Origin of the sequence: Micromonospora sp. S-DT3-3-22, from assembly GCF_015354745.1 — a bacterium.
Taxonomy (GTDB): Bacteria; Actinomycetota; Actinomycetes; order Mycobacteriales; family Micromonosporaceae; genus Micromonospora; species Micromonospora wenchangensis.
This window is the reverse complement of sequence record NZ_JACGMO010000061.1, coordinates 1-40,947: the sequence shown is the minus strand read 5'-3', so window position 1 is coordinate 40,947 and position 40,947 is coordinate 1. Positions and strand designations below refer to the sequence as shown.

Below are 40,947 nucleotides of genomic sequence, written 5' to 3'. Positions count from 1 at the left end.
CGCGCCTGCTCGCCGGCCGGGTGCTGCTGGTCGGTTCCGGGCCGGCCACGTCCGTCCCGGCCGTCGTCGCCGACGCGGTCGCCGCCCGCCGGGTGCTGCGCCTGCGGTACGCCGACCGCTGCGGGGTGTCCTCGTCGCGCGAGGTCGAGCCGCTGGGCTACCTCGGCAACGACCGCCACTGGTACCTGCTCGCCTGGTGCCGGCTGCGCGCCGGCCTGCGCTGCTTCCGTACCGACCGGATCGTCGGGGTCGAGGCGTCGCCGGAGTGGGTGACCCGGGAGTTCTCCCCGGCCGACCTGGACGTCCCGGCCGAGCGGGTGCGCCGGCTGACCCTGGTCTGACGGCGGCCCGGCGCGGGCCGCCCGACCGGTCGGCGCGCGGGCCGCCTGACGGATCGGTGTCCGGACCGGTCGGTAAACACCGACAGGACGGTGTCGCGGACACCCGGGAGGCTGGCTGCCGAGCCCGCCGGCCGCCCGGTCGGCGGGGGAACAGGAGGCAACGCGTGACCAGCACACCCGTCACCTGGTTCGAGATCGGCACCGACCGGCCGGACGAGGCGCAGGGCTTCTACGCGGAGTTGTTCGGCTGGACCTTCACCGAGGAGGGCACGGCCGGGGGCGGTTCCTACCGGACGACCACGGCGGGGGAGCCGACCGGCATCGGCGGCGGCATCCGGGCTCTCGTCGAGGGCGCACCCGGCTACGCGATCCTCTACGCCGAGGTGGCCGACGTGGCGCAGGCGTGCGGGCGGGCCGAGGCGGCGGGCGGCACGGTGCTGACCCCGCCCCGGACCACGCCGGGCGGCCTGACCCTCGCCCTGCTGCGCGACCCGGTGGGCACCCACCTCGGGCTGTTCTCCTCGGGCGGCACCGCCGCCTGACGCCAGGGGGCCGAGGTTGCGGTGTCCCGGTGCGCCGGACACCGCAACTTCGGCCCTGTCGTGTCGATCTTCGGCCTGCCGGGTCGGGCGGGCCGCAGGCGGGTCACCTGCCGGGCGTACCCTCCGGGTCGCCGTGGTGGCCGCGGCCGGCCGGGCCCGGGAAGACCCCGGCCTCGACGGCCTTGGTGATCGCGTCGGCCTGCTCCTGGGTGAGCTTGCCGTCCTTGACCGCCTGGGCCAGCCGCTCGGCCAGCTTCTCCTGCCGGTCCTCCGGCGACGGGCGCTCCGGCCGGTCACCCTTGGGGCGGTGCTGCTCACGCACCTTCTCCAGGGCGGCGGTCACCTTGTCGGTGTCCACCCCCAGCTCCTTGGCGAGCGCCTCGGCGAACTCGTTCTGCCGGTCGGCGCGCTGCTGCTGCCGGTCGGCACCCGGCTCGGCCTCGCTGCTGACACCGGCGGTCGGGGTCGCCGACTCCTCGGCGAAGGCCACCGTCGGAGCGGCGATCCCCACCCCGAGCACGCCGGCGGCAGCGAGGCCGACCAGCAGCTGCTTCTTCGACATCGTGCGGGACATCAGTCCTCCATGGGTCGGTGGTGCTGTTGACGTCACCGACAGTGACCATCGAACCTGGAAAACCCCCGTCCCGACCCTGTCCGCCAGCTGAAAATTCCACCCCCCGGCCCCGGTGATCAAGAGGTTTCGGTCAGGAACGCGCTTTCCCTTGACGCGAACCTCTTGATCACCGGGGCGGGGCGGGACGGGACGGGGCGGGGGTGTGGGCGGGGCGAGAGCGGCGGGGATCGGTTACCGGACGGCGGGGGTGGTGGTGAGGGTGCCGGCGGTGGCGTCGAGGGTGGCGCTGGTGCCGACGGGGACGGTGAGCTGGCCGGGGCCGTGGCCGATCGGCAGGCCGCCGAGGACCGGCACGCCGAGGTCGCCCAGCCGGTCGGTGAGCACGTCCACGACGGTGGTGTCCCAGCCGTCCGCGCAGTCGGTGAACTGGCCCACCGCCACCCCGGCCAGGCCGTCGAGCACCCCGGCGCGGCGCAGGTGGGTGAGCATCCGGTCGACCTTGTACGGCGGCTCCTGCACCTCCTCGAGCAGCAGCACCGCCCCGGTCAGGTCCGGCATGTCCGGGGTGCCGAGGGTGGCGGTGATCAGGCAGAGGTTCCCGCCGAGCAGCCGGCCCACCGCCCGGCCGGGGACCCGGACCGGATACGTCTCCTCACCGGGCACCGCCGTCACGGTGACCGGCGCGGTGGTCATCAACGCGGCGTGCAGCGACTCGGCGGAACGCAACGGGGTCCGCTCGTCCACCCAGGCCGCCCCGGGGCCGTGCACGCCGGCCAACCGGGCACCCCGCCAGAGCGCGAACTGCAGGGCGGTGATGTCGGAGAACCCGGCCACCACCTTCGGGTCCCGCCGGACGGCGGCCATGTCGATCAGGTCCACCACCCGCTGCGCGCCGTACCCGCCCCGGGTGCAGATCACCCCGCGCACGTGCGGGTCGGCGAAGGCGGCGTTCAGGTCCGCGGCGCGCAGCGCGTCGTCACCGGCGAGGTAACCCCGCCGGGCGTACGCGTTCGGTGCCACCTGCGGGCGCAGCCCCCAGCCGGTCAGCAGCTCGATGCCCCGGGCCACCCGCTCCGGCCGGGTCGGCCCGGACGGCGAGACCAGCAGCACCGTGTCACCTTCCCGCAGGACGGGCGGGCGCAGGACGGACGGATCGTCGGCGGTCACAGCGGCCGAGCATAGCCGCCCCGCCGGGCGGGCCGAGGCGTTCCCGGTGGCGGTCGACGGACCCGCTAGCCTCGACGGCGTGGGAACCGCACTGGTGATCGAGAACGACCCGACCGACGACCCCCGACGGCTGGGGGAGTGGCTGGTGGAAGGGGGTCTTGAGCTGCGGGTACTGCGTCCGCACGCCGGTGACGAGATCCCCGACGACCTCACCGGGTACGTGGCGCTGGTGGTGCTCGGCGGTGACCAGCACGCCTACCCGACACCCGACGGCAGCCCCGGCGCACCCTGGTTTCCGAAGCTCGAAGGGTTGCTGCGCAAGGCGGTCCGGCACCGGGTGCCGACCCTCGGCGTCTGCCTCGGCGCGCAACTGCTCGCCACCGCGCACGCCGGCCTGGTCGAGCGCAGCCTGTCCGGCCCCGAGGTGGGCCCGGGGGTGGTCGGCCGGCGCGACGCCGCCGAGAGCGACCTGCTGTTCCGGTACGTGCCGCTGATCCCGGACGTGCTCCAGTGGCACTCCGACGAGATCACCGAGCTGCCCCGGGCCGCCACCCTGCTGGCCGCCTCGACCCGCTACCCGCACCAGGCGTTCCGGCTCGGCGACCGGGCCTGGGGCCTGCAGTTCCACATCGAGTGCGACACCGCCATGATCGCCGAGTGGGCGCGTGGCTCCGAACTGCTCGCCGAGCTGGGCTACGACGAGGACCTGGTGGTGGCCGCCTGCGACCGGGTGATGGCCGACGTCGAGGAGGTGTGGCAGCCGTTCGCCGTCCGGTTCGCCGCCCTCGCCCTCGGCGAGCTGGACGACGACACCCGCCGCAGCCTGCCCCTGCTCGGGCACTGAGATGAACAGACCGACCAGGGGACGGTTGGCCCGCTACGGGTTCGCCGAGGGCGACGGTGGCGTCCGCGCCGCCGACCTGCTCGGGGCGGACGGCCTCGGGCTGTGGCAGGCCGCCGAGCAGGAACCCACCGACAGGCCGGCGGCCGACCTGCTGGCCGCGCTCTCCCGGGCCGCCGACCCGGATCTGGCGCTGCGCCAACTGCACCGGATGGTGGAGACCGAACGCCGTACCGCCGCCGGCGACGCGACCGGGTCGGAGCTGCTGGCGGCGCTCGCCGCCGACCCGGGGCTGCGCCGCCGGCTGGTCGCCGTGCTCGGCGCGTCCGCCGCGCTGGGCGACCACCTGGTCGCCAACCCCGGGCAGTGGACGGTGCTCGGCACCGCCCCGGACGGGCTGGCCCCCACCGCCGACGGGCGGCTCGACCTGGCGCTCGCCGGCCGGCTGACCACCGCCACCGCGCCGGTGGCGGTGCTGCGGCAGGCGTACCGGCTGGCGTTGCTGCGGATCGCGGCGGCCGACCTGACCGGCGGACGCGGCCTGGAGCAGGTGATGGCGGCGCTGTCCGCGCTGGCCGACGCCACCCTCGCGGCGGCGTACGAGATCGCGGTGGGTGAGCTGCCGGTGGGCACGCCCCGGCCCCGGCTGGCCGTGGTGGCGATGGGCAAGTGCGGCGGCGACGAGCTGAACTACGTCTCCGACGTCGACGTGATCTTCGTGGCCGCGACCGACGAGGACCTGCCCGCCGCGACCACCGTCGCCGCCCGGCTGATCCACGTCTGCGGGCTGGTCGCCTGGCCGGTCGACGCCGCGCTGCGCCCCGAGGGCAACCGGGGGCCGCTGGTCCGCACCCTCGCCAGCCACCTCGCCTACTACCAGCGGTGGGCCCGCACCTGGGAGTTCCAGGCGCTGCTCAAGGCCCGCCCGGCCGCCGGTGACCTGGCGCTGGCCGGCGAGTGGATCGACGCGCTCGCCCCGCTGGTCTGGCGGGCGTCCGAGCGTCCCGAGGCGGTTTCCGACGTACGGGCCATGCGCCGCCGGATCATCGACAACATTCCGCCGAAGGAACTGGACCGTGAGATCAAGCGCGGTCCGGGCGGGCTGCGGGACATCGAGTTCGCCGTCCAACTGCTGCAACTGGTGCACGGCCGGGGCGACGAGTCGCTGCGGGTGCCGGGCACCGTGCCGGCGCTGCGCGCGCTGGTGGCCGGCGGCTACGTCGGGCGGGCCGACGGTGAGGCGCTGCTGCGCGGGTACCGCTTCCTGCGCGGTGTCGAACACCGGCTCCAGCTCCAGGCGCTGCGGCGGACCCACACCGTGCCGACCGAGCCGGCCGCGCTGCGCTGGCTGGCCGCCGCGCTCGGCTACGCCGCCATCCCCGGCCGCAGCGCCGTGGAGAGCTTCCGGGCCGACTGGGTCGCCCACGCCACCGAGGTACGCCGGCTGCACGCCAAGCTGCTCTACCGGCCGCTGCTGGAGTCGGTGGCCCGGGTGCCCGCCGACGGGCTGCGGCTCACCCCGGAGGCGGCCCGGCACCGGCTGGAGGTCCTCGGCTTCGCCGACCCGGCCGGGGCGCTGCGGCACCTCCAGGCCCTCACCGGCGGGGTGAGCCGGACGGCGGCCATCCAGCGCACCCTGCTGCCGGTGCTGCTCAGCGAGTTCGCCGACGCGCCCGAACCGGACCGGGGGCTGCTCAACTACCGCCAGGTCTCCGACAAGCTCGGCAGCACCCCGTGGTACCTGCGGCTGCTGCGCGACTCCGGGCCGGTGGCCCGCCGGCTGGCCCGGGTGCTGTCGACGTCCCGCTACGCGGCCGACCTGCTGGCCCGGGAACCGGAGGCGCTGCGGTTGCTGGCCGAGGAGAACGAGCTGACCCCCCGGCCCCGGGAGGTGCTCTGCGACGGGTTCGCCGCCGCCGCGGCCCGGCACGCCGACCCGGTCGAGGCGACCCGGGCGGTACGCGCGCTGCGTCGCCGGGAACTCGTCCGGATCGCCTGCGCCGACGTGCTCAGCCGGGCCGGCGGGCTGGCCCCGCGACCCGAGCGCGGCGCACCGGCCGGCCCGCTGGCCGACGTCACCCGGGTCGGCACCGGCCTGTCGTACGTCACCGACGCCACCCTGTCCGCCGCGCTGCGCGCCGTCCGGGCCGCCCAACCGGAGCTGCCCGGCCTGCGGTTCGCGGTGATCGGGCTCGGCCGCCTCGGCGGGTACGAGTCGAACTACCTCTCCGACGCCGACGTGCTCTTCGTCTACGACCCACCGGACGGGACGGCGGAGAGCACGGCCAGCGCCACCGCCCACGCGATCGCCGAGGAGCTGCGCCGGCTGCTCGGCGCCCCGGCCCCCGACCCGGCCCTCGGGGTCGACGCCGACCTGCGTCCCGAGGGGCGGCAGGGCCCGCTGGTGCGCAGCCTCGCCGCGTACGCCCAGTACTACGCCCGCTGGTCGCGGGTGTGGGAGGCGCAGGCGCTGCTGCGGGCCCGGTTCGTCTGCGGCGACGCCGACCTGGGCACCGAGTTCGAGCAGATGGTCGACCCGGTCCGCTACCCGGCCGACGGGTTGACCCGGGAACAGGTGGTCGAGATCCGCCGGATCAAGGCCCGGGTGGAGAACGAACGGCTGCCCCGGGGCGCCGATCCGGCCACCCACACCAAGCTCGGCCGGGGTGGCCTCGCCGACGTCGAGTGGGCGGTGCAACTGCTCCAGCTCCGGTACGCCGGGGCGTACCCGCAGCTGCGCGGCACGCGTACCCTCGACGCGCTCGCGGCGGCCCGGGACGCCAAGCTGGTCGACCCGGCGGACGCCGTCGCGATGACCGCCGGGTGGACCCTCGCCGCGCAGGTCCGCAACGCGTTGATGCTGGTCCGGGGCCGTGCCGGTGACCAGCTTCCCCGGCACGGGGTGGAGCTGGCCGGGGTGGTGCGGCTGCTCGGCGCGGACGACCCGGGTGAGTTCCTCGACGACTACCTGCGCACCGCCCGCCGTTCCCGGGCGGCGATGCAACGCGTCCTCGACGCCGGGGTCTGAGCCCCGGCGTCGAGGACGGCTGAGCGTACGCCGAATGAGCGCGTCACCCGATGGCGACCGCCTGGTAAATGGTCGTGGAACGCTTTTCCCGCACTATTTCCAGGTGCCGGAAAATGGTGTTCCGATTGGTGTGGGGGTCAGCACCAGATCTGCGCGTAGCTGATGGAGTCGTTCCACTGCAGACCCCAGAACGTCCCGAGGTTGGAGATTTCGGTGCGCGGGCCGACGGTGATGGGGCTGTCGGAACGGTCGCCGTTGCGGTAGAGCTTGTAGGCGCAGTTGCCCCGGTTGCGGACCGAGGTGACCGCGTTGTCGGCGTTGGTGTTGACCAGGCTGGCGCTGCCGTTGAGCACGTCCAGGATGTTGAGGAAGCCGGCGTCCTTGTAGAGGCAGAGCGCACCGGTGGAGGGGCAGCTCAGGGCCAGTGCTTCCGTCGTGGCGGGCGCTGCGGCCTGGGCCGGGGCGCCGGCGAGGACGGTGGTGCCGACGAGGGCGAGGCCCGCGAGTGCGGTCCCGATGTGTCGCATGGTTTCCTCCCGTGAAGTGGTGGCGGGGGGCATGGCGCGACGCGGCACATGGCCGGTCAGCGAGCGACCTTCGACCGAGACGTCGACTGTCAATGCTGAGAATTGCGGATACCCGCATGTGCGGCGGCAGGGCGTGCCTGCGCCGTCGTCCAACAGTTCTCCCAGAGGCCCCCGTGGCCTGTTGTCGGTCCTTAACCTACGTGAAGGAAAATGGGGCGTCAATACTTCTCGATTTACTTTGGTGGTAGTCCGGCGATTCCCGCAACCGTGGGGATCTCCGGTCGGCTCACCCCATAGTGGACGGAGACCGGGCCGCCCTACCGGCGGCGCACCAGCACCAGATGGTCGACCAGGGTGCCGGTCTGGCCGTCGGGGCCGGTCGCCTGCCGCTGCGGCGCGTCCAGCCGTTCGACGTCCCAGCCGTCCGGGTCGAGGTCGAGGTCGGCCAGGGTCTCCTGCGGGGTGGGGAACCGGGTGTGGTGGTGCGCGGCGTTGCCCCACGGCGGCACCGCCCCGTGCTCGACCACCAGCAGCCGGCCGCCCGGGGCGACCGCCCGCGCCGCCGCCCGCAACACCCCGGCCCGGGGGAACTCCAGCGGCGACTGGAGGAACTGCGCGGAGACCAGGTCGTACTCCCCGGTCGGGAAGGTCCGGGCCAGGTCGTGCCGCTGGAAGTCGACCAGGGCCGTCACCCCGGCGGCGGTCACGGCGGCGGCCGACCGCTCCAGGGCGGCGGTGGAGACGTCGACGGCCGTCACCCGCCAGCCCTGCCGGGCCAACCACACCGCGTCGCCACCCTCGCCGCATCCCAGGTCCAGCGCGGTGCCCGGCGGCAGCGTCCCGGCCACGTCGACCAGGTGCGGATTGGGCCGCCCGCTCCAGTACCGCTCCCGGCCCCGGTACAACTCGTCCCAGTGCCGGGCGGTCGCCTCGTCCACCGCGTCGGCCCGCCCGCCGTCCGTCCCGGCCTGCTCGACCACGATCCCGGTCCGCTCGTGCCCGGCCCCGGCCCGGTCGTCCACCGCTCCGGTCTGCTCGTGGCCGGTCCCGGTCCGCCCGGATGCGGTCGTGCGTCGTGCGGCGACGGCCCGGTCGGTGTCCTCGGCGATCAGGTCGGCGTTGAGGGCGGCGGCGGCCTTCAGGCCCGCCGCCGCGGCGGCGATGACGGTGGCCTGCGGATCGGTGACGTTGCCGGCCACCCAGACCCCCGGCACCCCGGTCGCGCCGGTGGCGTCGGCGGTGATCCGGTCACCGAAGGCGTGCCCGCCGACGACGAAGTCCTCCGGGGTCAACCCGAGCCCGGCGAGGAAGGCGGCCCGCGCGCCGAAGCGGGGCGCCACCACCAGCGCCTCCCGGGGGACCACCCGCCCGGACCGCAGCCGTACGCCGGTGAGCCGGTCGGCGGTGACCTCCAGCTCCGCCACCTCGCCGTCGACCACGGTGACGCCCCGGGCGGCCAACCGCTCCGCCTCGTCGGCGGGCAACGGTCCGGCGGTGTGGGTGAAGACCACCACGTCGTCGGTGAGCTGCCGGAACAGCAGCGCCTGGTGGGCGGCCATCGGGCCGGTGGCGAGCACCCCGACCGCCTGGTCGCGCACCTCCCACCCGTGGCAGTACGGGCAGTGCAGCACGTCGCGGCCCCACCGCCCGGCCAGCCCCGGCACGTCGGGCAGTTCGTCGACCAGGCCGGTGGTGACCAGCAACCGCCGGGCGTGCAGCACCCGGCCGTCGGCGAGCGTCACCGCGAACCGCGCCGGCCCCGAGTTGCCGGCCGGGCGGGTGCGCTCGGGGGCGCTGTCGATCGGGTCCGCGCCGGTGGTCGCGGGTCCGCCGTCGAGCGGGTGGGCGGCGGTGACGGTGGCGTCGAGCAGGGTCACGCCGTACCGGGCCACCTCGGCCCGGCCCGTCGCGTACAGGGTGGCGGGTGGGACACCCTCGTTGGTCAGGAAGTTGTGCACGTGGCCGGCCGGGGCGTTGCGCGGGGCGCCGCCGTCGACCACCACCACGTCGCGGCGGAACCGGCCCAGGGCCAGCGCGCCGCTGAGCCCGGCCGCGCCGCCGCCGACCACCACCACGTCGTGCACCACCGGGTACGTCATGACCACTGCCTCCCCACGGGCGGGTCCGTCCCGCCGATGCTCCGGATCGTCCGCCCGGATCGCCGTTCTGCCAAATATCGTTGCCGGAATGGCAAACTGGTGCGGTGACCGACGACCACAGCGACATCACCTCGGACGAGGTGCTCACCACCGTCGGGCCGCGACTGCGGGCGCTACGGCAACAGCGCGGCGTGACGCTGAGTCAGCTCGGCGCGGCGACCGGGATCTCGGTCAGCACGCTGTCCCGGCTGGAGTCCGGCGGCCGGCGGCCCACCCTGGAACTCCTGCTCGCCCTGGCCCGCTTCCACCGGGTGCCACTGGACGACCTGGTCGGCACGCCGACGATCGGGGATCCCCGGGTCCACCGCCGGCCGGTCGTCCGGCACGGCGTCACCATCGTGCCGTTGACCCGCCGCCCGGGTGGCGTCCAGGCGTACAAGATGATGTACCCGCCGCAGGTGCCGGTGGGGGAGCCGACCCCACAGGTGCACGAGGGGTACGAGTGGCTCTATGTGCTCTCCGGCCGGATCCGGCTGCTGCTCGGCGGGCACGACCTCACCCTCGACGCCGGTGAGGTCGCCGAGTTCGACACCCGCACCCCGCACTGGTTCGGCAACCCGTTCGACGTGCCGGCCGAGATCCTCAGCCTCTTCGGCCCCCAGGGCGAACGCCTGCACGTCCGCGCCCGCCCCGCCCCCACCCCCGCCCAGTCGAGTTGATCAAGAGGTTTACGTCAGGTGAACCGCGGCGGATGACGCAAACCTCTTGATCGTCCGGCCTGACGGGGGTGTTCTGCGGTGATCAAGAGGTTTGGGGCAGGAACGGCGACCAGGCTGACGCAAACATCTTGATCAACACGAGCGGGCGCGAGCGGGCGCGGGGCGGGAGGGGGCGCGGGCAGGGGACAGGTGGGTCAGGTGTGGAGGGTCCAGGTGCCGGCGCGGGGGACGGTGACCAGGGTCCAGGGGCCGTCGGGGGTGACGGTGGCGTCGGGGGAGACGGTCAGCCAGGGGGAGTGGCGGATGCGGACCGGGACCTGGCCGGCGGCGGTGGTCCGGAACGTCAGCGTGGCGGCGTCCTGCCGGACCAGCACCCCGGGCGCGGCGACCAGGGGCGTCGGGTCGGTCACCGCGTACAACCGCCAGTGCCGGTCCGACCAGACCTCCGTCAGGTACGGCAACCCCGCCCCGACCAGGTCCGCCTCGGCCCGGCCCACCCAGGACAGCGGCGCGTCGGCGACGGCGACGTACTGCACGGCGTACTCGTCCAGCCAGGCCCGGTAACTGTCGGCGGTCAACGGCACACCGGTACCGCCGGCCCCCGGGACGGTGGTGAAGAAAAGCGGGTTGCGGCCGATGTCTACCTGGCGCAGCCAGCCCCGGGCCAGTGGCACCTCGCCGAGTTGTGCGGCCTCCCAGTAGTTGCGGGTCGGCGGCACCTCCACCCGCCCGGTGAGCCCGCGCCGGCCCAGCTCGGCGGCGAGCGGGGCGAAGTAGCTGCGGTCGGCGGTCGGATCGTCGGCGCTGCGGACGTCGGCGGCGACCACCGGCGGCAGCCACCAGCACACCACCGCCAGCAACACGGCCAACACCACCGCGCCCGTCCCGTCGGACAGGCTGGCCAGCGGGACCGGTCGGGTGGCCCCGCCGGACCTCGGGGCGGCCCGGCGGCGGGACAGTCGGGCGGTGAGCCAGGCGGGTGGCCGGGCGGCGGCGGCCAGCACCGGCAGCGCGAACATCGTCACCAGCCGGGTCGCGTTCAGCCCGACCGGGGTGTGCACCAGCGCCGCCGCCAGCACCCCGCCCGCCGACAGCAACGCCCCCACCCGCACCGGCCGGTACGCCACCACCGCCGCCACCAGCAGGCTGACCGTGACCGACCGGAGGGTGTCGGAGCCGCTGATGTTCATCCAGCCGCCCTCACCGAACAGCAGCCCGGTGACCGCCAGCGGCACCGCCGCCGCGACCCCGAGCAGCAGGCCGTCGGCCCACCGGCGGGTGACCAGCAGCGCCACCCCGACCAGGCCGACGAACAGACCCGCCACCGGGCTGCTCGCCGACGCCAGCACCGCACCGGCCACCGCCAGGCCCGGCCGGACCCACCGCCCGCCCCGTGTCCAGCGCCCGTCCCGGCCGTCCGGCCGGACCCGGCGCCCGCCCCAGGCCCGGCGGCCGTCCCGGCCGTCCGGCTGGGCCCCGCGAACGCCACGGCTGTCCGGCAGGGTCAGGGCGAGCAGGGCGACCAGCCCGAACGCCACCCCGAGGGCGTAGGTGACCCGGCCGGAGACCAGGTTGCCGGTGATCGTCAGCACCCCGACCAGGCTGCCGGGCAGCGGCCGGGGCACCCGGGTACGCACCAGCAGGGCGGCGAACGCGGCGGCTGCGGCGACCAGCGCCAACGCCCCGGTCAGGCGTACCCCGAGGGTCGCCATCAGCGGCGGCGAGACCAGGCTGTAGCCGAGCGGCTGGATGCCGGCGTACCAGCGCAGATCGACCAGGGCCCAGCCGTGCGCGGCGAAGAAGTCGGCGCGGGCCACCTGGGCCGACAGGTCCGATCCGAGCGGGGGCGACGCCAGCCACCCCCCGGCGAGCACGACGGCGACCACGGTGGCCGACCCCACCACCCTGCTGCCCCGCATGCCCACCTCCGGTCCGCGCCCACGCTACTGGCAGCATGACGGACGTGCCTCACCACCTGTCCCGCTGGCTCGGTCTGTCCGGTTCGGTGCTGCTCGCCATCGCCGCGTACCTCGGGGGTGCGCTGCCGGGGTCGGAGCTGCGACCCACCCCGGTCAGCATCTGGCAGAGCCGGCACGGGCCACTGATCCTCGCCCTCTGGCTGGTCGGCACCGGGCTGCTGGCCTGGGCGTGGTGGACGCTGCGCGACCGGGTGCCGTCGACCCGGTGGGCGCTGGTCACCGCCGGGCTGTGGGTGCTGCCGCTGCTCGTCGCGCCGCCGCTGGCCAGCCGCGACGTGTACGCGTACTCCTGCCAGGGCGCGAGTTACGCGGCCGGGATCAACCCGTACGAGCAGGGGGTGTCGGCGCTGCCCTGCCCGTGGATCGACACCATCTCCTACATCTGGCGGGACACCCCCGCCCCGTACGGGCCGCTGTTCGTGATGATCGCCGGGGCGGTGGTACGGATCACCGGGGGCCTCGACCCGGACACCGCGCTGACCGTCAACATCGCACTGTTCCGGCTGCTCGCCGTGGCCGGGGTGGCGCTGACCGCCGCCTGCCTGCCGGTGCTGGCCCGGCGCTGCGGCGTACCGGCGGAGCGGGCGGTGTGGCTGGCGCTGGCCTCGCCGCTGGTCGGCGTGCACCTGGTCTCGGGGGCGCACAACGACGCGCTGATGATCGGCCTGCTGGTCGCCGGTCTGGCGGTGGTGGCGGCCAATCCGGGCCGGCGCTGGCCGCTGCTGGCCGGCGGGGTGCTGCTCGGGCTGGCCGGCGCGGTGAAGGTGACCGCGCTGGTGGTGGTGCCGTTCGCGGTGCTGGCCGCGCTGGTCGGGCCGTACCGGATCAGGGCGCTGCTGCGCGACGGCCTGCCGGTCGCCGGCGGCGCGCTGGTCGCGGTGGCCGGCGCGACCCTGGCGGCGGGCCTGGACTTCGGGTGGATCGCCGGCCTGGAACAGGGCGGGCTGGTGATCGCCTGGACGTCACCGCCGACCGCCGTCGGGCAGACCGCCGGCTACGTCGCGGCCCTGTTCGGCGCGGACGTCGACGCGCTGCCGGTGGCCCGGACGATCGGCATGCTGGTGCTGGCGGTGCTGCTGGTCTGGCTGTGGTGGCGGGCCCGCACCCGCGACCCGCTGTGGCACGCCGGCCTGGCGCTGGCCGCGACGGTGGCCCTCGCGCCGCTGTTCCACCCCTGGTACTGGCTGTGGCCGATGGCCGTGCTGGCCGCGACGACCCACCGGTCGACCCGGTGGTTCGCGCTGGTGGCGTTGATCTCGTCGTTCCTGGTGCTGCCGGACGGCACCGGGCTGCCCCGGTTCACCAAGATGCCCGGCGCCCCGCTGATGACGCTGTTGGTGATCGTGGTGGCCGTCCGGTTGGTACGGTCGGCTCGGGCGGGCCGGCGACCCGCCACCGTGGATGCGCCCGCCGACTGAGGAGAGGTGGCCGGTGACCGAGACCGGCACACCGAGCGGGCGGGCCCGCGTGGCACGCCACCTCGGGTTGACCGGCGCGGTGCTGCTCGCCGTCGCCGGCTGGCTGGGCGGGGTGCTGCCCGAGGTGCCGCCGACCGGCCCGTGGCGCGCGCCGCACGGCCCGGCCGCCGTGGGCTGCTGGCTGCTCGGGACGGCGCTGATGGTGGGGGCCTGGTGGGCGTTGCGCGCCGGTGCCCCGTCGACGGGGTGGGCGTACCGCACCGCCGGGCTGTGGTCGCTGCCGCTGCTGCTCACCCCGCCCCTGGCCAGCCGGGACGTCTACTCGTACGCCTGCCAGGGCTGGTCGTACGCGGCCGGGCACGACCCGTACCGGGTGGGGGTGGCGGCGGCCGGCTGCCCGTGGGTGGACGCGGTGGCGCCGATCTGGCGGGACACCCCGGCCCCGTACGGCCCGGTCTTCGTGCTGCTGGCCGCCCTGGCCGCCGGGGCCGGCGGTTCCCTGCTCGGTGCCCTGGTGGTGCTGCGGCTGTACGCGGTGGCCGGGGTGCTGCTGGCGGCGCTCTGCCTGCCCGGCCTGGCCCGCGCCGCCGGGGTGCCCACCCGGCGCGCGGCCTGGCTGGGGCTGGCCTGCCCGCTGGTCGGGGTGCACCTGGTGGCCGGCGCGCACAACGACGCGGTGCTGCTCGGGCTGCTCCTGCTGGGCCTGCTGGTGCTGGTGCGGTCGCCCGGCCGCACGCGGGGCCTGCTCGTCGCCGGGGTGCTGTTCGGGCTGGCGGTGGCGGTGAAGGCGACCGCGCTGGTGGTGTTGCCGTTCGCGGCGTTGACGGCGGTGCACGGCCGGTACACCCTGCGGGCCCTGCTGCGCGACGGCGGTCGGCTCGCCGGGGCGGTCCTGGTCACCCTGGCGGCCGTCTCGGCGCTGTCCGGCCTGGGGTTGGGCTGGGTTGCCGGGCTGGCCCGCAGCGGTGACTCGCAGCAGTGGACGTCGCCGCCGACGGCGGTGGGTTTCGTCGTCGACTACGTCGGCGAGCTGGCCGGTCGGCGGCCGGACGCGGTGCCGGTGACCCGGGCGGTGGGCCTGCTGGCGCTGGTGGCGCTGCTGGTGGTGCTGTGGTGGCGGGCGTGGACGGCGCTGCGCCGGCTCAACGACGTCCGGCAGCGGGTGCACCGGCTGGCGGCGGCCCGGCCCCGGGTCACCCTGGGCGCGGCGGGCGCGGCGCTCGCCGCGACGGTGCTGCTCGCCCCGGTCCTGCACCCGTGGTACGTGACCGGGCCGTTGCTGCTGCTCGCGGTGTCGGCGACCCGGACGACCTGGTTCGTGGCGCCGGCGGCGGTGGCGGCCTTCCTCACCCTGCCCGACGGCACGTCGGTCGCCCGGTACACCAAGGCGCCCGGCGCGATCGTGCTGACCGCGCTGCTGCTGGTGCTGCTGGTCGGTGTGGTGCGGAGGCGGCGCGACGCAGCGGGCCGGCCCCGCGAACGCGGAGCCGGCCCGGCTGGTGGAACGTGACCGTCGAGGGCGGACCTCAGCAGTCGAAGTACATCGCGAACTCGTGCGGGGTCGGGCGCAGGCGCACCGGGTCGACCTCGTTGGCCCGCTTCCACCCGATCCAGGTGGAGATCAGGTCGGGGGTGAAGACACCGCCGTCGAGCAGGTAGTCGTGGTCGGCCTCCAGGGCGTCGAGCACCTCCGGCAGCGAGCCCGGCACCTGCTTGACGTCGCCCCACTCCTCCGGCGGGAGGTCGTAGAGGTCCTTGTCGATCGGGGCCGGCGGCTCCATCTTGCTCTTGATGCCGTCCAGGCCGGCCATCATCATCGCCGAGAAGGCGAGGTACGGGTTGCTGGACGGGTCCGGCACCCGGAACTCGACCCGCTTGGCCTTGGCGTTGCTGCCGGTGACCGGGATGCGGGTGCAGGCGGAGCGGTTGCGCTGCGAGTAGACCAGGTTGACCGGGGCCTCGTAGCCGGGCACCAGCCGACGGTACGAGTTGACCGTCGGGTTGGTGAACGCGAGCAGCGACGGGGCGTGGTGCAGCAGGCCACCGATGTACCAGCGGGCGGTGTCCGACAGGCCGGCGTAGCCGGTCTCGTCGTAGAACAGCGGCTCGCCGTTGAGCCAGAGGCTCTGGTGGGTGTGCATGCCGGAGCCGTTGTCGCCGAAGAGCGGCTTGGGCATGAAGGTGGCCGTCTTGCCGTTGGCCCAGGCCTCGTTCTTCACGATGTACTTGAAGAGCTGGAGCTGGTCACCGGCGTGCAGCAGGGTGGAGAACTTGTAGTTGATCTCCGACTGGCCGGCGGTGCCGACCTCGTGGTGCGAACGCTCCACGGTGAAACCGCCGTCGACCAGCCGACGCACGATCGAGTCGCGCAGGTCGGCGTAGTGGTCCACCGGCGGCACCGGGAAGTAGCCGCCCTTGTACGCGGTCTTGTAGCCGCGGTTGCCGCCGGCCTCCTCACGCCCCGTGTTCCACGCGCCCTCGACCGAGTCGATGTAGTAGAACGACTGGTGCGCCGAGGTCTCGTGGCGGATCGAGTCGAAGATGTAGAACTCCGCCTCGGCGCCGAAGTACGCGGTGTCGGCGATGCCGCTGGCGGCGAGGTAGGCCTCGGCCTTCTTGGCCACGTTGCGCGGGTCCCGGGAGTAGGCCTCACGGGTGAACGGGTCGTGGATGAAGAAGTTGAGCGCGAGGGTCTTCTGCGCGCGGAACGGGTCGATGAAGGCGGTCGCGACGTCCGGGAGCAGGAGCATGTCCGACTCGTGGATCGCCTGGAAACCGCGGATCGACGAGCCGTCGAACGCGAGACCGTCGGTGAAGACGCTGTCGTCGAAGGACTCCACCGGCAGATTGAAGTGCTGCATCACGCCGGGCAGGTCACAAAAACGTACGTCGACGAACTTTACGTCCTCGTTCTTGAGGTATCGCAGGAGTTCCTCGGGATTGGCAAACACACGTCCTCCTGGCACGTCCACTCCGGTGGCTGGGCTCTGGCGACGCTATGACCGTGGGGTTGCTCGCCCGTGTCTCCAATGTTTCTGCCGTGTTACGCCGCTCGCGGAGCGTCATCTGCGCCGCTCAGTACCCGCCGGGTTGTCCGTTCGGACGATACCGGCTGAAGCACTGTATCGCTTTTCCGGGTGATAAGACCGAATTTGCACAGACTGCGGGAACGCCCCCGGAGTCCACCTGCTGGTCCGCCCCGGGCCGGTGCTGACTACCCTTGACCACCGTGACGAGTCCGCCCGCCGCGGCACCGGTGCCGCCCGCCACCGACCCCACCTTCGACCCGCCGGGCCTCGGCCGACGGTTCGGTGCCCTGGTGATCGACTGGGTGCTCTGCCTGCTGGTGTCGAACTTCTTCGCCGACCCGGTCCGCGACGGGTGGGCCCCGGTGGCGGTGCTCATCGTCGAGTACGGCTTCTTCCTCGGCCTCTTCGCCCAGACCCCCGGCATGTGGATCACCCGGCTGCGCTGCCTCGACTGGTCCGACGGCGGGCGGCTCGGGATACCCCGGGCGCTCCTGCGCGGCCTGCTCCTGGCCCTGGTGGTGCCGCCCCTGATCATGGACGGGCAGCGTCGCGGCCTGCACGACCGGCTCACCGGAGCGGTCGTCGCCGACGCCCCCCGCCCCGCCCGCTGACCCCGGACACGCCGCGAGCCGGGCCCGACGGACGGGCCCGGCTCGCGGAGGCGTACCAGATGGGGTCAGCGGCCCCGGGTCTGGCGGAACGCGCGGCCCGGCGGCCGCATGTTCTTGGGAATCGCGCCCTTGGGCATCTGCGGCCGGGCGGTGAGCGCCTTGAGCCGCTTGTCGAGCGAGTTGACGTCCTTGCCGTTGAGGGTGCGCGGCAGCCGCATCAGGGTCATCCGCAGCTTGCGGATCGGCAGCTCGCCCTCGCCCTGGCCGATCACGTAGTCGTGCAGCGGCGCGGAGCCGATCACCTTGGCCAGCCGGCGCTTCTCCTGGCCCAGCAGGCCCCGCACCCGCTGCGGGTTCCCCTCGGCCAGCAGGATCACACCGGGGCGGCCGATCACCAGGTGCACCATGTCCATCTGGGTGGTGGAGCTGACCGCCGGGGTGACCCGCCAGTCACCGCGCATGCTCTCCATGATCTGCGCCGCCGCGCCGGGCTGCCCCTCGGCGGCGTTCATCATCGCCTTGTTGGACCGCAGGTTGAGCACGATCAGCAGCGCGAGCAGGGCGAACAGGATGCCGATCGGCAGCCAGAGCCAGCCCCAGAGGATCACCGCGACCACGGTCAGCGCGAGCGGGATCAGCACCGCCCCGGCGGCCAGCGGCGCGAACCACCTGTCCTGCTTGGCGGTGAACCGGAACACCATCCCGATCTGCTTCAGCCGTTGGCCGAACGACACCTTCTCCTGGGGCTTTGCCATGCCGCCGAGTCTAGTGGTCGCCGCCAGGACGGATGATCCCCGGCCGGTGGTCGGCCGGGGCCCGTCCGTGGTGGTGGTCAGCCGGTGGGCGAACGGTCCCCGACCGGCGCGGTACGGGGACGGGGCACCACCGGGGCGGCGCGGCCGGTGCCGCCCTCGCCGCGACCGGCGTCGGCGCTGCCGCCGGTGCCGCCCTCCTCGTGGTAGTCCTCCTCGACGTTGACCGCCCAGACGTCGTGGTCGGCGTCGTCGAGGATGTTCTCCGCGGCGAGCATCGCGGTGAGCATGGAGTGGTCCTGGTTGTTGTACCGGTGCATGCCGTTGCGCCCCACCGGGTGCACGTTCGGCACCGCCTCGGCCAGCCAACGGCGGATCACCTCGACCGCCTCGCCGTAGCCCTCGTCGTAGACCGGGTAGGCCTTCGGCATCCGCACCACGTACCCGGTGGTGACCGAGCCGGGGCGCACCAGGCCGAGCCGTTCCAGCTCGGCGGTGCCGAACGCGACCAGCTCCGGGTCGGGGGTCGACCACAACTCGTCGCCCTCGTTGACGAAGTACTCCAGGCCGAGGCAGGTGCCGCCGGCCCGGACCATCTCCGGCGACCAGGCGCCGTAGTTCTGGATCCGCCCGACCTGCACCCCGGGGGTGTGCACGTAGATCCAGTTGTCGGGGAAACCGGCCTCGGCCGGCACCACCAGCGCCACGGTCAGGAAGTCCCGGTGCCGCAGCGCGTCGGCGGCGGCGCGGACCTCCGCCGGGGCGGGCGGGTCCATCGCCCGGACCAGGGCCGAGATCGGCATGCTGGAGACCACGTGGTCGGCGGCGATCCGCCGCTCACCGGACGGGCCGTCGACGGTCACCGCGACCGCCCGGCCGTCCGCCCGGTGCACGGTGCGTACCGCCGTCTCCAGCTCGACCGTCCCGCCGCCCTTGACCACCAGTTCGGCGCAGCGTTCCCACATCATCCCCGGGCCGAGCCGGGGGTAGCGGAACTCCTCGATCAGGCTGGTCACCTCGGTGCCGCCGCGCTGGGGCAGCAGCGCGCCCCGGATCGCCGCGCCGAGGGAGAGGTTGCGGATGCGCTGGGCCGCCCAGTCCGCCTGTAGCTCCGTCGCGGGGATGCCCCAGACCTTCTCGGTGTACGTCTTGAAGAACATCCGGTACAACCGGGCCCCGAACCGGGCGGACACCCAGCCCTCGAAGTGGCTCTGGTCGGCCGGCGGACGCACCCGCGCCCACAGGTACGACCCGACGCACCGGCACGCCTCCCACACGCCGAGGTTGCGCAGCGCGTTACCGGCCCGCAGCGGGTAGTCGAAGAGCCGACCCTGGTAGTGGATGCGGCTCATCCGGGGGCGCAGCAGGAAGTCGTCGTCGGAGAGCAACTCGTGCCAGAACGCCTCGACCCGGGACACCTTGGTGAAGAACCGGTGCCCGCCGATGTCGAACCGCCAGCCCTCCCGCTCCACGGTGCGGCTGATCCCGCCCACCACGTCGTCGGCCTCCACCACGTCGACCGGGGCGTGCCGCCGGGTCAACTCGTACGCGGCTGTGAGGCCGGCGGGGCCGGCGCCGATGACAACCGTGTGCGGCTGCGCCATCAAAGACACCACCATCGATGAGTTGCGGGTCAGGGCTGGCGGAATCTAACACGATCCCGCCGTGCCCGGACAGCGCCGTCGAATCGACGCCGAGCTGCGGCCGGACACCTCTTGCGGGTGCCGCCGAGGTCTGGGAAGATCGACACACTCGAATGCCCGACGGTCGTCGCCGTGCCGGTGGTCCTCCGCAGGCGTGCCCGGTGGCGTCCCGGGGTCAGCCGACGGTGACCGAGGCGTCCTGGCGGGCCGTCAGCGCCTGCTGGTAGAGCCGCCCCGCCCGGTACGACGAACGCACCAGCGGCCCGCTCATCACCCCGGCGAAGCCGATCTCCTCGGCCTCCTCGCGCAGCTCGACGAACTCCTCCGGCTTGACCCAGCGGGTCACCGGGTGGTGCCGGGGGGTGGGCCGCAGGTACTGGGTGATGGTGATCAGCTCGCAGCCGGCCCCGTGCAGGTCGCGCAGCGCCTGGGAGACCTCGGCCCGCTCCTCGCCCATGCCCAGGATCAGGTTGCTCTTGGTGACCAGGCCGGCGGCGCGGGCCTGCCGGATCACGTCGAGCGAACGCTCGTAGCGGAACGCCGGACGGATCCGCTTGAAGATCCGCGGCACCGTCTCGACGTTGTGCGCGAGCACCTCGGGCCGGGCCCCGAACACCTCGGCGAGCTGCTCGGGGACGGCGTTGAAGTCGGGGATCAGCAGCTCGACGCCGCAGCCGGAGCGCAGCGCGTGGATCTGCCGGACCGTCTCGGCGTAGAGCCACGCGCCTCCGTCGGGCAGGTCGTCGCGGGCCACCCCGGTGATGGTGGCGTAGCGCAGGCCCATCGTGGCCACCGACTCGGCGACCCGACGCGGCTCGTCGGCGTCGAACTCGGCCGGCTTGCCGGTGTCGATCTGGCAGAAGTCGCAGCGCCGGGTGCACTGGTCGCCGCCGATGAGGAAGGTGGCCTCCCGGTCCTCCCAGCACTCGTAGATGTTGGGGCAGCCGGCCTCCTGGCAGACGGTGTGCAACCCCTCGCGCGAGACCAGCCCGCGCAGCTCGGTGTACTCCGGCCCCATCTTGGCCTTGACCTTGATCCACGGCGGTTTGCGCTCGATCGGCGTCTCGGCGTTGCGCGCCTCGATCCGCAGCATCCGTCGCCCCTCGGGGGCGACCGTAGCGGAGCGCGCTGCCTGCTGGGTCGTCGGCGCGGAGTGCTCGATCGTCACAAAACCGAGCCTACGCCCGACGGCAGCGATCGATGCACGTCGGGCGACCGGCGTCACGTCACCGGTTTTGTGACACCGGCCACCCGGCGGCCGGAAAAGCCCGTTACAGCCCGGCGGAACGGGTGCTAGCGTGCCGGCAGAGCTGTGACGGAGCCGAGTAACGCCCCGACCCGCCAGTGCAGAGAGCCGCCGGTTGCTGGAAGGCGGTCTGACGCCGGGGCGCGAAGACCCTCCCGAGCCGCGGGAAGAACGGCGCGTCCGCGCGCCCAGTAGAGCCCGCCCGGCTGGCCCCGGTGAAAAGGCGACGAATGAGGCTCCCGCCACGGCGGGAGCGAAGGTGTGGTGGCACCGCGAGGTTCCCGCTCGCCCACACCTCCCGGGGATCGCGTTGCGATTGATCGAGGAGGTAACCGCCGTGCAACGCATCCTGTCCGCCCACCTGCCCACCCGCACCGGCGCGACCGTGCGGATCGCCGGTTGGGTGCACCGCCGCCGACTGCTCAAGTCGGTGGCCTTCCTGATCGTCCGGGACGCCACCGGCCTGGCCCAGGTGGTGGTCACCGACCCGGACGTGCGGGCCGCCGTGACGGCGCTGCCCGAGGAGACGGTGGTCGAGGTGGTCGGCACGGTCACCGCGAACGGCACCGCGTCCGCCGGGGTCGAGCTGACCCACCCGACCGTACGACCGCTCGGGCCGCCCGCCGTGCCGCCCCCGTTCGACCTGTACCGGCCGGTGCTCACCGCGACCCTGCCCACCCAGCTCGACCACGCGCCGGTGGCGCTGCGGCACCCGACCCGCGCGGCGGCCCTGCGGATCGCGGCGGCGGCGGTGGCCGGCTTCCGGGCCACCCTCGACGCCCGCGACTTCGTGGAGGTGCACACCCCGAAGGTGGTCGCGTCGTCCACCGAGAGCGGGGCCAACGTGTTCACCCTCGACTGGTTCGGCCGGCCGGCATACCTGGCCCAGTCGCCGCAGTTCTACAAGCAGCTCATGGTGGGCATCTTCGAACGGGTCTACGAGGTGGGGCCGGTGTTCCGGGCCGAACCGCACGACACCGTCCGGCACCTGGCCCAGTACACCTCGCTCGACGTCGAGCTGGGCTTCGTCGACGACCACCGGGACGTGATGGCGGTGCTGCGGGACACCCTCGCCGGGATGCTCGCCGAGGTGGCCCGCCGGGCCGGGGGCGCGGTGGCGACCCTGGGCCTGACCCTGCCCGGGGTGCCGGCCGAGATCCCGGCCGTGCACTTCACCGAGGCGTTGCGGATCGCCGGCGCGCCCGCCGACGAACCCGACCTGGCCCCCGCCCACGAGCGGGCGCTGGGGGAGTGGGCCCGCGACACCCACGGGTCGGACTTCCTCTTCGTCACCGGGTACCCGATGGCGAAGCGGCCCTTCTACACCCACCCCGACCCGGCCCGGCCGGCGTACTCGAACGGGTTCGACCTGCTCTTCCGGGGCCTGGAACTGGTCACCGGCGGGCAGCGGCTGCACCGCCACGCCGACTACCTGGCGGCGCTCGCGGCCCGCGGCGAGCCGGTCGAGCCGTACGCCGGGTATGTCGACGCCTTCCGGCACGGGATGCCGCCGCACGGCGGCTTCGCGATCGGCCTGGAGCGGTTCGTGGCCCGGCTGGTCGGCGCGACCAACGTCCGGGAGGTGACCGCCTTCCCGCGCGACCTGCACCGGCTGACCCCCTGAGCCGCCGAGTGTCCGCGCGACCGGGCTGGGCCCGGGCCGGGCTGGCCCGGGGTTGGTGGGGCTGACCGGGTCGGACTGGGTGGCCGTGCCGACGATGCTGGCCTGCGTCGGCCGCCTGGTCTTCCCGGCCGTCCGTGGTCGCCCGCCGGGCTTGCACTCTGGGTAGTGGCCTTACCGATGTCGCCGTTGGTTGCTCTCCGTGATCGGCGCGGGGTGTGGGCGGAGCCCATCCTTGCCACCTATCAGCCCGCACCCCGCTGAACAGGGGTTTTTCCGCCGCCTCTCCCTGCCCCACCTACCTGCCCATCCACGCTTTGCTCTGCTGCCATCGACGCGACGGTCACTTTCCGCATGCGGTGCCTCTAGGGCAGCAGAGCAAAGTGGGGGAGAGGGGTAGGTGCTACCCGGCGGATTTCTTACGCTGCGTAGCGGCCCGAGAGGCGCTGCGGCGGACGGCGCTGGGCGACAGTGTGGCGGATACGGTGCCGGTGGATCTGCGGCGGCACGACGGGGCAACGGGAGCGGCGGGGGTGGCGGGGTCAGGCCGGGCCGAGCAGGTCCCAGCGGTTGCCGGCGACGTCCCGGAACACGGCCACCCGACCGTACGGTTCGGTGCGCGGCGGCGTCACGAACTCCACGCCGGCGTCGACCATCCGCCGGTGGACGGCGTCGAAGTCGTCGACCCGGAGGAAGAAGCCGACCCGGCCGGCGACCTGGTCACCGACCACCGCCTGCTGCCGCTCGCCGTCGGCGCGGGCCAGCAGGATGCCGGTCTGCGCGCCGGGCGGACGGACCACCACCCACCGCTTCGGGCGGCCGTCGTCGGTCAGCGAGGGCGCGTCCTCGACCAGCTCGAAGCCGAGAACCCCGGTGAAGAACGCGATGGCCGGGTCGTACTCGGCGACGACGAGGGTGACGAGGTCGATCCGCACCGGCTCAGCCGAGCAGGGTGGGCAGGTGCCGCTCCACCACGGGCAGCACCTCGGCCACCGGGACCGGGCGGCCCAGTTCAGCGGTCAGCGAGGTGGTGCCGGCGTCGGCGATGCCGCAGGGCACGATCCGGTCGTAGTACGACAGGTCGCAGTCGCAGTTGATCGCGAAGCCGTGCTGGGTGACCCCGCGGGCGACCCGGATGCCGATGGCGGCCACCTTGCGGGCCGGGCCCCGGTCGTCGTCGGGCACCCAGACGCCGCTGCGCCCCTCGACCCGGCCGGCGGTCAGCCCGAACTCGGCGCAGACGTCGATCAGCAGCTGCTCGGTGCGGCGGACGTAGGCGACCACGTCGACCGGGTCGGGCAGCCGGACGATCGGGTAGCCGACGAGCTGACCCGGCCCGTGCCAGGTGATCTTGCCGCCCCGGTCGACGTCGACGACGGGGGTGCCGTCCATCGGCCGGTCCCAGGGCTCAGTGCGCTTGCCGGCGGTGTAGACGCTCGGGTGCTCCAGCAGCAGCACGGTGTCGCCACGCTCGCCGGCCACCACCGCCTCGTGCAGCCGCCGCTGCTCGTCCCACGCGGCCGAGTAGTCGACCACACCCGCCCGGACGGCGGTCACCCCGGAAGTCGTCACGCTCACCCTGCCACCCTAGCCCCGCCCGCCGCCGCCGCGCCCCGTGAGCCTCGTCGCGCCACCCTGCGTGACCCCCGGCAGGCGGCCGGACCGGTCAGGCGTCGGGAACCGTCCAGAGCCACACGTCGTCCACCCGGCGGGGCTCGCCGAGCAGGGCGGTGGCGGTGCGGCGCAGGGCGTCCTCGTCGAGGTCGTACTTGGCCCCGTGCACCTCGTCGGGGAGGACGACCGCCTCGACCCCCCAGTACCGCAGGTCCGCCCGGGATAGCCGGATGCTGCCCTCGGTGACGATCGGCACCAGCCCGGTCCGGCCGGCCTGGTCCATCAGCGTGTCGAAGGTGCGCGGCGACGGCCCGATCCGGCCCCGCCCGTCCGGGCCGCCGGGGCCGAGGAAGAAGCCGGCGGGCAACCGGAACTCGCCCTGCCGGTGGGACAGGGCGTACGCCTGCCAGCGCTGCCCGTCCGGGGTCACGTCCAGGGTCAGCGGGATCGGGGTGAGCACCCCGCCCGGTGAGACGTACTCCCGCCAGGTGCCGGCGGTGACGAACTCCGGCACCGGCGGGCGGACGCTGGTCAGCAGCGGGGTCGGCAGCAGCGGCAGCAGCGCCGCCACGAACCCGACCCGCCACGCCCAGGTCGCCGTCCGGCCCGGCGGCGTCGCCCGCAACCGGTCGACGGTGTACGTCAGCAGCACCCCGATCACCGGCGCCACCACCAGAGCCAGCCGGGACGGCAGGGCGGCGTTGACCACCGGCAGGTTGTCCAGCACCCCGAAGGGCAGCAGTTGACCGGTGCGTCGCCCGTTCCACTTCGCCAGCGGCCCCCAGGAGAGCACCGCGAAGACCACGGCGGTCACCCCGAGCGCGGTCAGCGTGGCCCGCCGGCCGGGGCTGGCCCGTCGCCACAGCCACCCGAAACAGGCCACGGTGAGCAGCAGCAGCGGCAGCCCGAAGAAGCTGTTCTCCTCGGTCGGGTTGGGCGCCAGCGTGGTGTCCCAACCCAGCGCCCCGGCCAGCGACCGGCTCGGGTACGCCCCGAACGCGGCGATGTCCTCGGCGTGGATGACCGGGTCGAAGCCGGTGCCGTGGAACCGCTGCGGCCCGGCGAAGTGCAACCACAGCGGGTACGCCAGCAGCACCCCGGCGACCAGCGCGGTCACCGCCAACCCGCGCAGGAAGTCCGGCAGCGCGGCACGGGCCTGCGTCCGGCGGGCCGGGTGCAGCGCCCAGACGGCGAGGAAGACGGCGACCGCCAGCGCGGTGAAGAACAACCCCTCGGCGGCGATCGAGAAGGCCACCGCGACCAGCACCCCGAGCACCAGCCCGCCCCGCAACCAGCGGCCCGGCCGGCGCAGCGCGAACACCCCGGCCACCAGCAGCGGCACCAACCAGCCGGCGGTCCAGTTCAGGTGGGCGTTGGCGTGCGCGACCATGCCGGGGGAGAAGGCGATGAACAGCGCCCCGACACCTGCCGCGAGCCGACTGGCGACCAGGTGCCGGGAGAACAGCCAGTACCAGGCCAGCGCGGTGGCGGCGAGGTTGAGGGTGAGGATCACCAGGAACGTCGCCGGCGGCCCGATCAGGTACGTCAGCGGCGCGAAGACCACCGCGTACACGGTGATCGAGGTGTTGACGGCGAGGTTCACCCCGTCCGGCACGTTGAGCAGGTGGGTGAAGAGCGGGTTCTCCCCGTGCGTGACCGCGTGCCCGCCGAAGGCGAGCAGCCACTCGAAGAGCGCCTGGTCGCTGGAGTTCACGGTGATCGCCCGCTGGTTCGGGTCGCGCCACAGCCCGCTGGTCACCCAGACCGCCAGCGCCACGGCGACGACCAGCACGATCAGGTCGGCCCGCCGACCCCGGGCGGCGTCCGGGGCGGCGGTGGGCGGCTGGTCGGCGGCCAGGGTCGGGGAAGTCGGCACGGAGCGGACGTTACCAACCTGAACTGGACCGACCGGTCGGACCCGCGACCCCGACCCCGGCGGGTCAGTCGTGCAGGGCGGCGTGCAGGGCGGCGGGCAGCCCGGGGTGGGTCCAGGTGAAACCGGCCCGGGTGAGCACGGCGGGCAGGACCCGGGTGCTGGTCAGCGCCTCCTGGGCGAAACCGCCCAGGGCGACCTTCAGGGCGACCGCCGGGATCGGCACGATGGCCGGCCGGTGCAGTTGGCGGGCGAACTCCCGGGTGAACTCGGCGTTGGTGACCGGGTTCGGGCCGACCACGTTGACCGCGCCGGCGACCTCCCCGGCGGTCAGCAGGAACACCGTCGCGTCCAGCCAGTCCCGCAGCGAGATCCACGGCAGCCACTGCCGTCCACTGCCGAGCCGGCCGGCGATGCCCAGCCGGAACGGCAGCAACTGCGGCTTGAGTAGTCCCCCGTCGCGGTGCAGCGGCAGCCCCGTCCGCAGCCGTACCACCCGGACCCCGGCGTCCTCGGCCGGCCGGGTCGCCGCCTCCCAGACCCGGCACACGTCGGCGAGGAACCCCTCACCCGCCGGGGCGTCCTCCTCGACCACCCGGTCACCGGTGTTGCCGTACCAGCCGACCGCCGAGGAGTTGAGCAGCACCGGCGGCCGGTCCGCCGCCGGCATCCCGGCGATCGTGACGGCCAGCGTGGTGGTGGTGTCCACCCGGCTGGACCGGATCACCCGGCGGTACTCGTCGGTCCACCGCTTGTCGCCGACCCCGGCCCCGGCCAGGTTGACCACCGCGTCTACCCCGGCCACCACGGCCGGGTCGAGCTGCCCGGCGGTCGGGTCCCACCGCTGCTCGTCGGGGGTACGCGGCGACCGCCGGACCAGCCGGGTGACCTGGTGCCCGTCGTCGGTGAGGCGGTCGACCAGCCGGGTGCCGAGGAAGCCGGACACGCCGGCCATCAGGATCCGCATACCCCCATCTTCGGCTACGCGCCCCCGATCGGATGCGCCGACCGCCGACCGCCGACCGCCTCGCCCCGGTGATCAAGAGGTTTGCGTCACCGTTGATCTTCGACTTGACCTGAACCTCTTGATCAACTGACCTAAACCTCTTGATCACCGGGGGCGGGCCGGCGACCGAACTGGGCAGGGTGGAGAAGTCGGGGCAGGTGGGGCGCCCGGGGAGGCGGGAGGACTGGGGCCGAGGAGGCGGCAGGGGCAGAGGGCCCGCGGCGGCGGGGCCTACCGGGTGCCCGCGTCGCCGGCCGGGGCCGGGCGCAGGTCGGCCAGGAGGCGCTCCACCTCGGCGAACGCGTCGGCCGGAAGCGGGCCGAGGGTGAGGGCGGCGAAGTTCTCCCGCGCCTGCGCCACCGTCCGGCACCCGGGGATCGGCAGCGTACGGGGGCTGCGCGCCAACAGCCAGCCCAGCGCCCCCTGGGCGAGGGTACGGCCGTCGGCGGTCAACGCCGCCCGGACCGCCGCCACCCGGCCGACCACTCGGGGGTGGGCCGGCCGTCGCGGAACCACACCAGCCACTCCGGGGCCCGGCCCCGCACGTCGTCCGCGCCCGGCGTACGGGTGGCCCCGGTGAGCAGGCCCATCGCCAGTGGCCCCCGGTTGAGGCTGGCCAGGTCGAAGGTGTCGCAGACGGCGAGCACCTCCGGGTTGTCGTTCAGCACCGACTCGTCGTGTTCGACCGCGATGCAGTGCGGCCCCGCCCCGGCGAACACCCCCGCCGACTCCGGGTTGTCGGTGCTCCAGCCGTACCCCCGGATCTTGCCCTGGGTGACCAGGCCCTCCAGGGTGTCGACCAGGTCGAGCGCGGCGGACGCCGGCAGGTCGTTGAGGTGCAGCAGGTAGAGGTCGACGTGGTCGGTGCCGAGCCGGCGTAGCGACCCCTCCAGGCTGGCCACCGCGTACCCCGGGCTGGCGTCCACGCCCAGCGCCAGCCGGGTCGCCTCGTCGCTGCGGTTGCCGAACTTGGTGACGATCACCGCCTCGTCCCGCCGGCCGGCGAGCGCCCGGCCGAGCACCCGCTCGCTGTGCCCGGCCCCGTAGTTGCTGGCCGTGTCGAAGAGGGTGACGCCCAGGTCGAGGGCCTGGTGGATGGTGGCGACCGACTCGTCGTCGTCCACCTCACCCCAGCCGTACGGCTGACCGTCGTCGCCCCACAGCGGGCCACCGATCGCCCAGCACCCCATGCCGATCGCGCCGACCTCGATTCCACTGCGGCCCAGAGTCCGTGTCGTCGTCATGCCGACCAGTTTTCAACCTGGAGTGCGCTCCAGGTCAAGCGGTAGCATCCGGCCCATGTACCCGCCCTCGGAGGCCGCCCGGCGCAGTGGGTTCAGCCTCGACACCCTCCGCTACTACGAGAAGATCGGCCTGCTCAGCGGCGTCGGACGCACCTCGGGTGGCCGTCGGGTCTTCACCGACGACGACCTGAGCTGGCTGGTGATCTTCCGCTGCCTGCGCGACACCGGCATGCCGATCGCCGAGATGTGCCGCTACGCCGAGCTGTCCCGGGCGGGGGAGCACACCGTCGCCGCCCGGCAGGAACTGCTGGAACAGCACGCCGCCCGGGTCGAGGAGCAGTTGACCCTGCTCCAGCGCCAGTACGCCCACCTGCGCGAGAAGATCCGCTTCTACCAGGGCCTCACCGGGGCGACCCCCGCCCCCTGAGCGCACGGCCGCGCCGGTCACGGTCGGGCGGACCCCGGTACGTCCGGGGCCGGTGGGGCACCGGGCAGCCGGGCCAGCACCGGGGCGAGCGGTTCGAGGGCGTCCCGGCGTACCACGAAGCGGGTGACACCCCAGCGACGCCGGTGGGCCGCGACCGCCGCGACGATCTCGTCCACCGTGCCGATCAACACGAACGGGGTGGCCAGCAGCTCGGCGACGGTCAGCCCGATCCGTTCGGCCTGCTCGGCGGCGGCGGCCCCGGCGTCGTCGGTGACCACCACCGTCTGCACCAGCGCCTCCAGCGCGGGCGGGGCGTCCCGGCCGGCCGCACCGGCGGCCACGTGCGCGAGCTGCGCCTCGATCTGGTCGACCCGCCAACGCGCCTCGTGCCGGTGGCCGTCGGCGAGGGTACGCCCGAAACCGGTCAACCCGACCACGTCGGCGTGCGCGCCGGCCCAGCGCAGCAGCGTCGAGTTGGCGGTACCCATGGTCAACGGGATGCGCTCCCGCACCGGCCGTGGCGAGGTCAGCCGGGCCTCCCGCGCCACCAGGTCGGGGGAGTCGACCGTCACCGGGGCGCCGTCGAGCAGGGCCCGGACCGCCTCGGCGACGGCCACGCAGCGGCGTACCCGGCCGGCCACGTCGGGGCGTACCCGGCCGACGGCGGCCCACTCGGCGGGGGTGTGGCCGGCACCGACACCGAGCCGGGCCCGCCCGCCGGAGACCAGGTCGAGGGTGGCCACGTCGGCGGCGAGCAGGATCGGTTCCCGCACCCCCAGGTTCGACACGTACGAGCCGAGACCGATCGTGGTGGTCACCGATGCGGCGGCGGCGAGCGCGACGAACGGGGACGCCACGGCACCCGGGTGGTCGGCGGCGAGCAGGGCGGCGAAACCGGCCGACTCCGCCCGGCGGGCGAGGTCGACCCAACCCGCCGCGTCGGTCGGGGTGGCCTGGAGCGAGAAGACGGTCACCAGGTCAGCTTCGCCGTCGCGGGCCGCCCCGGCCATCCCGCAGGCCCGGATTCTGCCAACCGGAGAATCCCGGTACGCTCCGCCGGCCGGGAGGCTGCTTCCGCCGGGCTACGGCGGGTCCGGCCGCCCCTCCGCCGGGTTCGCCTCGTGCCAGCGGGCCCGCCAGGCGGCCTCGTGCGCCTCGTGGTCGGCCCGCTCGTCGTGTACGGCCCGACGCAGGGCCTGCCGGGAGCCGCTCATGGTCACCACCTCGATCGTGACCAACCCGACGCAGATGGCGGTCAGCAGCGCGAGCCCGCCCAGCGCCGAGAGCCCCGCCGCGACCGGCACGGCCGCGGCGAGCACCACCAGCGTGCCGACCCGGGTCCAGCTCAGCGTGTGCAGGGTGCGCAGTTGGAACAGCATGTTGCTGGCCAGATAGCAGATCACCCCGCCGAAGAACAGCGGCACGGCCGGCCCGTGGGCCTGCTCGCCGAGCCCGCCGGCCGGATCGGTGACCGCGCGGACCAGTTCCTCACTGCCGATCGCGAACAGGATGATGCCCGCGATCATCGGCAGGTAGAGATAGGCGTAGGCGTCCCGGGCCATGGTCGTGCGACGACGGCCGGTCGCCGCGTGCAGGGCGATCCGGGCAGCCGGGCCGATCAGGTCGAAGTGTGCCCACCACAGCGCGGCGGTGAAGACGATGCCGAGCGCGGAGGCGATGACCCCGGGCCAGGTCACCGGCTTGCCGAGGACGTTGCCGCCGACGCCGACCGAGATGATCGACTCGCCGAGCGCGATGATCAGGATGAGGTCGTACCGTTCGGTCCAGTGCTCGGCTGAGGTCACCGCCCAGCTCCAGGTGTCGGCGATCAGCCCGGTGCCGTACTGGACCAGCACCACCAGGATCCAGAGCACGTCGCGGACGAGGCCGGCCCGGTCGGAGTCGTCGATCGCCACCGGCACCAGGGCCGCCGCCAGCAGCAGCACGGTGCTGGTGAGCAGTTCGGGCAGGAAGTGGAACAGGGGCCGCCGGCCGGTCGGGTCGTCCTGCGCGGTGAGCAGGAACAGCACCACGTGTACGCCCCGGACCACCACGTAGCTGACCGCCACCACCAGCGGCCCGGCAAGCTCCCCCTGCGGCGGGCTGAACGCCTGCGGCAGGGCCAGCGCGAACGCGAACAGGGAGGCCATCGCGGCCACCATCAGCACCGGGACGAAACCCTCACCGAGCCGGAGCCGGGTGGCGGCCATGCTGTGCACCACCCAGCACCACCACAGCACGGCGAGCACCAGGCCGGCGTGCAGCAGTTGCCGGCCGCTGATCTCGGCGGCGGTGGCCCGGGTGATGATGAAGAACGAGACGACGAAGACCAGGTCGAAGAAGACCTCGAACTTGTCGACCCGGGCGCCGGGTGCGACGGCCACCGCCGGGCCGAGCCCGCCGCGCCGTCGTTCACCGTTCACCGGTCCACTCTGGCAGCGCGCCGTGGGGCCGGGGCGGGAATCCCGCAGCCGGCGTCGGTCCCCGCCGTCAGTGCCGGCTCAGCCCCGCCATGAGCAGGTCGAGCAGGCGGCCGGCGAGGTCCCGTTGCTCCGGCCCCTGCGCCGCCAGCGACATCCCGCCCAGCCCGGCCAGCACGTCACCCGGGTCGACGTCCGGGCGGATCGTGCCGGCGGCGACACCGGCCGCCAGCAGCCGGGTCAGCGCGGCGACCAGCAGGTCCCGGCTCTGCGCGTACGGGTTGGTGCCGGCGGCGATCACCAGGCGCAGGGCGTCGGCCATGCCCTGTTTGGTGGCGAGGTAGTCGACGAAGCGGTCCATCCAGGCCCGGGTGGCCTCGGCGGGCGGCAGCCGGGCCAGCAGTTCGTCGGCGGCGGCGCAGAGCTTGGCCAACTCGTTGCGGTAGGCGGCCTCCACCAGCGCCTCCCGGGTGGGGAAGTGCCGGTAGAGGGTGCCGATGCCGACCCCGGCGTCCCGGGCGATCGAATCCAGGGTCACCTCCGGCCCCTGCCGGGAGAACGCCCGTACGGCGGTGTCGAGCAGCCGCTGACGGTTGCGCAGCGCGTCGGCGCGCAGCGGCCGGGGGTTGGCCGGCGGTGTGTCGGGGTTCGGGGCGGTCGGCGGCGTGTCGCCGCCGGGGCTGGTGGGCGGCACGTCGCCTCCTGGGGTCTGGTGCGGCGGGGCCGGTGGGCGGCCACCGCGTGATGCGGTGTCGGCGGCCGTCGGCGGGTCGGTTCCGGGGTGACGGCGGCCACCCGGGCCTGCCCGGCACGGTGACCGGTTGGCAAACGGAGGAACCTCCGGTTACGCTCGGAGGCGTAACGGAGGGCCCTCCACTTCTCATCGTACCGGTCGGGCCGCCCGGCCCACGCCGCACCGACAAGGACGGATCATGACCACCGACACACCGGTCCACACCCCCTTCGACGCCCGCACCACCGCCCTGGAGGTGGTCCGCGACATCGACCTCACCGGCCGCCGCGCCGTGGTCACCGGCGGCGCCTCGGGCATCGGCGTGGAGACCGCCCGCGCCCTCGCCGCCGCCGGAGCGGACGTCACCCTGGCCGTACGCGACCTCGACGCCGGTCGACGCGCCGCGAAGGACATCACCGACAGCACCGGCAACGACCGGCTGCAGGTCGCCCCGCTCGACCTCGCCGACCAGGCGTCCGTGGCCGCCTTCGTGGCCACCTGGGACGGGCCGCTGCACGTGCTGGTGAACAACGCCGGCATCATGGCCTCGCCCGAACGGCGTACCCCCGAGGGCTGGGAGTTGCAGTTCGCCACCAACCACCTCGGGCACTTCGCCCTCGCCACCGGGCTGCACCGCGCCCTCGCCGCCGCCGACGGGGCCCGGGTCGTCGCGGTCAGCTCCGCGGCGCACCTGCGCTCCCCGGTGGTCTTCGACGACATCCACTTCCGGCAGCGCCCGTACGACCCGTGGGAGGCGTACGGGCAGTCGAAGACCGCGAACGTGCTGTTCGCCGTCGAGGCGACCCGGCGCTGGGCCGACGACGGCATCGTCAGCAACGCGCTGATGCCCGGCGCGATCCGTACCAACCTCCAGCGGTACGTCAGCGCCGGGGAACTGGAGCGGATGCGGGCCGCCAGCGGGGGCGGCGCGGCCAACTGGAAGACCGTCGAGCAGGGTGCCGCCACCTCGGTGCTGGTCGCCACCTCGCCGCTGCTCGACGGGATCGGCGGCCGGTACTTCGAGGACTGCCAGCAGGCCGCCCCGCACCAGCCCGGCACCCGCACCGGCGTCGCCGCGTACGCCCTCGACCCGGCCGCCGCCGAGCGGCTCTGGACGGTCTCCGAGCAGACCCTGCGCGGCTGACCCGCCGGGGTGCCGTACCCGGCACCCCGTGACGACGGAGGGCGCCCCGGTCGACCGACCGGGGCGCCCTCGCGCAGGCGGGTGTTACAGGCCCAGCTCGGCCTCGAAGTTGCCGCCCTCCAGCCGCTCCTTGACCGCGACCAGGAAACGGGCCGCGTCGGCGCCGTCGATCAGCCGGTGGTCGTAGGACAGGGCCAGGTAGACCATCGACCGGATCGCGACGACCTCGCCCAGGTCCGGGTCGTTGACCACGACCGGACGCTTCACCACGGCACCCGTGCCGAGCATCGCCGACTGGGGCGACGGCACGATCGGGGTGTCGAACAGCGCGCCCCGGCTGCCGGTGTTGGTCAGCGTGAAGGTCGCCCCGGCGATCTCGTCCGGGCTGATCTTGTTGGTCCGGGTGCGCTCGGCCAGGTCGGCGACGCGCTTGGCGATGCCGCCCAGGTTGAGGTCACCGGCGTTGTGGATGACCGGCGTCAGCAGGCCCCGCTCGGTGTCCACCGCGATGCCGAGGTTCTCGGCGTCCGGGTAGGTGATGGTGCCCGCGTCGAGGTCCATCCGGGCGTTCACGATCGGGTACGTCTGCAGGGCCTCGATGGCGGCCAGCGCGAAGAACGGCAGGAACGACAGCTTCACGCCGTGCCGCTGCTGGAACGAGTCCTTCGCCTGCGCCCGCAGCCTGGCGATCCGGGTGACGTCCACCTCGATCACCGTGGTGAGCTGCGCCATCTCGTGCAGCGACTCCTGCAGGCGGTTGGCGATGGCCTTGCGGATGCGGGTCAGCTTCTCGGTGGTGCCCCGCTTGCCGCTCGGCTGCGGCTTCGCCGCCGGTGCGGCCGGGGTCGCCGCGGCGGCCGGCTGCGCGGCGGGGGCCGGAGCCGCCTTGGCCGCCTTCGCCTTCTCCGCCGCCTCCAGCACGTCCTGCTTGCGGATCCGGCCACCCACGCCGGTGCCGTTGACCGAGGCCAGGTCGACACCGTGCTCGCCGGCCAGCTTGCGGACCAGCGGGGTCACGTAACCGGGGGCGTCGCCGCCGCCCTGGGCGGGCGCGGCCGGCGCCGCCGGGGCGGCCGGCTGGGCGGCCCGCTCGGCCTGCGCCGGCTGGGCCGCCGACTCGGTCTCGGCGGCCGGCTCGCTGTAGCCCGCGCCCGGGGTCGGCTCGGTGACCTCCGGCTCCGGCTTCGCCTCGGCCCTGGGCTGCTCCGCCTTCGGCTCCGGCTCCGGCTTCGTCTCGGCCGGGGCCGCGCCCGCCGCACCGATGATCGCCAGGTCCGCGCCGACGGCGGCGGTCTCGTCCTCGGGGACCTTGATCTCCAGGACGGTGCCGGCGACGGGCGACGGGATCTCGGTGTCGACCTTGTCGGTGGAAACCTCCAGCAGCGGCTCGTCGACCTCGACGGTCTCGCCGACCTGCTTGAGCCAGCGGGTGACGGTGCCCTCGGTGACGCTCTCGCCCAGGGCCGGCATCTTCACCGGGGTGCCCTCGCCCGACGACGCCGGGGCGGCCTGCGCCGCCGGCTGCTCCCGGGCCGGCTTCTCCTGCTCCGGCTCCGGGCCGGTACCCTCGGCGGCGGCCGTCGGCTCGGGGGCCGGCGCGGCCTGCTCCTGCTCGTCGGCCTCGCCGCCGGCCTGCGGGGCGTCCCCGCCGGCCGACTCGCCCTCACCCGAGATGACGGCCAGCTCGCTGCCCACCTCGGCGGTCTCGTCCTCGCCGACCACGATCCGGCTCAGCACCCCCGCGGCGGGGGAGGGGATCTCGGTGTCGACCTTGTCGGTGGAGACCTCCAGCAGCGGCTCGTCGACCTCGACGGTCTCGCCCTCCTGCTTGAGCCAGCGGGTGACGGTGCCCTCGGTGACGCTCTCGCCGAGCCGAGGCATGGTGACCGATACCGGCATGTTCTGAAACTCCTTCGTGGCCTGGTGCGATCCTCGCCCGCTTGCCGCCGGCGTCGCGGAATGAGTGTGGGTCAGGCGTGCGCGTGCAGCGGCTTGCCGGCCAGGGCCAGGTGCGCCTCGCCCAGCGCCTCGTTCTGGGTCGGGTGGGCGTGCACGAGCTGCGCCACCTCCGCCGGGTAGGCCTCCCAGTTGTAGATGAGCTGCGCCTCGCCGATCAGCTCACCGACCCGGGCACCGACCATGTGGACGCCGACCACCGGGCCGTCCTCGACCCGGACCAGCTTCACGAAACCGGCGGTCTTGAGGATCTGGCTCTTGCCGTTGCCGCCGAGGTTGTAGTTGTAGACCTTGACCTTGTCGCCGTACTGCTCCTTGGCCTTCGCCTCGGTCAGACCCACCGACGCCAGCTCGGGGTCGGAGTAGGTGACGCGCGGGATGCCGGCCTCGTCGATCACGGCCGGGTTCAGGCCGGCGATCTCCTCGGCGACGAAGATGCCCTGGGCGAAGCCCCGGTGGGCGAGCTGGAGGCCGGGCACGATGTCGCCGACCGCGTAGACGTTCGGCACGCCGGTGCGCAGCCGCTCGTCGGTCAGCACGTACCCCCGGTCGAGCTTGACGCCCTGCTCCTCGTAGCCGAGGTCGGCGGTGTTCGGGCCCCGTCCGACGGCGACCAGCAGCAGCTCGGCCTCGACGGTCTCGCCGCCGGCGATGGTCAGCTTGACGCCGTTCTCGGTCTTCTCGACCTTCTCGAACGGCTTGCCGACCTTGAAGTTGATCTTCCGCTTGCGGAACGCCCGCTCCAGCGCCTTCGATGACTCCTCGTCCTCGGCGGCCACCAGCCGGGGCAGCGCCTCGACGATGGTCACGTCCACCCCGAAGGACTTCCACACGCTGGCGAACTCGACGCCGATCACGCCGCCACCCAGTACGATCGCCGACGCCGGCACCCGGTCCAGGGTCAGCGCGTGGTCACTGGTGATGATCCGCTCGCCGTCGACCTCCAGGCCCGGCAGGCTCCTGGCGTACGAGCCGGAGGCCAGGATCACGTTGCGGCCGGTGTACCGCTTGCCGTCCACCTCGACGACGTTCGGGCCGACCAGCTTGCCGGCGCCCGCCACGAAGGTGATGTTCTTGTTGCCGCCGACCAGCCCCTGCAGGCCCTTGTAGAGGCGGGAGATCACCCCGTCCTTGTACGAGTTGACCCCGGCCATGTCGATGCCGACCAGTTCGGCCTTGACCCCGAACTGCGCCGACTCCCGGGTCTGGTCGGCGATCTCCGCCGCGTGCAGCAGCGCCTTGGTCGGGATGCAGCCGTTGTGCAGGCAGGTGCCGCCGAGCTTGCCCTTCTCGACCAGCGCGACGGAGAGATCAAGCTGGGCGGCACGCAGCGCCGCCGCGTAGCCGCCGCTGCCACCTCCGAGAATGACGATGTCGAAGGTTGCGTCGTTCGGCTCGCTCACGTCCAACTCCCTGGTCGCTTCGCTGCATCGGGGGGTCACGGCGGGGCGCTACGGGCAGACCCCACCTCGGTCATCTTGTCACTTGCCCGTCCGGACCGCGTACCGAGGTGCCCAACGACACGTCCCCGACACGTACTCTTGGCACCGTCCTCGACGACGGACGGGGGAGAGGAGTGGTCCGGTGGCGCTGTTCCGGCGACGCAAACCGCCGACCCCGGCCAACCGTGACCGGCCGGCCGACCGGGCCGACCTGGATCACCTGGCCAACTTCGCCCGCACCCGCCGGGGGGTCGAGGCGTACCTCGAACCCCGGACCACGATGACCGAGACCACCGTCATCATGATCGCCGACGACGGCGAGTGGACCCGGCGGCGCATCGACGGCCCGGACGGCGCCCGCCGCTTCGCGCACGCCCTGGGCATCCCGATCTACGACGTCCGGCTGATGGGCTACCCGCAGCGGATGCGCGACTACAACGAACGCCGCAAGCGCCGCCCCGAGCGGTACTGACGGCCACCCGGCCGACGGCCCGGAAACGCGGACGGGACGCCCGGAGGCGTCCCGTCGTCGTGTCGCGGATGCGTCAGCCGTTGGCGGCGACGTCCTCGACCAGCTGCACCAGGGTACGCACCGGCACGCCGGTGCCGCCCTTGGTCCAGTAGCCGGTCGGCTCACCCGAGTGGTAGCCGGGGCCGGCGATGTCGATGTGCGCCCAGGCCACCTCGTCGGTGACGAACTCGCGCAGGAAAACCCCGCCCTGGAGCATGTGGCCGGCCCGGTCCATGCCCGCGTTGACCTGCGAGATGTCCGCGACGTCCGAGTCCATGCCCTTGCGGACGTCGTCCGGCAGCGGCATCGGCCAGGCCGGCTCGCCGACCGTGTCACCGGCCACCTTCACCCGCTCGCACAGCTCGGGGGTGCCCATCACCCCGGCGATCCGCTTGCCCAGCGCGATCACCTGCCCACCGGTGAGGGTGGACGTCTCGAACAGGTAGTCGGTGCCGTCGGCGCAGGCACGGGCCATCGCGTCGCCCAGGATCATCCGGCCCTCGGCGTCGGTGTTGAGCACCTCGACCCGCTTGCCGTTGAACATGGTGACCACGTCACCCGGGCGGTAGCTGGTGCCCGACGGCATGTTCTCGGCCATCGGCAGGTAACCGGTCACCGTCACGGACGGCTTGAGCGCGGCGATCGCCAGCATCGCCGCGCCGACCGCCGCCGCGCCCGCCATGTCGGACTTCATCTCCCACATGCCCTGGGCCGGCTTGATCGAGATGCCGCCGGTGTCGAAGGTGATGCCCTTGCCGACCAGCGCCACCCGCTTGCCGTTCGTCTCGCCGGCCGGGGTCCAGGTCAGCTTGACCAGCCGCGGCGGGGCCTCCGAGCCCTGCCCGACGGCGGTGATGCCGCCGTACCCGCCGGCCCGCAGCTGCTCCTCGTCGAGCACCTCGACGTCGAGCCCGGCGGCCCGGGCGGCGGTGGCGACGGCCTCGGCGAAGGCCGGCGGACGCAGCTCGTTCGGCGCGGTGTTGACCCAGTCGCGGCTGGTGCGCACCGCGCCGGCCACGGCGGTGGCCCGGTCGACCTCGGCCCGTGCGGTCGCGTCGGCGGCGTCCGGCACGGCGATCAGCACCTCGGCCACCGGCTCCCGCCGGGACGGCTGCGGCTTCGTCTTGTAACCGGCGAACCGGTAGCCGCCGAGCAGCGCCCCCTCGGCGACCGCGCGCAGCGCGGCCGGGGCGTCGGCGTCGTCGGGCAGCGGCAGGCTCAGCGCCACCCGGGGCGCCCCGGCCAGCGCCCGGACCGCCGCGCCGGCGGCCCGGCGCAGGGTCTCCGGGGCGGGGGCGGCACCGGTCGGCTCCGGACCCAACCCGACCGCCACGACCAGCGGGGCGGTGACCGTGCCCAGCGTGGCCAGCTTGATCACCTCACCGGGGCCACCGGTCGCGCCGAGCAGGGCCAGCGTCGCGGTCAGCTTGCCGTCGAAGGCGGCGGCGATGCTCTCCGCGCCGTCGGCGAGCAGCAGGGTGCCGGCCGGACCGCTCGTGGCGTCCGGGCCGGTGGTCTGGCTGTGCACGCCGATCACGATCGCGTCGACCGCGAGCTCGGCGGGGTCGGTGTCGACCAGGCTGAGGGTGGTGCTGGACGATGTCACTGAAGCTACTCCGGGCGGGCCGGGCCGGCCGCGGCGTCGCGTACCGGCGGTGATGGTCTCCGGCGGCAACCTACCCGCCGGAGCGCGGGTGCGTCCCGCCGAAGTGCCGACGGGTCCCGCCGATGCTAACCAGCGGGACACCCGGCGGTAAGTTGCCACCCATGACGGACGTGACCTCCGACGCCGCCGCGACCCGGCTGCGCCGTTCCCCGCTGCACGCGCGACACACCGCGCTCGGTGCCAAGTTCGCCCCCTTCGGGGGGTGGGAGATGCCCCTGGAGTACGCCGGTGGCGGCGTGCTCAGGGAGCACACGGCGGTCCGGACGGCGGTCGGGGTCTTCGACGTCTCGCACCTGGGCAAGGCGCGGGTCACCGGCCCCGGCGCGGCCCGGTTCGTCAACTCCTGCCTGACCAACGACCTGGACCGGATCGGGGCGGGGAAGGCGCAGTACACGCTCTGCTGCGACGACGCCACCGGCGGGGTGGTCGACGACATCATCGCCTACCGGTACGCCGACGACCACGTCTTCCTCATCCCCAACGCGGCGAACACCGCCGAGGTGGTCCGCCGGCTGCGCGCCGCCGCCCCGGCCGACGTCGAGGTCACCGACGAGCACGACCGGTACGCGGTGCTGGCCGTGCAGGGCCCCCGCTCGGCCGAACTGCTCGACGCGCTGGCCCTGCCCACGGGGCACGACTACATGAGCTTCTCCCCGGCGACGCTGGCCGGTGCCGGGCTGACCGTCTGCCGCACCGGCTACACCGGTGAGCTGGGCTACGAGCTGGTGGTGCCGGCCGGGGACGCGGTGGCCGTCTGGGACGCGCTGTTCGCCGCCGGGGCGGCCTTCGAGCTGCGGGCCTGTGGGCTGGGCGCCCGGGACACCCTGCGCACCGAGATGGGCTACCCGCTGCACGGGCAGGACCTCTCCCTGGACATCACCCCCGTGCAGGGGCGCTCCGGCTGGGCCGTGGGCTGGGACAAGCCGGCCTTCTGGGGCCGCGACGCGCTGCGCGCCGAGAAGGCCGCCGGCCCCCGCCGTACGCTGCGCGGCCTGGAGGCCGTCGACCGGGCCATCCCGCGCGCCGGGATGACCGTGTACGCCGGTGACGCCCCGGTCGGCACGGTCACCAGCGGCACCTTCAGCCCCACCCGCAAGCAGGGCATCGCCCTCGCCCTGCTGGACACCACCCCGAAACTCGCCGACGGTGACCTCGTCGAGGTCGACATCCGGGGCCGCCGCGCCCAGATGCGGGTCACCCGACCCCCCTTCGTCACCCCCTCCGTCCGCTGACCCGCGCGGGTCAGTGGGTGGGGTGGGGGCGTTCGCCCGCGTCGAGGACGGCCTGGGTCCAGCCGCCCTCGATGACGCCGGTGCCGTCCAGGACCGCCCAGTCGACGACCTCGGCGACCGCCACCACGACCGGGGAGCCGATCCGCACGGTGGGGTCGGTGTTGGCGTCGCTGGCGCTGGCCCCGACGATCCGCTCCGGGGCGTCCCACGAGCTGACCCCGGCCCACACGTACTCGGGGCCGTCGTCGCCGGGCAGGCCGTACTTGACCACCAGTTGCGCCTCCGGCGGCAGCCCGTCGGCGAGGAACCGGGCCCGGATGTCGTCCAGCCCGGCGCGGGCGGTGGCGACGGCCCGGCTCATCGCGTCGCCGGACCGGGCGTACCGGACGTCCGGCTCGATGCCGGAGAAGAGGGTCGCGCAGGCCGCCGCGTAGTAGCGTCCGTCCGGGCCGGGGTGACCCGGCGGCGGGCGCAGGCTCAGGAACGAGTCGGCGTCCGGGTCGGTCGCCGGGTCCAGCTCCAGCCGCAGCAGCACCGGGGCCGTCGCGCCGTGCTGCTCCGGGTTGCCGTACGCCACCGCGATGTCGTGCCCGGTCACCGTGGCCAGCACCGGCAGCTGCACGAACGCCGGCACCTCCTCGCCGGCCAGCCCGTCGGTCCAGTCCCGCAGCAGCCGGCGGGCGGCACCGGTCAGCACCGCGCCCCAGGCCCGGGTGAGGTGGTCGGGCACCCCCTGGGTCTGCAACTCCAGCAGCCCGAAGCGGCGCAGCCCCTTGGTGGTGAACCACAACCCCTCGGTGTCCGAGGAGTACGGCACGAGCACCCAGTCGACCAGCCGGATGCGGCCCTGCGCGTCGGGCAGCGACCGCAGCGCCGTCGCCGGGTCGAGGAACTGCAACCCGAACACGTCCACCACGTCACCGCCGACGGACTCGGCGACGGCGGCGGCCACCGCGCGGGCCGCCCACTCGTGCGCCGGTGGCCAGCCCGGCCGGTACTCGGCCTGCACCACCACCAGGTGACTGGCGGCGGCGAGCCGGCCCAACTGGGCCTCGGTGGCACCGAACGCGGTGAGCAGGTCCGGCGGCAGCTGCGGGAACTCGTCGATCGACCGGGTGTCCACCGACATCAGCGGACTGTCCAGCATCTGCGTGGCCAGGCCGTACACCGGGTCGGCGAGGCGGCCGGCGAGACCCCGTACCGCCGTCTTCGGGCTCACCGGTGGCAACCCCGCCACCGGCACCAGGTAGGTCGCGCTGAGCGACTCCGGGACCGGTACGGGCAGGAAGTCGTCCGTGATGAGCAAGTCGTCCCCCGGAAGGCCGTGCCGGTGCTGTCGGGGCAAACGCTACCCGGCGCGCCGCGTCGTCCTCAGCCGGACAGCACCAAGCCCAGGTAGACCAGCGTGGTCACCACCTCTACGACGGCCCCCAGCACGTCGCCGGTGATCCCGCCGAGCCGGCGTACCAGATGGCGGAGCAGGCCGGTGGCGACGGCGAGGGCGGCCAGCACGGCCAGCGGCCCCTGCCACGGTCGGCCCGG

Annotated in this window: 34 protein-coding genes and 1 pseudogene; 13 read left to right on the top strand and 22 right to left on the bottom strand. The window is 74.1% G+C overall.

All coding sequences use genetic code 11. From position 1 onward, the window contains the following. Both H1A17_RS18705 and H1A17_RS35320 read left to right on the top strand, forming a co-directional pair. Positions 1 to 341: YafY family protein (locus H1A17_RS18705; protein ID WP_194822475.1), on the top strand; the 341-nt coding region annotated here is incomplete at its 5' end. Between the two features lie 164 nt (positions 342 to 505). Continuing rightward, entirely contained in the window at positions 506 to 883 is a 378-nt protein-coding gene (locus tag H1A17_RS35320; RefSeq protein ID WP_145921097.1) for a VOC family protein, read from the top strand. Positions 884 to 986: 103 nt separating this feature from the next. Here the strand turns inward: H1A17_RS35320 and H1A17_RS18695 are convergent, their stop codons facing one another. Continuing rightward, a complete protein-coding gene (locus H1A17_RS18695) occupies positions 987 to 1,457 on the bottom strand; it encodes a hypothetical protein (RefSeq protein WP_145921096.1) in 471 nt (156 codons plus the stop codon). A gap of 231 nt (positions 1,458 to 1,688) precedes the next feature. Continuing rightward, positions 1,689 to 2,624 carry an LD-carboxypeptidase gene (locus H1A17_RS18690; protein WP_194822474.1) on the bottom strand — a complete coding sequence of 312 codons (936 nt, stop codon included), beginning with the start codon at positions 2,622 to 2,624 and terminating at the stop codon, positions 1,689 to 1,691. Positions 2,625 to 2,703: 79 nt separating this feature from the next. On the opposite strand from H1A17_RS18690, the gene H1A17_RS18685 reads away from it, so the two are divergent. Further along, positions 2,704 to 3,468, top strand: a complete 765-nt coding sequence (locus H1A17_RS18685) for a type 1 glutamine amidotransferase (protein ID WP_145921094.1) — start codon at positions 2,704 to 2,706, stop codon at positions 3,466 to 3,468. Position 3,469: 1 nt separating this feature from the next. Next, entirely contained in the window at positions 3,470 to 6,493 is a 3,024-nt protein-coding gene (locus H1A17_RS18680; protein ID WP_194822473.1) for a bifunctional [glutamine synthetase] adenylyltransferase/[glutamine synthetase]-adenylyl-L-tyrosine phosphorylase, read from the top strand. Between the two features lie 137 nt (positions 6,494 to 6,630). Here H1A17_RS18680 and H1A17_RS18675 read toward each other — a convergent pair whose 3' ends face one another. Further along, positions 6,631 to 7,020, bottom strand: coding sequence for a peptidase inhibitor family I36 protein (locus tag H1A17_RS18675; protein ID WP_194822472.1), 390 nt, complete (start codon positions 7,018 to 7,020; stop codon positions 6,631 to 6,633). A gap of 317 nt (positions 7,021 to 7,337) precedes the next feature. Next, on the bottom strand, positions 7,338 to 9,119 hold the full coding sequence (locus H1A17_RS35845) for an FAD-dependent oxidoreductase (protein ID WP_194822471.1): 1,782 nt from the start codon (positions 9,117 to 9,119) through the stop codon (positions 7,338 to 7,340). Positions 9,120 to 9,223: 104 nt separating this feature from the next. Here H1A17_RS35845 and H1A17_RS18665 point away from each other — a divergent pair, with 104 nt between their 5' ends. Further along, positions 9,224 to 9,838, top strand: a complete 615-nt coding sequence (locus H1A17_RS18665; protein ID WP_309236800.1) for an XRE family transcriptional regulator — start codon at positions 9,224 to 9,226, stop codon at positions 9,836 to 9,838. Positions 9,839 to 10,032: 194 nt separating this feature from the next. Here the strand turns inward: H1A17_RS18665 and H1A17_RS18660 are convergent, their stop codons facing one another. Further along, entirely contained in the window at positions 10,033 to 11,757 is a 1,725-nt protein-coding gene (locus H1A17_RS18660; protein WP_194822470.1) for a hypothetical protein, read from the bottom strand. A gap of 35 nt (positions 11,758 to 11,792) precedes the next feature. On the opposite strand from H1A17_RS18660, the gene mptB (H1A17_RS18655) reads away from it, so the two are divergent. Both mptB (H1A17_RS18655) and mptB (H1A17_RS18650) read left to right on the top strand, forming a co-directional pair. Continuing rightward, entirely contained in the window at positions 11,793 to 13,235 is a 1,443-nt protein-coding gene (gene mptB / locus H1A17_RS18655) for a polyprenol phosphomannose-dependent alpha 1,6 mannosyltransferase MptB (RefSeq protein WP_145921089.1), read from the top strand. A 13-nt stretch (positions 13,236 to 13,248) separates the two neighbouring features. Beyond that, on the top strand, positions 13,249 to 14,745 hold the full coding sequence (gene mptB, locus H1A17_RS18650) for a polyprenol phosphomannose-dependent alpha 1,6 mannosyltransferase MptB (RefSeq protein ID WP_240762309.1): 1,497 nt from the start codon (positions 13,249 to 13,251) through the stop codon (positions 14,743 to 14,745). Positions 14,746 to 14,761: 16 nt separating this feature from the next. On the opposite strand, the gene glnA is transcribed toward mptB (H1A17_RS18650), so the two are convergent. Further along, positions 14,762 to 16,186 carry a type I glutamate--ammonia ligase gene (gene glnA / locus H1A17_RS18645; protein ID WP_088644628.1) on the bottom strand — a complete coding sequence of 475 codons (1,425 nt, stop codon included), beginning with the start codon at positions 16,184 to 16,186 and terminating at the stop codon, positions 14,762 to 14,764. A 278-nt stretch (positions 16,187 to 16,464) separates the two neighbouring features. Here glnA and H1A17_RS18640 point away from each other — a divergent pair, with 278 nt between their 5' ends. Continuing rightward, a complete protein-coding gene (locus tag H1A17_RS18640) occupies positions 16,465 to 16,875 on the top strand; it encodes an RDD family protein (protein ID WP_145921087.1) in 411 nt (136 codons plus the stop codon). A gap of 65 nt (positions 16,876 to 16,940) precedes the next feature. Here H1A17_RS18640 and H1A17_RS18635 read toward each other — a convergent pair whose 3' ends face one another. From H1A17_RS18635 to lipA, 3 genes are all read right to left on the bottom strand, one after another. Then, positions 16,941 to 17,630, bottom strand: coding sequence for a DUF4191 domain-containing protein (locus H1A17_RS18635; protein WP_145921086.1), 690 nt, complete (start codon positions 17,628 to 17,630; stop codon positions 16,941 to 16,943). Positions 17,631 to 17,707: 77 nt separating this feature from the next. Beyond that, positions 17,708 to 19,231, bottom strand: coding sequence for an NAD(P)/FAD-dependent oxidoreductase (locus H1A17_RS18630; protein WP_145921085.1), 1,524 nt, complete (start codon positions 19,229 to 19,231; stop codon positions 17,708 to 17,710). 214 nt (positions 19,232 to 19,445) lie between these two features. Next, positions 19,446 to 20,495, bottom strand: a complete 1,050-nt coding sequence (gene lipA, locus H1A17_RS18625; RefSeq protein WP_145921084.1) for a lipoyl synthase — start codon at positions 20,493 to 20,495, stop codon at positions 19,446 to 19,448. Positions 20,496 to 20,853: 358 nt separating this feature from the next. On the opposite strand from lipA, the gene aspS reads away from it, so the two are divergent. Then, positions 20,854 to 22,140, top strand: coding sequence for an aspartate--tRNA(Asn) ligase (gene aspS / locus H1A17_RS18620; protein ID WP_194822477.1), 1,287 nt, complete (start codon positions 20,854 to 20,856; stop codon positions 22,138 to 22,140). Between the two features lie 539 nt (positions 22,141 to 22,679). On the opposite strand, the gene H1A17_RS18615 is transcribed toward aspS, so the two are convergent. The 5 genes and pseudogenes from H1A17_RS18615 to H1A17_RS18595 all read right to left on the bottom strand — a co-directional run bounded on the left by H1A17_RS18615 (position 22,680) and on the right by H1A17_RS18595 (position 27,874). After that, positions 22,680 to 23,072 carry a VOC family protein gene (locus H1A17_RS18615; protein WP_145921083.1) on the bottom strand — a complete coding sequence of 131 codons (393 nt, stop codon included), beginning with the start codon at positions 23,070 to 23,072 and terminating at the stop codon, positions 22,680 to 22,682. A gap of 4 nt (positions 23,073 to 23,076) precedes the next feature. After that, positions 23,077 to 23,715 (bottom strand): lipoyl(octanoyl) transferase LipB, encoded by a 639-nt coding sequence (gene lipB, locus H1A17_RS18610; RefSeq protein ID WP_145921082.1) that lies wholly within the window; start codon positions 23,713 to 23,715, stop codon positions 23,077 to 23,079. A gap of 88 nt (positions 23,716 to 23,803) precedes the next feature. Continuing rightward, positions 23,804 to 25,627: a DUF2079 domain-containing protein gene (locus tag H1A17_RS18605; RefSeq protein WP_194822469.1), complete on the bottom strand. Its 1,824-nt coding sequence runs from the start codon at positions 25,625 to 25,627 to the stop codon at positions 23,804 to 23,806. Positions 25,628 to 25,691: 64 nt separating this feature from the next. Further along, positions 25,692 to 26,591, bottom strand: coding sequence for a TIGR01777 family oxidoreductase (locus H1A17_RS18600; protein ID WP_145921080.1), 900 nt, complete (start codon positions 26,589 to 26,591; stop codon positions 25,692 to 25,694). A gap of 270 nt (positions 26,592 to 26,861) precedes the next feature. After that, positions 26,862 to 27,874: pseudogene (locus H1A17_RS18595) on the bottom strand (aldo/keto reductase). 55 nt (positions 27,875 to 27,929) lie between these two features. On the opposite strand from H1A17_RS18595, the gene H1A17_RS18590 reads away from it, so the two are divergent. Continuing rightward, a complete protein-coding gene (locus H1A17_RS18590) occupies positions 27,930 to 28,301 on the top strand; it encodes a MerR family transcriptional regulator (protein WP_145921078.1) in 372 nt (123 codons plus the stop codon). 17 nt (positions 28,302 to 28,318) lie between these two features. Here H1A17_RS18590 and H1A17_RS18585 read toward each other — a convergent pair whose 3' ends face one another. From H1A17_RS18585 to H1A17_RS18575, 3 genes are all read right to left on the bottom strand, one after another. Then, positions 28,319 to 29,275, bottom strand: a complete 957-nt coding sequence (locus tag H1A17_RS18585) for an LLM class flavin-dependent oxidoreductase (protein ID WP_145921077.1) — start codon at positions 29,273 to 29,275, stop codon at positions 28,319 to 28,321. Between the two features lie 108 nt (positions 29,276 to 29,383). Further along, positions 29,384 to 30,724 carry a low temperature requirement protein A gene (locus tag H1A17_RS18580; protein ID WP_145921076.1) on the bottom strand — a complete coding sequence of 447 codons (1,341 nt, stop codon included), beginning with the start codon at positions 30,722 to 30,724 and terminating at the stop codon, positions 29,384 to 29,386. A gap of 67 nt (positions 30,725 to 30,791) precedes the next feature. Beyond that, the gene (locus H1A17_RS18575) at positions 30,792 to 31,415 is read right to left on the bottom strand and encodes a TetR/AcrR family transcriptional regulator (protein ID WP_309236799.1); all 624 of its coding nucleotides are present in this window, start codon (positions 31,413 to 31,415) and stop codon (positions 30,792 to 30,794) included. Between the two features lie 238 nt (positions 31,416 to 31,653). Between H1A17_RS18575 and H1A17_RS18570 the strand changes: the two genes are divergently transcribed. Next, positions 31,654 to 32,598, top strand: a complete 945-nt coding sequence (locus tag H1A17_RS18570) for an SDR family NAD(P)-dependent oxidoreductase (protein WP_145921074.1) — start codon at positions 31,654 to 31,656, stop codon at positions 32,596 to 32,598. A gap of 84 nt (positions 32,599 to 32,682) precedes the next feature. Here the strand turns inward: H1A17_RS18570 and sucB are convergent, their stop codons facing one another. After that, positions 32,683 to 34,497 carry a 2-oxoglutarate dehydrogenase, E2 component, dihydrolipoamide succinyltransferase gene (gene sucB / locus H1A17_RS18565; RefSeq protein WP_145921073.1) on the bottom strand — a complete coding sequence of 605 codons (1,815 nt, stop codon included), beginning with the start codon at positions 34,495 to 34,497 and terminating at the stop codon, positions 32,683 to 32,685. Between the two features lie 71 nt (positions 34,498 to 34,568). Then, entirely contained in the window at positions 34,569 to 35,996 is a 1,428-nt protein-coding gene (gene lpdA / locus H1A17_RS18560; RefSeq protein WP_194822468.1) for a dihydrolipoyl dehydrogenase, read from the bottom strand. A gap of 142 nt (positions 35,997 to 36,138) precedes the next feature. On the opposite strand from lpdA, the gene H1A17_RS18555 reads away from it, so the two are divergent. Further along, positions 36,139 to 36,468 carry a hypothetical protein gene (locus tag H1A17_RS18555; RefSeq protein ID WP_145921071.1) on the top strand — a complete coding sequence of 110 codons (330 nt, stop codon included), beginning with the start codon at positions 36,139 to 36,141 and terminating at the stop codon, positions 36,466 to 36,468. Between the two features lie 73 nt (positions 36,469 to 36,541). On the opposite strand, the gene H1A17_RS18550 is transcribed toward H1A17_RS18555, so the two are convergent. After that, positions 36,542 to 38,113, bottom strand: coding sequence for a leucyl aminopeptidase (locus tag H1A17_RS18550; protein ID WP_194822467.1), 1,572 nt, complete (start codon positions 38,111 to 38,113; stop codon positions 36,542 to 36,544). Between the two features lie 161 nt (positions 38,114 to 38,274). On the opposite strand from H1A17_RS18550, the gene gcvT reads away from it, so the two are divergent. Continuing rightward, positions 38,275 to 39,405, top strand: a complete 1,131-nt coding sequence (gene gcvT, locus H1A17_RS18545; RefSeq protein ID WP_145921069.1) for a glycine cleavage system aminomethyltransferase GcvT — start codon at positions 38,275 to 38,277, stop codon at positions 39,403 to 39,405. A 10-nt stretch (positions 39,406 to 39,415) separates the two neighbouring features. Here gcvT and H1A17_RS18540 read toward each other — a convergent pair whose 3' ends face one another. Beyond that, positions 39,416 to 40,711 carry a DUF2314 domain-containing protein gene (locus tag H1A17_RS18540; RefSeq protein ID WP_145921068.1) on the bottom strand — a complete coding sequence of 432 codons (1,296 nt, stop codon included), beginning with the start codon at positions 40,709 to 40,711 and terminating at the stop codon, positions 39,416 to 39,418. Positions 40,712 to 40,776: 65 nt separating this feature from the next. Then, positions 40,777 to 40,947, bottom strand: a 171-nt coding sequence (locus H1A17_RS18535; protein ID WP_194822466.1) for an adenosylcobinamide-GDP ribazoletransferase, incomplete at its 5' end; no start/stop codon positions are given.

Coding starts and splice junctions, on each gene's coding strand:
- H1A17_RS18695 (WP_145921096.1), bottom strand. CDS start 1,457: ATGTCCCGCACGATGTCGAAGAAGCAGCTGCTGGTCGGCCTCGCTGCC.
- H1A17_RS18680 (WP_194822473.1), top strand. CDS start 3,470: ATGAACAGACCGACCAGGGGACGGTTGGCCCGCTACGGGTTCGCCGAG.
- H1A17_RS18675 (WP_194822472.1), bottom strand. CDS start 7,020: ATGCGACACATCGGGACCGCACTCGCGGGCCTCGCCCTCGTCGGCACC.
- H1A17_RS35845 (WP_194822471.1), bottom strand. CDS start 9,119: ATGACGTACCCGGTGGTGCACGACGTGGTGGTGGTCGGCGGCGGCGCG.
- H1A17_RS18660 (WP_194822470.1), bottom strand. CDS start 11,757: ATGCGGGGCAGCAGGGTGGTGGGGTCGGCCACCGTGGTCGCCGTCGTG.
- mptB (WP_145921089.1), top strand. CDS start 11,793: ATGACGGACGTGCCTCACCACCTGTCCCGCTGGCTCGGTCTGTCCGGT.
- H1A17_RS18635 (WP_145921086.1), bottom strand. CDS start 17,630: ATGGCAAAGCCCCAGGAGAAGGTGTCGTTCGGCCAACGGCTGAAGCAG.
- H1A17_RS18630 (WP_145921085.1), bottom strand. CDS start 19,231: ATGGCGCAGCCGCACACGGTTGTCATCGGCGCCGGCCCCGCCGGCCTC.
- H1A17_RS18600 (WP_145921080.1), bottom strand. CDS start 26,591: ATGCGGATCCTGATGGCCGGCGTGTCCGGCTTCCTCGGCACCCGGCTG.
- H1A17_RS18590 (WP_145921078.1), top strand. CDS start 27,930: ATGTACCCGCCCTCGGAGGCCGCCCGGCGCAGTGGGTTCAGCCTCGAC.
- H1A17_RS18570 (WP_145921074.1), top strand. CDS start 31,654: ATGACCACCGACACACCGGTCCACACCCCCTTCGACGCCCGCACCACC.
- sucB (WP_145921073.1), bottom strand. CDS start 34,497: ATGCCGGTATCGGTCACCATGCCTCGGCTCGGCGAGAGCGTCACCGAG.
- gcvT (WP_145921069.1), top strand. CDS start 38,275: ATGACGGACGTGACCTCCGACGCCGCCGCGACCCGGCTGCGCCGTTCC.